The sequence below is a fragment of the Actinacidiphila glaucinigra genome, assembly GCF_035918135.1.
Taxonomy (GTDB): Bacteria; Actinomycetota; Actinomycetes; order Streptomycetales; family Streptomycetaceae; genus Actinacidiphila; species Actinacidiphila glaucinigra.
In genome coordinates this window covers 3,512,507-3,568,463 of record NZ_CP109144.1, presented here as the reverse complement: position 1 = coordinate 3,568,463, position 55,957 = coordinate 3,512,507, and the positions used below count along the sequence as shown (strand labels likewise).

Below are 55,957 nucleotides of genomic sequence, written 5' to 3'. Positions count from 1 at the left end.
GGCTCCACGCCACGGCCGAACCGGCGCCGGAGGGCATCGACGTCACCCCGTCGAGCCACAGGTCGGCCAGCCGCAGCGCCTCCTGGACCTTCGCCCGGTCCGCGGGGCCCACGCTGACGTCCTTCGAGCCCTCGGAGGTGCCCTGGGCCACCGTCTGCCGGGCGATGTCCTTGGCCATCTCCCAGTTCACCGGGCCGCCCTCGTACGAGAGCATCTGGCCCAGCTGCTGGAAGGCCGCGCCGAGGTCGTTGGGGTTCAGCGAACCGAACATCGCGGCGAAGGGATTGTCCCCGCCCGGTCCGCCGCCGAAGGGGTTCGCGCCGCCGAAACCGAAGGGATTGGCCGGTCCCCGGGAGCTGTCGCCGGAACCGCCCGGCTTCTTGCCGTCGTCCCCTTCCTCGGGCTCCTCGGGAGGGACTCCGAATCCGAATGGGATGTCGCTCACGGTTTCCTCGGCTCTGTGTGTTGTGGGCTGTACCTCCAGCCTAGACACCCGTCAGGCAGGATGGCTGCGTACGGACCGCGGTTGCGGACCGCGCACCCGGTACCAGAGACAACCGTGGGAGACACCTGGTGAGTTCCCCAGAACCGACCGTTCGCCCAGAGCGGAGCGGCGGCCGGGCCCCCGCCGGACCCGTGGTCGCCGTCACCGGCGCCGCCTCCGGCGTCGGCCTGCTGCTGGCCCTGCGCCTGGCCGAATCCGACCAGGTCAAGAAGGTCGTGGCGATCGACGAGCGCCGCGGTGACGTTCCCGGCGCCCAGTGGGCGGTGCTCGACGTACGCGACCCGGCGATCGCCGAGCGGCTGCGCGGCGTCGATGTCGTCGTCCACCTCGCGCTCGACCTGGACCTGGAGTCCGACCCCAAGGCGCGCAGCGCCTTCAACGTGCGCGGCACCCAGACGGTGCTCACCGCGGCGGCCGCCGCGGGCGTGCGGCGCGTGGTGCTGTGCACCTCGGCCATGGTCTACGGCGCCCATGCGGACAACGACGTCCCGCTCGCCGAGGACGCGCCTCTGCGCGCGACCGCGGAGGCGTCCTTCGTGGGCGATCTGCTGGAGATCGAGCGGCTCGGCAAGCGAGCCCCCCGTGCCCATCCCGGCCTCAATGTGACGATCCTGCGCCCGGCCGTGCTGGTGGGCGGCACCGACACCGCGCTCACCCGCTACTTCGAGTCGCCGCGCCTGCTGGTGGTGGGCGGCAGCCGTCCCTGCTGGCAGTTCTGCCACGTGGAGGACCTGGTGACGGCCATGGAGCACGCGGCGCTGGAGAAGGTCGACGGCGAGATGGCCGTGGGCTGCGACGGCTGGCTGGAGCAGGAGGAGGTCGAGGAGCTCTCGGGCATCCGGCGCATGGAGCTGCCGCCCGCGGTGGCGCTCGGCGCGGCCTCCCGGCTGCACCGGCTGGGGCTCACCCCCTCCCCGGCGGGCGACCTGGCGTACACGATGCATCCCTGGGTGGTCAGCGGCAGCCGGCTGCACGAGTCGGGCTGGCGGCCGAAGTGGACCAACGAGGAGGTGCTGGCCGTCCTGCTGGAGGAGGTCTCCGGCCGCAACTCCGTCGTCGGGCGGCGCCTGGGGCGCAAGGACGCGGCCACGCTCGGGGCGGCGGGCGCGACGGTCGCCCTGGTGGGCACGGCGGCGATGGTGCGGAGGGCGCGCAGGCGCCGCGGTGTCTGAGCGTCGCCGCGCGAACTCGCTCCGGAAGGGGGTTTCCGCATGACGGGCGATGGGGCAGCATGAGCCGCATGGCACAGACGCACGACGAACCCCTCCGGCTCATCGCGATCCGGGACACCGAACTGTCCGTGGACGAGGTCTTCCGCGCGGTGGGGCACGACTCCGCCGGGGGCACCGCGCTGTTCGTCGGCACGGTCCGTGATCACGACGGCCCCTCGGGCGCCGAGGTGACCGGGCTCGGCTACTCGGCGCACCCCAGCGCGGAGGCGGAGCTGCGCCGGGTCGCGGAGAAGGTGGCCGCGGACTTCCCGGTCAGGGCACTGGCCGCCGTCCACCGTGTGGGCGAACTGCGGGTCGGCGACCTCGCGGTCGTCGTCGCGGTCTCCTGCCCGCACCGGGCCGAGGCCTTCGCCGCCTGCCGGAGGCTGATCGACGACCTCAAGCGCGAGGTCCCCGTCTGGAAGCACCAGGCCTTCGCCGACGGCACCGAGGAGTGGGTCGGAGCCTGCGCCCACTGACCACCGGACGCGCGGTTCCCCACCGGACTCCCCACTGGGTGGCCCACCTGCGGTTGCGTAACCTGCGACCCGCTCTGAACGTTGTAGCAGCAGAAGATTAGTCTGCTCATAGTTCTTGATCGGCATGCGCGTCCAGGAGGCCGAAGTGGCAGCGCTCGCATGGTTGCTCATCCCGCTGGTCGCCGCCGTCGCCGCGGCCGTCTGGGGAAGCTGGGCGGCGCGTACGCGCTCCACCGGGGACGGCGCCTCGCTCGCCGACTACGAGCGCTTCCGCGAGGCGATGCAGCGCACCGGATCGGGCGGACCGGCCTGAGGGCCCACGGGGCGGCTGACGGTCACGTACCGTACTGTCGTTCCATGCCACGCCGCACCGCGACGCTGCTCGCATCGACTCTGACCCTGATAGCGCTGCTGTGCGTCGCGCTGCTGTGGCGCGTCCCTTACGCGGAGATGTCGCCGGGGCCCACGGTGAACACGCTCGGGTCGCACGGCGGGGATCCGGTGCTGCAGATCTCGGGGCACAAGACGTATCCGGCCAGTGGTCACCTCAACATGACCACGGTGCGGGTGACGAGCGCGGACTACTCGATGAACCTGGTCGAGGCGGTCGTCGGCTGGCTTGCGCACGACCAGAAGGTCGTCGAGCACGACACGCTCTACCCCAAGGGGCAGACGGCCGAGCAGGCCGACCAGGAGAACGCCGAGGAGTTCACGCAGTCCCAGGACAGCGCGAAGGTCGCGGCGCTCGACGAGCTCGGCATACCCGTCGGCTCCCGGGTGATCGTCTCCGCCGTGGTCAAGGGCGCCCCCGCCGAGGGCGAGCTGCACGCGGGCGACGTGGTCAAGGCCGTGGACGGCCGGCCGGTGAAGGTGGCGGGCGATGTCGCCGAGCTGGTCACCAAGCACAAGGCGGGGCAGAAGGTGGTCTTCACCGTCGTGCCCAAGGGCGCGAAGGGCGACGCCACGCGGGACGTGACCATCACCACGGCGAAGTCGGCCGACGACGGCGCGGCCCGGGCGGTCGTGGGCATCCAGGCCGGGGTCGAGCACACCTTCCCGTTCAAGATCGACATCAAGCTGGCGGACGTCGGCGGCCCGAGCGCCGGCCTGATGTTCGCGCTGGGCATCGTCGACAAGCTCACCCCGGAGGACCTCACCGGCGGCAAGTTCGTCGCGGGCACGGGGACGATCGACGACGAGGGCAAAGTCGGCCCCATCGGCGGCATAGACATGAAGACCATCGGCGCACGGCAGAAGGGCGCCGAGTACTTCCTCACCCCCGCGGACAACTGCGCGGAGGCGGCGGCCGACACCCCGGGCGGCCTCACCCTGGTCAAGGTGAAGACCATCGACGACGCCCTGGACGCGCTCAAGGACATCGGCGAGGGCCGTACGTCGGCCCTGCCCTCCTGCACGAAGGGCTGAGCCCGGCGCGTCCGCACGGTCCGACGGCCCCGGGGAGCGCTCCCCGGGGCCGTCGGCGTCAGTCCTCGAAGGTCGCCGCCAGGGCCTCGGCCAGCCCCGGCACCAGAGCGGAGCCGGTCAGCACCTCGGTGGGGGAGTCCTTCTCGCGCAGCCGTACCGCCGCCTCCCGGGACCCGTCCCGCAGCACGCCCACGGTCATGCGGACCTCGTGGCGGTCGGGGTGCCCGGCGACCCAGCGGGCCAGCGCGGCGTCGTCCAGCCCCTCGGGGATGGACTCCTCCGCGGACGGGGGCAGCATCAGCCGCTCCACGGTGAGCGCGCAGCCGCTGACGACGCCCGGCCAGGCGATGGTGGCGAGGAACTCGTCCAGCGCGGTACCCGCCGGAAGCTCGTCCTGCTCGATCGGGGTCAGCCCGGCGGCTGTCTGGCCGCCGAGGCCGAGTTCCTCGGCGAGCTTGGGTTCCTGTGTGCGCAGCGCCGCGGTGTCGACCAGGGCGAAGAGCCGGGCGGGCTGGTCCCAGCCCAGGCCGGACGCATAGTCGTCGATCTCCAGGACGGCACGGGTGAGCGGGTTCGCGGCGAGCGGCGCACCCTCGGACGTGATGTTGGACATGCTCAATATCCTGCCTGTTCTGTGACCCGCATCCCCAATCGGGAGCCTTGGGGAACTGAGTAAACGCTGAGTAAGTTGCATCAGTGGGCGCCGGGACGGCGTCCGACGGAGACCGACACTTCGAGGTGCGCACCTTGGTATTCCAGATGCCGGACCGTGGCGGGGGTCCGCACGGGCCACGGATCAGAGTGGGCCGCCCGTCGCGGCGAGCCCGGACACTGCTGATGACCCTGGGCGTACTGGCCGTGCTGGCCATGGCGTTCGTCATGTTCGCGGGCTTCTGGACCGACTGGCTCTGGTATCGCTCCGTCGACTACTCCTCGGTCTTCACCACCACGCTGTGGACCAAGATCGGCCTGTTCTTCGTCTTCGGCCTGCTGATGGCCGCGGCCGTCGGCGTCAACGTGTACCTGGCGCACCGGCTGCGGCCGCCGCTGAGCGCGATGTCGATGGAGCAGCAGAGCCTCGACCGCTACCGGATGGGCATCGCCCCCTACAAGAAGTGGGTGCTGCTCACCGTCTGCGCGCTCGTGGGGCTGATCGCGGGCGCGTCCGCCTCCAGTCAGTGGCGCACATGGCTGCTGTGGACGAACTCCACCCCGTTCGGGACCAAGGACCCGCAGTTCCACGTCGACATCTCGTTCTACGCCTTCGACCTGCCCTGGTTCCGCTTCCTGCTGAGCTTCGGCTTCGCGGCCGTCGTGCTGTCGCTGCTGGCGGCGGCGCTGGTGCACTACCTGTACGGGGGCCTGCGGATCACCTCCCCGGGCGGCCGGGCCACGGCCGCGGCGACCGGGCACCTGTCGGTGCTGCTGGGGCTGTTCGTCACCCTGAAGGCGGTCGCGTACTGGCTGGACCGGTACTCGCTGGCGGTGAAGTCCGGCAACCTCAGGTCGGGCGACTGGACGGGTCTGCGCTACGTGGACGCCAACGCCTATCTGCCGGCCAAGACGATCCTGTTCGCCATCGCCATCATCTGCGCGCTGCTGTTCTTCGCCACCCTGTGGCGGCGCACCTGGTCGCTGCCGCTGATCGGCTTCGGCCTCATGGTGCTGTCGGCGATCCTGATCGGCGGCCTGTACCCGGCGATCGTGCAGAAGTTCCAGGTGCAGCCCAACGAGGCCGCCAAGGAGCAGCCGTACATCCAGAAGAACATCGACGCCACGCGTGAGGCGTACGGCATCGACCACGCCGATGTGACGGACTACACGGGCACGAGCAGCGACGCCAAGGAGAAGCTGCGCAGCGACGCCGACACGGCGGCGTCCATCCGCCTGCTCGATCCGAACGTGGTGTCGCCGACCTACCAGCAGCTGCAGAAGGTGCGCGGCTACTACGCCTTCCCGTCCACGCTCGACGTCGACCGCTACACGATCGACGGCAAGGAGCAGGACACCGTGGTGGGCCTGCGGGAGCTGAACCTGGAGGGCATCCCGCAGCACAGCTGGATCAACGACCACTTCAAGTACACGCACGGCTACGGCATGGTGGCCGCCAAGGGCACCACCACGACGGCCAGCGGCGAGCCGGACTTCACCGAGTACAACCTGCCGACCAAGGGCGACCTCGGGACGTACCAGCAGCGGATCTACTACGGCGAGCAGACCAAGCAGTGGTCGATCGTCGGCGACAAGTCCACGCCGGAGATCGACTACACCGACGACAACGGTGAGAAGCCGTACACGTACACCGCCAAGAGCGGTGTCGGCCTGAAGAACCCGGTGACCCGGCTTGCCTACGCGGTGTCCTTCGGCGAGCCGCAGATCTTCTACTCGGGCGCCGTCGGCGACGACTCGCAGATCCTGTACAACCGCATGCCCAAGGAGCGGGTCGAGGCGGTCGCGCCCTGGCTGACGATCGACGGGGACTCCTACCCGGCGGTCGTGGACGGGCGGATCGTGTGGATCGTCGACGCCTACACGACGAGCAACGGCTACCCGTACTCCTCGCGCACGACGCTCGGCGACACCACCGCGGACTCGCTGACCGACGGGCAGCGCGCCGTGCTGGCGCAGCAGAACCAGGTCAACTACATCCGCAACTCGGTGAAGGCGACCGTCGACGCGTACAGCGGCAAGGTCACGCTCTACCAGTGGGACACCGCGGACCCGGTGCTGAAGACCTGGATGAAGGCCTTCCCGGACACCGTCAAGCCCAAGACGGCGATCGACGACGCGTTGATGGCGCATCTGCGCTACCCGCAGGACCTGTTCAAGGTGCAGCGCGAGCTGCTGACGCGCTACCACGTCACCAAGGCGTCGACCTTCTACAGCGGCAGTGAGGTGTGGGCGGTGCCCAACGACCCGGCCGCCAAGACCGGGAAGTCGGTGCCGCCGTACTACCTGAGCCTGAAGATGCCCGGCCAGAACGGCCAGGCGTTCTCGCTCACCACGACGTTCACGCCGAACAAGCGCGAGAACCTCAGCGCGTTCATGGCGGTCGACGCGGACGCGAAGAGTCCGGAGTACGGCGCGATCAGGGTGCTGAAGCTGCCGTCGAACACCACGGTGTCCGGTCCGCAGCAGGTGCAGAGCCAGTTCAACTCCGACCCCAATGTGGCGGAGAAGATCAGGCTGCTCAAGGGCGGTGACTCGGAGGTCGAGTACGGCAACCTGCTGACCGTGCCGCTTGACGGCGGGCTGCTGTACGTGGAGCCGGTCTACGTCCGCGGCGCGGGCACCAACTACCCGCTGCTGAAGAAGGTCCTGGTGAGTTACGGCGGCCAGACCGAGTTCGAGGACACGCTCGGGCAGGCGCTCGACGCCGTCTTCGGTTCGGACGGCGGGGAGCCCGTGACGCCACCGGAGACGGGCGGCGGCGGGGGCACCGAGCCGCCGGCCGCGGGCAACCCGACGGTCGCCCAGGCCCTGGAGGACGCCCAGCAGGCGTACGACGCGGGTCAGAAGGCGCTCAAGGACGGCGACTGGGGCGCGTACGGCCAGGCGCAGAAGGATCTCGCCGACGCGCTGAAGCGTGCGAAGGACGCCGAGCAGCAGGCGGAGAAGACGGGCTGACGGGACCCATCCCGCGTCGTGGTACTGTTGGTGCACCGACGCGGGGTGGAGCAGCTCGGTAGCTCGCTGGGCTCATAACCCAGAGGTCGCAGGTTCAAATCCTGTCCCCGCTACTGTCGGAGAGGGCCCGGAGTCAATAGACTCCGGGCCCTTTCACTTGTATGGGGGGAACTCCTTCCGCTGAGGTTTCGGCGGGCATCCTGTCGGGAAGTCGACAAAACGCTGTAGTGACCTACGAAGTGACCGACTGGGATCGGCAGAACCTGCAGGTTTGCCGCATACCAGGTGTACTGCGGGTACGGGTGATGCGACGATGGACCTCATGGGGGATGGTGCAAGGCTGCTGAAGACTCGTCAGATCCGGGATATCGGGTCCGCGGGGCGGACGACCGTGCCCGCGACCGGGACCGCGCTCGTGCCCGCCGTCGCCGACCTGCTGCCCGGTCCGCGGGTGGGCGGTCTCGACGAGGAGCGCCTCATCGAGTCCGAACTCCCCGACGAGGAGACCCTGGAGGCCCGCGAGGAGGCCGAACTCGAGGCGCGCCACCGGCGGGCCGCCGAGCACGGCGACATCGGGGCCATGAGCGTGCTGGGCACCATGCTGCTGCGCCGCGGCGACCTGGAGGGCGCCGAGCCCCATCTGCGCGGCGCAGCCGCCGGAGGGGACCGTCCGGCCGCCAACAACCTGGGCCTGCTGCTGCACCAGCGCGGTTACGCCGAAGAGGCCGCCGCATGGTGGCGGATCGCCGCGGTCGCCGGTTCCGCCGCGGCCGCGCACGCGCTCGGCCGGCACTTCCGCGAGCGCGGCGACGAACCCGGGGCGGAGTACTGGCTGCGCCAGGCCGCCGAGTCCGGGCACACCCTGGGCGCGTACGCGCTGGCCGACCTCCTGGACCACCGGCGCGACGTCGGCGCCGAGCGCTGGTTCCACGCCGCCGCCGAGCACGGCCACCGCGAGGCCGCCTACCGGCTCGCCCGCATCTGCGCCGAGCGCGGCGAGGAGCGCGAGGCCGAGCAGTGGTACCGGCAGGCCGCCGCCCGCCGGCACCGCAGGGCCGCCCTGCGTCTCGGCACGCTCCTGGAGGAGCGCGGCGAGTTCGAGGAGGCCAAGCGCTGGTACCTGACCGCCGCCCGTGACGGGGAGCCGCGCGCCGCCTGCGCGCTCGGCTTCCTGCTGCGCGACGCCGGCGACGTCGACGGCGCCGCCACCTGGTGGCGGCGCGCCGCCAACGCGGGCGACGGCAACGCGGCCAACGCCCTGGGCGCACTGCACGCCCAGGAGGGCGAGACCCAGACCGCCGAGCGCTGGTACCGGGCGGCACTCGAGGCGGGTGACGTCAACGGCGCCTTCAACCTCGGGCTGCTCTGCGCCGCCCAGGGCCGCACCACCCAGGCCGAGCAGTGGTACCGCAAGGCCGCCTACACCGGGCACCGCGAGGCCGCCAACGCGCTCGCCGTGCTGCTGCTGCAGCGCGGCGACGCCGCGGGCGCCGAGCCGTGGTTCTCCAAGGCCGCGGAGGCGGGCAGCGTGGACGCCGCCTTCAACCTCGGCATCCTGTACGCCGGGCGGAGCGACGACGCCACCGCGCGGCGCTGGTACGAGCGCGCCGCGGCCAGCGGGCACGGCGAGGCAGCGCTCCAGGTGGCCATCGCCCTGCAGAAGGAGGGCGACGCGCACGGCGCCGAGCGCCACCTGCGCTGCGCCGCGGGCAGCGGCAGTCCGGAGGGTGCGTTCCGGCTCGGGGCGCTGCTGGACGCCCAGGACACGCAGGAGGCCGCCGCCGAGGCCGAGGAGTGGTACGCCCGCGCCGCCGGCCAGGGGCACCGCCGCGCCCAGGTGCGGCTCGGCATGTGCGCCGCCAAGCGCGGGGACGTCGTCGACGCCGCCCACTGGTACCGCGAGGCCGCAGAGGGCGGCAGCCGCAACGGGGCCTTCAACCTCGGGCTGCTCCTCGCCCGGGAGGGCGCGGAGCCGGAGGCGGCCCTGTGGTGGACCCGTGCCGCCGACGCGGGGCACGGACGCGCCGCGCTGCGGCTGGCGCTGCTGGCCGCGCGGCACGGACAGCTCGCGGACGCCAAGGCGTGGTGCGCCCGCGCCGTCGAGTGCGGCCCCGCCGAGGTGGCCGAGCGGGCGGCCCGGCTGACCGACGCCCTGGAGCACGAGCTCTCCGCGTGAGAAGCGATTTGCGCTGCTCAGCCCCGGGAGGTTAATCTAAGGGCACAACGACGCGGGGTGGAGCAGCTCGGTAGCTCGCTGGGCTCATAACCCAGAGGTCGCAGGTTCAAATCCTGTCCCCGCTACTGAAGAGAAGGGCCCGGAAGCCATGGCTTCCGGGCCCTTGTCGTATGCGTTCGGTACAGCCAAGGCATGGTTCGGGCAAAAGGGTGCGGACGGTCCTGGGCCGGCCGGCGCCGGCGCGCGATCCTGAGGACAGGCCCTCAGGTGGCGCGAGGAGGCGGGGTTGCTTCGCAGGCGGCGTAAGCGGCGGCCGACGGAACTCAGGGATGTGACGCGGTGGGGTCGCCTGTGCGCGGCCGCGGACGTGGAGGAGCTGCTCCGTGAGCTGCGGAGCGCCGCCGGGGACGAGGACGCCGCCTACGACCGCGCGGCGGCGCTGAAGGCGCTGGCCGCGGCGCCGCCCCGGTTGTGGCTGCTGCTGGACCGTGCCGCGCGGGTGCAGGAAGGCGCACCCCCGGCGCCCGGCGACAGCGAGCCGCTGCGGTTGCTGCTGGCCGCGATGGACCGGGACGGGCGGACCCGGCAGGCCGCCGTGGAGGAGCTGGCGGTGCACGGCGGGCCGCTGGTGGCGTCGGCCCTCGCGCTGCGTACGGCGGACTGGGTGGACCAGGTCCGCGACCCGGCCCTGGCGGCGCTTCTGCGGCGTACCGCCCCGGACGAGGCCGCCGCGGCCGTACGGCTGCTGCTGAGGCTGCGCGGACGGAGCCGGGCCGTGCACACCCCGGAGGCGTACCGCGGGGTGCTGGCGGCCCCCGAGGCCCGGCGTGCGGTGCGTGCGCTGGCGGCCGACGCGGACCCGCTGACCCGGCGGTTCGGGGTCGAGCTGGCCCTGCAGCTGGGGGAGTTCGTACGCGGAGACCTGGTGCGCACGGCGCTGCGCGACCCCGACCAGGTCTGCCGCAGGCTGTGCGCCGAGCGGCTGCTGCAGATGGACCCGGACCAGGCGGGGCGCCTGCTGTGGGCCCGCTCGGCGGCCGTGCGGGAGCTGGCGGTCGCGGCGCTGCCGGACGACGTGCCCGCGGCCCGGCTGACGGCGCCGCTGGCCGACCCGGCGCGGATCGTCCGCGCCCAGGCCCGCTGGCGGCTGTACAGCAGGGGTGAGCCCCCGGCGCTGGCGTACCGCAGGCAACTGCTGCGCTGCGGCCCGCAGAGCCCGCCGCGGCTGGTGGCCGGGCTGGTGACGGGGCTGGGGGAGTGCGGGGACGCCTCGGACGGACCGCTGGTGCTGCGGCTGGCGCGCGAAGTGCGCGCCCCGTGGCCGCCGGTGGTGCGCCGGGCCGCGGTACGCGCGGCGGGCCGGCTCGTCCCGCGGGAGGGGCTGCTGCCGCAGTTGGCGCCGCTGGCCGTGGACCCGGACCCCGGCGTGGCCAGGGAGGCCTTCGAGGCGCTCTCCAAGGTGGCGGGCCAGGTGCCGGTGGAGACGGTGTGGGTGGGGCGTACCCGGCCGGAGCCGGGGGTGCGCAAGGCCGCGGAACGCGTGCGGCGGGCGGCCCAGCGTCAGGCGCAGGCGGGGCACAGGCCCCGGTAGGTGACCTCCACCTGGGAGACGGTGAAGCCGAAGCGCTCCGCGTCGGGCAGGTCCGCCAGCGGGTTGCCGTGCGGGTGGACGTCCCGGACGGTGCCGCAGCCGGAGCACACCAGGTGCTGGTGCGGCCGGTGGGCGTTGGGGTCGTAGCGCTTGGCGCGGCCGTCGGTGGCGACCTCTATGACCTCGCCGAGCGACACCAGTTCGCCGAGGGTGTTGTAGACGGTCGCGCGGGAGATCTCGGGCAGCCGGGCCGCCGCCCGCGCGTGCACCTCGTCGGCGGTCAGGTGGACGTGGTCGCCGTCCAGGACCTCGGCCACGACGCGCCGCTGCGCGGTCATGCGCCACCCGCGGCCGCGCAGTCGTTCCAGCAGGTCACTCATTCCATTTCACCTATCAGTGGGATGCGAACAGCTTAACAGTGACAGTCCGTATTCCGACCGGGTATGAGTTTGGGGCTCTTCTTGACTTGGACTCTGTCTATCGTAGGATCGCTTCCGGCGAAAGCCACGGCACAGCACCAACCCAGGGAGAGGCACGTGACGGTTCAGGAGACCGGCCCGCTGACCACGGAGGCGGGCGCCCCGGTCGCGGACAACCAGAACAGCGAGACCGCGGGCCTGGGAGGGCCGGTCCTGGTCCAGGACCAGCAGTTGCTGGAGAAGCTCGCCCGCTTCAACCGCGAGCGCATCCCGGAGCGTGTGGTGCACGCACGCGGCGCCGGCGCCTACGGCACCTTCACCGTGACCGCGGACGTGACGAAGTACACGCGGGCGAAGTTCCTCTCGGAGGTCGGCAAGCAGACGGAGACCTTCCTGCGGTTCTCCACCGTGGCGGGCAACCTCGGCGCGGCGGACGCGGTGCGCGACCCCCGGGGCTTCGCGCTGAAGTTCTACACCGAGGAGGGCAACTACGACCTCGTCGGCAACAACACCCCGGTGTTCTTCATCAAGGACGCCGTCAAGTTCCCCGACTTCATCCACACCCAGAAGCGCGACCCGTACACCGGCTCCCAGGAGGCGGACAACGTCTGGGACTTCTGGAGTCTGTCCCCGGAGTCGACGCACCAGGTGACCTGGCTGTTCGGCGACCGCGGCATCCCCGCGAGCTACCGCCACATGAACGGCTACGGCTCGCACACCTACCAGTGGACCAACGAGGCGGACGAGGTCTTCTGGGTCAAGTACCACTTCAAGACGGACCAGGGCATCAGGAACCTCACCCAGGGCGAGGCCAACCGGATCGCCGGTGAGGACCCCGACTCCCACCAGCGCGACCTGCGCGAGGCCATCGAGCGCGGCGAGTTCCCCAGTTGGACCGTGCAGGTGCAGATCATGCCCGCGGCCGAGGCGGCGGCCTACCGCTTCAACCCGTTCGACCTCACCAAGGTGTGGCCGCACGAGGACTACCCGCCGATCGAGATCGGCAGGCTGGAGCTCAACCGCAACCCGCAGAACGTCTTCGCCGAGGTCGAGCAGGCGATCTTCTCCCCGGCGCACTTCGTGCCCGGCATCGGCCCGTCCCCGGACAAGATGCTGCAGGGCCGGCTCTTCGCCTACGGCGACGCCCACCGCTACCGCGTCGGCATCAACGCCGACCACCTGCCGGTGAACCGCCCGCACGCGACCGAGGCGCGCACCCACGGCCGCGACGGCGCGCTCTACGACGGCCGCCACGGCGGGGCAAGGAACTACGAGCCGAACAGCTTCGGAGGCCCGGCCCAGACCGGCCGTCCCCTGTGGTCGGCCACCACGGTCACCGGGTACACCGGCAACCACGAGGCGCCCTCGCACGCAGAGGACGACGACTTCGCGCAGGCCGGCGACCTCTACCGGCTGATGTCGGAGGAGGAGAGGGAGCGCCTGGTCGCCAACCTCTCCGGCTTCATCGCCAAGGTGTCGCGCGACGACATCGCCGAGCGTGCGATCGGCAACTTCCGCCGTGCCGACGAGGACTTCGGAAAGCGGCTGGAGGCCGCCGTCCAGGCCCTGCGCGGCTGACCGGCGTCCGTCCCACAGGCCCGGAGGGGGCCGGGTGCGTCCAGGCACCCGGCCCCCTCCGATCCACGTCCGGTCCGGCCGTCAGCCGGTGAGGGCCGCGTGCGCGGGCTGCCAGCAGCGCACGATGTCGCGTACGGAGACCATGCCGACCGGGTTGCGGTCGTCCAGCACCACCAGGTGCCGGAAGCCGCCGCGCACCATTGCGGCGGCCGCCTCTTCGAGGGTCCACCGGGGCGCGGCGAAGACCACGTCGGTGGTGGTGTGGGCGGCGGCGAGTTCGTGGTCGGGGTCGAGCCCCGCACCGATGGCGTTGAGGATGTCGCGCTCGGTCAGGATGCCGAGACCGCAGGTGTCGGGATCGAGTACCACCGCCGCGCCCACCCGTCGGGCGGACATCAGCCGGGCGGCCTGGCGGAGGGTGTGGGCGGGACCGACCGTGAGAACGACCGTGCTCATGGCGTCGCGTACGAGCATGGGATACCCCTCGGGCTGCGTCGTGGCCGTCTTGAGAATCGTTTCACAAATGCACAAGCTCACGCATTCTCATGTTCACATGCGCCGCGGTCCGCAGCAAGGGGCGTGCGGAGGGTGATCGGTAGTGTGAGGGGGCGGTCGACTACGGGCGGTTCAGGAAGGCGAGCGTCTCCTCGTGCAGCAGCCCGTTGGACGCCGCCGCGTTCCCGCCGTACGGCCCCGGGGTCCCGTCCAGGCTGGTGAAGCGCCCGCCGGCCTCGCGCACGATCACCTCGTTCGCCGCCATGTCCCACAGGCTCAGCTCCGGCTCGGCGCAGATGTCCACCGCGCCCTCGGCGACCATCATGTACGGCCAGAAGTCACCGTAGGCGCGTGTCCGCCAGCAGGACCGGGTCAGGTCGAGGAAGCCGTCCAGGCGGCCCTGCTCCTCCCAGCCGCTCAGCGAGGAGTACGCGAAGGAGGCGTCCGCAAGCCGGCTCACCTGCGACACCCGCAGCCGCGTGGCGGAGGACAGGCTGCGACCGGTGTACGCCCCGCCGCCCTTCACCGCCCACCAGCGGCGCCCCAGTGCGGGCGCGGACACCAGGCCGACGACGCCCTCGTCGCCTCCCTCCCCGCGCACCATCAGCGCGATCAGGGTCGCCCACACGGGCACCCCGCGGACGTAGTTCTTGGTGCCGTCGATCGGGTCGACGATCCAGCGCCGCGGGCCGCTGCCCTCCGTGCCGTACTCCTCGCCGAGCACGGCGTCGCGCGGCCTGGCCCGGCCGAGCTGACTGCGGATCAGTTCCTCGGCGCGCTTGTCCGCCTCGCTGACCGGCGTCATGTCGGGCTTGGTCTCTACCTTGAGGTCCAGGGACTTGAAGCGCTCCATGGTGGCGGCGTCGGCGGCGTCGGCAAGGATGTGCGCGAGGCGCAGATCGTCGTTGAAGTCCGGCATGGAGCGAACAGTATCGATCGTGGGAGGTCGAGGTCACGCACGGAGCGCGGGGAGGGTTGACACCGACCGACGGCGCGTCAATTCTGGCCCCACAGCTCCCTGAGGCCGCTCGGTACCGCTCGAGACCGCTCGAGACCTTGGAGGCGATCGTGCCGACAGCGCGTGAATCACTCCTGGACGCCGCGCTGTCCGCACTGGGCGACCGGTCGTGGGCGACGATCAGGATGGTGGACGTCGCGGCCACCGCCGGGGTGTCGCGGCAGACCCTCTACAACGAGTTCGGCACCAAGGAGGGGCTCGCGCGGGCCCTGGCGCGGCGGGAGGCCGAGGCGTTCCTGGCGGGCGTGGAACGTGCCCTGGACACCGCCGGGCGGCAGGGCGCCGACGCCGGCGACTGCTTCGCCGCGGCGACCGCCTGGACCCTGCACAGCGCCCGCCGCAGCCCGCTGGTGCGCGCGGTGCTCACCGGCTGCCGCGGGGACCGGGTCCCGGCGGCGGCCGTCGTGCCGGTGCCGCTGCCACGGCTGCCGGGCCGGCGGCTGCGCAAGGACGACGCCCCGCTCGCCCCGGCCGAACTCCTCGACGCCTTCGGGGCGCGCGCCGTGACCGTGCTGGGGCGGCGCTTCCCCAAGCTGGACCAGGCCGAGGCCGACTGGGCCTGCGGGACCGCGGTGCGCGTCACCGTCTCCTACGTCCTCGCCCCCGCGGCCTCCGACGAGGAGGCGTGCCGGCGGGTCGCCCGGCTGGTCCGGGGACTTCTCCGGCGCGGCTGGTGACGGGCGCGGACCGGCACCGGGGCCGACCGGCGAGGGCGACGGATCAGTGGGTGGAGCCGGAGAGTTGGAGCCCGATGACGCCCATGACGACCAGGCCGATGGAGATCAGCTTCAGGGTCGAGACGACGTCTCCGAGGAAGGCCATGCCGTAGATCGCCGTCCCGGACGCCCCGATGCCCGTCCACACCGCGTACGCGGCCCCGACGTCGAGCTTCTTCAGGGCGAGCGTGAGCAGGCCGAAACTGCCGAGCGCGAAGGCGCAGAACGCGATGGTCGGCCACAGGCGGGTGAACCCGTGGGAGAGTTTGAGGCAGACCGCGAAGCCGGTTTCGAGGAGTCCGGCGACCACCACGAGGAGCCAGGCCATCGAGCGCCCTCCCGTTTCCGTCTGTCGATGAGCGATCATCACACAGCATGCCCGGAAATGGCGCCTCAGTCCCCTTCCTTGCGCTCACGCGTCGCGAGCAACCGCCGCAGCGAGAACAACCGGGCGGGTTCGGCGTGCCCGTCGGCCACCCAGGCGTCCAGCGCGCAGTCCGGTTCGTCGTGGCTGCAGGCGCGCGGGCAGTCCGCCGTGCCCGGTTCCAGATCGGGGAAGGCGTGGATGACCCGGGACGGATCGACGTGGTGGAGCCCGAAGGAGCGCACCCCCGGGGTGTCGATGACCCAGCCCTGCGCTCCACTGAGCGGCAGCGCGAGCGCCGAGGTGGTGGTGTGCCTGCCGCGTCCGGTGACCGCGTTGACGTGGCCGGTCGCGCGCTGGCGCTCCACCAGTGCGTTGACCAGGGTGGTCTTCCCGACGCCGCTGTGGCCGACGAAGGCGGTGATCCGGCCCTTGAGCTGCTCGCGGACGGCCGCCGTCGCCTCGGCGTCGAAGTTCTCGTGGCTGGTGACGACGTAGGGGACGCCCAATGGCGCGTACGTCTCCAGCAGCGGTTCCGCCGAGGCGAGATCGGACTTGGTGAGCACCAGCAGCGGCTCCAGCCCGGCGTCGTACGCCGCCACCAGGCAGCGGTCGATGAGCCTGGGCCGGGGCTCGGGGTCGGCGAGGGCGGTCACGATGGCGAGCCGGTCGGCGTTGGCGACGACGACCCGCTCGTAAGGATCGGTGTCGTCCGCGGTGCGGCGCAGCACCGAACTGCGCTCCTCGACGCGCACGATCCGCGCGAGGGTGTCCTTCTCCCCGGTCAGGTCGCCGACGATGCCGACCCTGTCCCCGACCGCGATGCCCTTGCGGCCCAGTTCACGGGCCTTCATCGCGGTGATCGTCCGGTCCTCGACGAGGCAGGTGACACGGCCCCGGTCGACGGTGAGGACGAAGCCCTCCTCGGCGTCCTCGTGCTTGGGCCGGATGCTGGTGCGGGGACGGTTCCCCTTGCGGTTCGGGCGGACCCGGACGTCGTCCTCGTCGGTGTGCTTGCCGTAGCGCCGCATGGTTCAGGCCCGGACCGGGGACGTGGGGGCCGCCGGTGCGGCACCCAGCATGGCCGTCCACATCTCGGGGAAGTCGGGGAGCGTCTTGCCGGTGGTCGCGACGTTCTCGACCCGGACGCCGTCGACGGCCAGGCCCAGGACGGCGCCCGCGGTGGCCAGCCGGTGGTCGTCGTAGGTGTGGAAGACGCCGCCGCGCAGCGCCCGCGGCCGGATGCGCAGCCCGTCCTCGGTCTCGGTGACGTCGCCGCCGAGTTCGTTGATCTCCTTGCTCAGCGCGGCCAGCCGGTCGGTCTCGTGCAGCCGCAGGTGGCCCACGCCGCGCAGCACGGACTCGGAGTCGGCGAGCGCGGCGACCGCCGCGATGCCGGGGGTGAGCTCGCCGACCTCCGACAGGTCGGCGTCGATGCCGTGGATGCGGCCGGAGCCGGTGAAGACCAGGCCCGTGTCCGTCAGCTCGCACGAACCGCCCATCCGGGTGAACAGCTCGCGCAGCGCGTCACCGGGCTGGGTGGTGCGGCGCGGCCAGTCGGGGATGACCACACGGCCGCCGGTGACCAGCGCGGCGGCGAGGAAGGGCTGGGCGTTGGAGAGGTCCGGCTCGACGGTGAGGTCGACGCCGAGCAGCGCGCCGGCGTCGACCCGCCACACGTTCGGCTCGCCGCCGTTCTCCGGGGTGTCCACCTTGGCGCCGGTGTGCCGCAGCATCTCCACCGTCATCTTGATGTGCGGCAGTGACGGCAGCGTCGGGCCGGTGTGCCGTACCTCGACGCCCTGGTTGAAGCGGGGGCCGGACAGCAGCAGGGCGCTGACGAACTGGGAGGACGAGGACGCGTCGACCGACACCGGACCGCCGTCCAGCGCCCCGCCGCCGTGCACGGTCAGCGGCAGCGCGCCGCGGCCCTCGTCGTCGATGCGGGCGCCCAGGGTGCGCAGTGCGTCGATGACCCCGTTGAGCGGACGCTCGTGGCTGCGCGGGTCGCCGTCGAAGTGCACAGGGCCGTCGGCGAGCGCGGCGACCGGCGGCAGGAACCGCATCACCGTGCCGGCGTTGCCGACGTCGACCGTGGCCGGCCCGTGCAGCCCGGCCGGGATGACCCGCCAGGCCTCGCCGCCGTAGGGGTTGACGACCTCGTCGATCTGCACGCCCATGGCGCGCAGCGCGTCGGCCATCAGCACGGTGTCGCGACTGCGCAGCGGACGGCGCAGCCAGCCCGGCTCGGAGGCGAGCGCGGCGAGCACCAGGGCGCGGTTGGTGACCGACTTGGATCCGGGCACGGTGACCGTCGCGTGGACGGGGGCGGACGCGAGCGGCGCGGCCCACAGGGCGGTGTGCGCGGGGTTACCGGTCATGGCCCCAAGCGTAGTGGCTCAAGGAGAAGGCGAATCGCTCACAAAGCGGACGAAACCTCAAGGAAACAGTAACCCGCCCGCAAGGGCTACAGCCCCACCAGCCAGCGGCCGCCGCCGAACAGCGACAGCAGCGCCACCGCGTAGAACAACAGCATCCACAGTGCCGCCGGGGTGTGGGTCAGCCGGGCCAGCTGGTCGGCGTCCGAGCCCGGGGCCGCACCGCCGTGCCGCTTGCGCTGGAGTTCCAGCACCGGCCGCACGCCCCCGAACAGCAGGAACCAGACCACGAGGTAGGCGAACGCAGCCTGGACGGCGGGCTCGGTCAGCCAGGACACCAGCAGGAAGAGGCCACCGGTCAGGAACACCGTCAGCACCCCGTACGCGTTCCTGATCATCACCAGCATCACCAGCAGCAGGGCCGTCGCCCCCCACAGCAGCGCCGTGATGTGGCCCGCCGCGAGGAGCAGGGCCCCGCCGAGGCCCAGCAGGGACGGCGCGGTGTACCCGGCCGCCGCGGTGAGGATCATGCCGAGGCCGTACGGCTTGCCCCGGGAGACGGTCAGGCCCGAGGTGTCCGAGTGGAGCCGGATGCCCTGCAGGCGGCGTCCGGACAGCAGGGCGACGAGGCCGTGGCCTCCTTCGTGGGCGATCGTGATCGCGTTGCGGGACAGCCGCCACAGGGCGTGCGGCAGGACCGCGGCCAGGGCGACGGCCGCGGTGACGCCCACCAGCCAGGACGAGGGCGCGGGCTGGGTGCCGAGGATCGAGTCGATGAGCTGCACGGTTCCGCACCATACGGTGCCCGGCTGTGTCCGCGCCGTGGCAATCTGGCACTCATGTGCGGTCGATATGCAGCGAGCCGGGGGCCCGAGGATCTCGTCGAGGTGTTCGACGTGCAGAAATGGGATCCCACGGAGGCGCTGGACCCCAACTGGAATGTCGCGCCCACCGACAGCACCTACGCGGTGCTGGAGCGGCCGGACAAGGAGACGGGCGAGATCGTGCGCCAGTTGCGCGCCCTGCGCTGGGGGCTGGTGCCGAGCTGGGCGAAGACGCCCGACGTCGGCGTCAAGATGATCAACGCGCGGGCCGAGACCGTGCACGAGAAGTCCTCCTACCGCCGCCCCTTTGCCTCTCGCCGCTGCCTGCTGCCCGCCGACGGCTACTTCGAGTGGGTCACCGGCAAGGACGAGCGGCAGCTGGAGGAGCAGGGGAAGAGGAAGCGGCCCCGCAAGCAGCCGTACTTCGTCACCCCCGTCGACGGCTCGGTCTTCGCGATGGCCGGGCTGTACGAGTTCTGGCGCGACCGCACCCTGCCCGACGAGCATCCGCGCGCCTGGTGGGTCACCTGCACCGTCATCACCACGGAGGCCTGGAGCGAGCCCTTCGCCGACGCCGACGAGCGCCCCGGCGGTCCGCGCTCACTCGCCGAGATCCACCCGCGCATGCCGCTGTGGATCACCCCGGACCACTGGGACGACTGGCTCGACCCCACGCGCACCGGCGTCGAGGACCTGCGCGCGCTGCTCGCGCCGCCGCGGCCCGGCCTGCTGCGCGTGCACCCCGTGCGCACCGAGGTGAGCAACGTCCGCAACAACGGGCCGGAGCTGGTCGAGCCGATCGAGGCGCCCGAGGAGGCGACGCTGTTCTGACCGCCCGCGGTGCCAGACTGGCCGCTGTGAGCGAGATCATGGAGACCGTGCCGACGCCCGTCGGGGACGCCCGCGTCACCTGGCACCGGGCGCGTCGCCCCCGCGCCGTGGTGGCGCTGGGCCACGGCGCGGGAGGCGGCGTCGAGGCGCGCGACCTGCGGGCCCTGGCAGCGGCACTGCCGCCGCACGGCTGGACGGTCGCGCTGGTGGAGCAGCCCTGGCGGGTGGCCGGCAGGAAGCTGGCGCCCGCGCCGAAGACCCTGGACACCGCGTGGACGGCGCTGTGGCCGGCGCTCGCCCGGCCCGGTCTGCCGGTGGTCGCCGGCGGCCGCAGCGCGGGCGCCCGGGTGGCCTGCCGTACGGCGGCGGAACTGGGCGCGGTGGCGGTGCTGGCGCTGTCCTTCCCGCTGCACCCGCCGGGGAAGCCGGAGAAGTCCCGCAAGGACGAGCTCCTCGCGGCGGCGCTCAAGGGTGTGCATCTTCTGGTCGTCCAGGGCGGGCGCGACCCCTTCGGCCGCCCCGAGGAGTTCCCCGAGGGGTACGAGCCGGTCGGGGTGCCCTTCGGCGACCACGGGTTCGCCGTCCCGAAGTCGGCGGACATCACCCAGGAGGCAGCACTGAGCGTCATCACCGACGCGGTGCTGGGCTGGCTGGAGGAACTGCCCCCGCTTCGGGAATGAGCGGTGCGCGGCCCGTGTTGTGCCAGGCGTCCGCACGAAAAAACGTACGCACAGTGAGGAAGGCAGCCGGATGGTCAGAGCCGAGTGCCGGGCGCGTGCCGAGGCGCCGTACCTGTCGTGGCCGGAGTGGCCGTCGACGGGCGGGGCCAACAGGAACAGCGCGCCGATCCCGCCCGGGATATCCTCCGATGGCGTGGGGTCCGCTTACGGCCCCGTGACCGTCGTGGAGGAGGTGGGTCCGGTCAGCGGCAACGACGACAGCCCGTCCGAGGTGCCTGAGGTGCAGGTGACTCCGGAGTCCGACGTCGAGCGCAGTGCGCGCTTCGAGCGGGACGCCCTGGAGTACCTGGACCAGATGTACTCGGCGGCGCTGCGCATGACCCGCAACCCGGCCGATGCCGAGGACCTGGTGCAGGAGACGTACGCGAAGGCGTACGCGTCGTTCCACCAGTTCCGTGAGGGCACCAACCTGAAGGCGTGGCTGTACCGCATCCTCACCAACAGCTTCATCAACTCCTACCGCAAGAAGCAGCGCGAGCCCCAGCGCAGCGGCACGGAGGAGATCGAGGACTGGCAGCTGGCACGCGCCGAGTCGCACATGTCCACGGGTCTGCGCTCCGCCGAGTCCCAGGCCCTGGACCACCTGCCCGACTCGGACGTGAAGCAGGCGCTGCAGGCGATCCCGGAGGAATTCCGGATCGCGGTCTATCTTGCCGACGTCGAGGGCTTTGCCTACAAGGAGATCGCCGACATCATGGGAACCCCCATCGGTACGGTGATGTCCCGTCTGCACCGTGGGCGGCGGCAGCTGCGTTCGCTGCTGGAGGACTACGCGCGGGAGCGCGGGCTCGTCCCGGCGGGCGCGGGCGACGAGAAGGGCTCGGGCACATGAGCTGCGGCAACCCGCATGAGACGGACTGTTCCGAGGTGCTCGAACATCTTTACGAGTACCTGGACAACGAGATGTCCGACGACGCCTGCGCCAAGTTCAAGCAGCACTTCGACGAGTGCCACCCCTGCCTGGAGAAGTACGGACTCGAGCAGGCCGTCAAGAAGCTGGTCAAGCGCTGCTGCGGGCACGACGACGTGCCCACGGACCTGCGCTCCAAGGTGCTCACGCGGATCGAGCTGATCCGCGCAGGCGAGGTGGCGCCGGTACCGGAGCCGGCCGACGGCGGCAGCGCGCCGACCGGTTCCCCGGCCGTCTGACGCACACGGCACCGGCAGGTCACCCGGGATCACCCGAAGGCGGGAATCGCGGCCGCTCACCCACCGGGCGGCGGCCGCGCCCCTAGCCTCGGTGGGGTGCGTGCGAAGCGGACGGTCCGGATGCTCCCCGCGGCGGCGCGGGTCTACATCCCGGTCGTCGTCGTGTCGGCCTGCGGCGCCCTCGTCACGGGCCCCCACGAGGGCACTCCCTGGGCGACCGCCGCCGTGCTGGCGGTGCTCTACGCGGCGGGGGAACGCACGGGGGCATCACTGCCCCCGGTGCTCTTCGCGGCCGCGCTCCTGCTTCCCCCGGGCGCGGCCGCACTCGTCGCCGTGCCCGGCGGACTGCTCGCACCCGTCCGGGGCGAGCCGCGCCCGGTGCGGCGCGTGTGGCACGCCGCGCAGCTGGCCCTGGCGACGGCCGCAGCGGCCCAGGTGCGCACCGCCTTCGGGGACGGTCCCTTCGCGCGGCTGCCGGGGCTGCTGGTGCCCGCGCTCGCGGCCGTCCTCGCCTTCTGCCTGTTCTCCGCCGCCCTCACCGCCGGCGTGCTGATCACCGCCGAGCGCACCGCCCCGTCGGCGGCCTGGCGGGAGGCACTGCTGGAGCCGCTCGCCCCGCACCTGACCTACGGCCTGGTGGGGCTCATGGCCGCCGTGCTCTGGCAGGGCCCGTACGGGGCGGTGGCCGCGGTCCTCGCCCTGCTGCCGACGCACATCGCGCGCTGGGTCGTGGGCCAGGCCCGCCGCGAGCGGGCCGCGCACCGGGCGACGGTCCGGGCGCTGGTGCAGGCCGTGGAGATCAAGGACCGCTACACCCGGGGCCACAGCGAGCGTGTCGGGCGGGCGTCGGCGCTGATCGCCCGCGAGATCGGACTGCCGCCCGAGCGGGTGGAGGCGCTGCGGCTGGCAGGCATCCTGCACGACATCGGCAAGCTCGGGGTGCCCACCCGCGTGCTGCGCAAGGACAGCCCGCTCACCCCCGAGGAGCGGCGGATCATCGAGCTGCACCCCGGCTACGGCCACGAGATGGTGCGCGGCATCGCCTTCCTCGACGACGCCCGGACCGCGATCCTCCACCACCACGAACGCCTCGACGGATCCGGCTACCCGTACGGCCTGGCGGGCGAGGCCATCCCGTCCTCCGCGCGGCTGGTGGCCGTGGCGGACGCCTTCGACGCGATGACCTCCACCCGCGCCTACCAGGCCACCCGAGGCGTCGACGACGCGCTGGGCGAGCTGCGCCGCTGCGCCGGCAGCCACTTCGACCCGCTCATGGTGCAGGCGCTGATCCGCGCCGTCCGCCGCGAGGGCTGGAACCCGGCGGTCACCGCCGACGAGCCCGAACCCTTCGCCCCCGCCCAGGCCCGGCGCCACGCCCGCCGTGACGCCCCTGCGCGCCGTACCCCCGAGCCGCGCCCGTGAGCGCCCCCGGACGCCGCGGCGGCGGGGACCACCGGCGTCACCGCAGGCGCACGCCGTCCGTCGTGTTCGCCGTCCACGGGCTCGCGCTCGCCGTGGGCGGCGCCGCGACGGTCTGGACGGCGGTGCACGGCGTCGCCGATCCCGCGGCGGCCGCCGCCTTCGGGGCGCTGGTCGTCGTCGGCGAGGTCTTCCGGATCCCGGAACCCGAGGGCCGGGAGGCCGCCCCCGTCGCCTTCGCCGGGGCCCTGGCGTATGCGCTGCTCGCGGCCGAGGCGGTGGCGGTCGTGGTGGCGGTCTCGGCCGCGGCGGTGGTCGCCGGGCAGCTGAGGGGAGCGCCCCGCGACGCGGCGGCACGGCGCGTGCTGACGGTGGCGTTCGCCGCCGCCACCGCGCAGCCGCTGTACGGCGGCAGCGGCGGCCATCCGGGGTACGCCGTCCTGCTGCTGGCCAGCACGATCCTCTGCGACGCGGTGCTGGCCGCCGTGCTGGGCACCGCACGCGCCGGGCATCCCTTCGCCTCCGTCCTCCGCGACGAACTGGCCGTCCTGCCGGGCGTCGGCTCGGCCGTGTGCGCCGGCGGGGTCGTGCTGGCGCAGGCCGAGCAGGCGGCCGGACTGTGGGCGCTGCCCGTGTGCGGGGTGCCGCTGCTGCTGACCCAGACGGCCTTCCGGCGGCACGCGGCGATCCGGGCCACCCACCGGGAGACCATCGCCTCGCTGGCCCGGGCCACCGAGGTCGCCGGCTACACCCCGGTGGGGCACGCCCGCCGGGTCAGCGCGCTCAGCCACGCCATGGGCCGCGAACTCGGCCTGGGCGGAAAGGCGCTGGCGGCCCTGGAGCACGCCGCCCTGATGCACGACATCGGCCAGCTCTCCCTCGTCGACCCCGTGGCCGGTGGTGCCACCTCGTCCCTCGATCAGGTGGAACGCCGGCGCATCGCCCTGCTCGGGGCGGAGGTCGTACGCCGGACGGGTGCCCCCGAGGAAGTCGCGCGGATCGTGGAGGGACAGGCCGATCCGTACCGGGACCAGCCGCTCGCGGGACGCATCGTGCGTACGGCCAACGCCTACGAGGACCTGGCCGGGAGCGGTACGGCCGTGGGCCGGGGGCTGCAGGCGCTGGAGCGGTTACGCCTCGATACCGCGCACGAATACGACCCTCGCGTGGTTGAGGCGCTGACCAGGGTCGTTGCCCGTGCCGGGCAGTGAACCCACCGGTAATGAGCGGGCGCACCAAGGGGCATGGTTGGATGCCCGCAGAGGCGCAGAGCACTCAAGAGGCGCACCATGGCGCCGATGCTGCCAAACCGACAAGCCCGGCCGTGTGTGACAGGCCCCGCCGATGGCAAGGAGGACTGATGAGCACCGCTGAGCACGGGACGTGGGGGAACGGACGGGGCACCGTGGGGCACCAGCGAAAGCGAACGGCAGGCGGGACACCTTGAGGATCTTCGGCAGGGCACGGCACCGGCCCTCCGCCACGTGGCGGCAGGCGACCGACCGGGCGTTCACGTTGATCGGCGACGGGCGGTACGAGGACGCCGGCGCGCTGCTCATCCGTGCCGCCGACCTCGAGCCCTGGCGTTCCGAGTCCTGGTACAACCTCGCGCTGCTGCACAAGTTCCGGCACGACTGGGAGCAGGCCCGCACCACGGGCCTGCGGGCCGTCGCCCTGCTGGACCGCGCGCCCGGCGCCCCCGACTGGTGGAACGTGGGCATCGCCGCCACCGCCCTGCAGGACTGGCCGCTCGCCCGCCGCGCCTGGCAGGCGTACGGGCTGCGCCCCGATGCCGCCGGGACCGGCGCCGTCGAGATGGAGCTGGGCAGCTCCGCGGTGCGGCTCTCCCCGGAGGGCGAGGCCGAGGTGGTCTGGGGCCGCCGCATCGACCCGGCCCGCATCGAGGTGCTGAGCATCCCGCTGCCGTCCTCCGGCCGCCGCTGGGGCGAGGTCGTGCTCCACGACGGCGTCCCGCACGGCGAGCGGCGCACCGCCGACGGCGCCACGTACCCCGTCTTCGACGAGATCGAGCTGTGGGCGCCCTCGCCCGTGCCGACCTGGCTCGTCCTGCTGGAGGCGGCGACCGAGTCGGACCGCGACGCCCTGGAGCAGCTCGCCGCCGACGCGGGCTACGCCGCCGAGGACTGGTCGTCCTCCGTCCGGCTGCTGTGCCGCACCTGCTCCGAGAGCCGGATGCCGACCGACGACGGCTCCGACGGCTCACGCGACCCGCACGACCAGGGTGAACCCGGCCACCCGGGCCACCTCAGCCACCGCACCCCCGGCGCCCTGTGGGCCCCCGAGCGGGAGTGCGGCATCGCCGCCCCCGTGGGGCTGGTGCGGGGCCTGCTGGACAGCTGGGTCGCCGACAGCCCGGACACCCGGGACTGGCGTGATCTCGAAGAGGTCTGCTGACACCTCCGCGGGCACGTACCCTTGATGGGCTATTGAGCTTTGGAGAAGGCCCCAGGAAGGCGTACGACGGACCATGTCGCAGCAGGAGACCGAGCAGACCGTATTCACCGACGACGTGACGGACGCGGAGGAGCGCGAGGCCGCCCACCGCGAGCGCGGCACGGCCCGCCCGATCACGGTCGTCGGCAACCCGGTGCTGCACCACCCGTGCAAGACGGTCACGTCCTTCGACGACGAGCTGGCCGCGCTGATCGACGACATGTTCGCCAGCCAGCGCGCCGCCGAGGGCGTGGGCCTCGCCGCCAACCAGATCGGCGTGCCCCTGCGGGTCTTCGTGTACGACTGCCCGGACGACGACGGCGTCCGCCACGTCGGGCACGTGGTCAACCCCGTCGTCGACGACCTCCCCGCCGAGCGCCGCGTCCTGGACGACGGCAACGAGGGCTGCCTGTCCGTGCCGGGCGCGTACGCCGAACTGCCGCGCCCCGACTACGCGGTCTGCCGGGGCCAGGACATGCACGGCAACGACGTCGTCGTCGAGGGCACGGGCTTCTTCGCGCGCTGCCTGCAGCACGAGACCGACCACCTCAACGGCTACCTCTACATCGACCGGCTCTCCAAGCGCGACCGCAAGGACGCGCTGAAGCAGATGGCGGAGTCCACCCCGAAGTACGAGACCGTCCCGAACGACTGATCGTCGCCGTCGCTACCCTGTTCGTCCCCGGCGTGATCATGCCGGGGACGAACAGGGGAGGGGCATTGCGCAACAGAGCGTTGACGGCTGCCGCGGCAGGCGCGGCAGCCCTCGTGGTCCTCACCGCACCGGTCGCACACGCGGAGGGCCGGGGCGACATCCGGATCACCAAGACCGTGGTGGACCACGGCACCAACGTGATCGTCGGGACGAAGAAGACCGTCGAGTTCCCGGTCGCCATGACGATCAGGGACAACTCGGGGATCAAGAAGGTCTCGCACGTGAGCGCCTTCAACACGAAGAACGGGTTCGGACCCGTCGACTGGACCGGCACCCGCTGCGAGAAGAAGAGCGCCACCACGTCGGTGTGTACGGCCACGATGACGATCCACCCGGAGTGGATCCGGCCGTACGGCGAAGGCGGGATCGAGGGCTGGAACGCCAACCAGGTCGCGGGCGTCTGGCAGGTCAACGCCACGGTGAACGCGAACGACCGTGACTACTGGATCAGCGACAACATCGCCCGGTTCAAGGTGAAGCGCGCCTCGGTCCTCACCACCGACGCGGGCCCGGAGCCGGTCGCCAAGGGCGGCAAGCTCACCGTCAAGGGCAAGCTCACGCGGGCGAGCTGGCAGAGCCTGAAGTACTGGGGCTACGCGGGGCAGCCCGTGAAGCTGCAGTTCAAGAAGGCGGGCTCCACGAAGTGGAGCACCGTCAGGACGGCGACCACGAGCAGCAACGGCTCGCTGAGCACCAAGGTGACCGCCACCGCGGCGGGCAGCTGGCGCTGGTTCTTCCCGGGCACGACCACGACGGCCCAGGTGACCTCGGCCGCCGACGCGGTCGCCCTGAAGTGACCGCGGGCGGGGTCCGGCCGATCAGGCCGGGCCCCGCCCGTGCGGCTGATCAGAAGTCGTCGTCGAAGGAGACCGTGCCCTCGACCGCCACCTGGTACGCGGAGGCGCGGCGCTCGAAGAAGTTGGTCAGCTCCTGGACGTTCTGCAGCTCCATGAACGAGAACGGGTTCTCCGAGCCGTAGCGGGCCGGCAGGCCGAGGCGGACCAGGCGCTGGTCGGCGACGCACTGCAGGTACTCGCGCATGGAGTCGGTGTTCATGCCGGGCAGGCCGTCGCCGCACAGGTCGCGGGCGAACTGGAGCTCCGCCTCGACGGCCTCCTCCAGCATCGCGGTGACCTGCTTGACCATCTCCTCGTCGAAGAGGTCGGGCTCCTCCGCGCGGACGGTGTCGACGACGTGGAACGCGAAGTCCATGTGCATCGACTCGTCGCGGAACACCCAGTTGGTGCCGGTGGCGAGCCCGTGCAGCAGGCCGCGCGAGCGGAACCAGTAGACGTAGGCGAAGGCGCCGTAGAAGAACAGGCCCTCGATGCAGGCCGCGAAGCAGATCAGGTTGAGGAGGAAGCGGCGGCGGTCCTCCCTGGTCTCCAGGCGGTCGATGGACTCCACCGAGTCCATCCAGCGGAAGCAGAACTGCGCCTTCTCACGGATGGAGGGGATGTTCTCCACGGCCGCGAACGCGGCGGTGCGCTCCTCGGGATCGGGCAGGTAGGTGTCGAGCAGCGTCAGGTAGAACTGGACGTGCACGGCCTCCTCGAAGAGCTGCCGCGACAGGTACAGCCGCGCCTCGGGGGAGTTGATGTGCTTGTACAGGGTCAGCACGAGGTTGTTGGCCACGATCGAGTCGCCGGTGGCGAAGAAGGCCACCAGCCGGCCGATCATGTGCTGCTCGCCGGGGGAGAGCTTGGCGAGGTCGGCGACGTCGGAGTGGAGGTCGACCTCCTCCACGGTCCAGGTGTTCTTGATGGCGTCGCGGTAGCGCTCGTAGAAGTCCGGGTAGCGCATCGGACGCAGGGTCAGTTCGAAGCCCGGGTCGAGCAGGTTCTTGGTGGAGCTCATTACTGGCAGGCCTCGCAGGACTCGGGGTTCTCAAGGGAGCAGGCGATCGCGTCGGCGTCGGGCGTCGTCTGCTGGAGCGGGATGGGGGCGGCCGCGCGGGCGGACTGCGCGATGCGCGTGGCCGGACGGGAGCGCAGGTAGTACGTCGTCTTCAGGCCCTGCTTCCAGGCGTACGCGTACATCGAGCTGAGCTTGCCGATGGTGGGCGAGGCCATGAAGAGGTTGAGCGACTGGCTCTGGTCGAGGTACGGGGTGCGGGCCGCCGCCATGTCGATCAGGGCGCGCTGCGGGAGCTCCCAGGCCGTGCGGTACAGCTCGCGGACCTCCGCGGGGATCCAGTTGAAGCCCTCGACGGAGCCGTTGGACTCGCGCAGCGCGTCACGGGTCTGCGCGTCCCAGACGCCGAGCTTCTTCAGGTCGGCCACGAGGTAGGAGTTGACCTGCAGGAACTCACCGCTGAGCGTCTCGCGCTTGAAGAGGTTGGAGACCTGCGGCTCGATGCACTCGTACACACCGGCGATCGAGGCGATCGTCGCGGTCGGGGCGATGGCCAGCAGCAGCGAGTTGCGCATGCCCGTGGCGGCGACGCGGGCGCGCAGCGCCTCCCAGCGCTCGGGCCAGTTCTCCTCGGTGTCGTAGTGGTCCGGGTGCAGCACGCCGCGGGCGGCGCGGGTCTGCGACCAGGCGGGGTGCGGGCCGTGGCGCTCGGCCAGGTCGCAGGAGGCCTCGTACGCGGCGAGCATGATGCGCTCGGCGATCTTTGTGGACAGCGCCTTGGCCTCGGCGGAGTCGAAGGGCAGCCGCAGCTTGAAGAAGACGTCCTGCAGGCCCATCGCGCCCAGACCCACCGGGCGCCAGCGCTCGTTGGAGGAGGCCGCCTCGCGGGTCGGGTAGAAGTTGATGTCCACCACGCGGTCGAGGAAGGTCACGGCGGTGCGGACGGTGGCGTCCAGCCGCTCCCAGTCGATGACTTCCTCCCCGGCGCCGCCGTCCCTGCCCACGAAGGAGCCCAGGTTGATCGAGCCGAGGTTGCAGACCGCGGTCTCACCGTCGTCCGTGACCTCCAAAATCTCCGTGCAGAGGTTGGAGGAGTGGATCACGCGGCCGGGCTCGGCGGTCTGGTTGGCGGTGCGGTTGGAGGCGTCCTTGAAGGTCATCCAGCCGTTGCCGGTCTGCGCCAGGGTGCGCATCATGCGGCCGTACAGCTCGCGCGCCGGGAGGGTCCTGCGGGCGAGGCCCGCGGCCTCGGCCTTGCGGTAGGCGGCGTCGAACTCCTCGCCCCACAGGTCGACCAGCTCGGGAACGTCGGCGGGGGAGAACAGCGACCAGGTGCCGTCGGTGTCGACGCGGCGCATGAACTCGTCCGGGATCCAGTGCGCCAGGTTGAGGTTGTGGGTGCGGCGCGCCTCCTCGCCGGTGTTGTCGCGCAGTTCCAGGAACTCCTCGAGGTCCGCGTGCCAGGTCTCCAGGTAGACGCAGGCCGCGCCCTTGCGCCGGCCGCCCTGGTTCACGGCGGCGACGGAGGCGTCGAGGGTGCGCAGGAACGGGACGATGCCGTTGGAGTGGCCGTTGGTGCCGCGGATCAGCGAGCCGCGCGAGCGGATGCGGGAGTAGGACAGGCCGATGCCGCCGGCGTGCTTCGACAGCCGGGCCACCTGGTGGTAGCGGTCGTAGATGGAGTCCAGCTCGTCCAGCGGGGAGTCCAGCAGATAGCAGGAGGACATCTGCGGGTGCCGGGTGCCGGAGTTGAAGAGGGTGGGGGAGCTGGGCAGGTAGTCCAGCCGGCTCATCAGGCCGTAAAGCGCCGCGACCTCGTCCACCGAGCGGCTGGTGCCGTCCTCGGCCAGGCCGGAGGCGACGCGCAGCATGAAGTGCTGCGGGGTCTCGATGACCTGGCGGGTGATCGGGTGGCGCAGCAGGTAGCGGCTGTGCAGGGTGCGCAGGCCGAAGTAGCCGAAGCGGTCGTCGGCGCCGTCGGCGAGCGCTGCGTCGACCAGCGCGTCCAGCCGCGCGGCGTGCTCGGCGACGAAGGCGGCGGTGCCGTCGGCGATCAGGCCCTCGCGGTGGCCGACCGCGATGGACGCGGAGAACGAGACCGCGCCCTCGCCCGCGGCCTCGTCGGCGATGGCCAGGGTGAGCAGACGGGCGGCGAGCCGCGAGTACTGCGGGTCCTCCGCGATCAGCCCGGCGGCGGCCTCGGTGGCCAGCGCCCGCAGTTCCGCCTCGTCCGCCGTGGCGCTGCGGCCGCGCAGCGCGGCGGCGGCGACCCGGCCGGGGTCGGTGTCGGTGAGGTCTGCGGTCAGTTCCGTCAGGACGCGCAGCAGGTCGGCTCCGGTTGAGGCGGGGTCCGATGCGGTGGCGGGTGCGGCGGGCGCGATGGTCACGTGTGCTCTCTCCCTCGTACGGCGGCGACGCGGAGGAGCGGCGGGGCGCACGTGGGGCAGGCCAGGGCATGCCGCGGCGCGTCCGCCGGCCCAACCCGCGAGGCCCGGACACTTCACCGTCCGGACGGCGCGCCGGACGGTGCCGTCGGCAGGTACTCGGACTCGCGGGCACGCCTTCAGGCGCCCGCACACCGTTGCGGGGCAGTCCCGGATTCTCACCGGCTTCCCCTGCGGCGACAGCGGAGTTGAGCATACATCTAGTGGCGCCCGCTGGTGACACCACCAGATGTTGTGTCGACGCGGTTACAGAGCGACGGGTTCACCGGTGCCAGTCGTGGCCGTCGCGGGAGTCGTGGACGCGCCCGGTCAGCGCGGCGAGCGCCAGGGCGAGGAAGAAGACCAGTGCGGTGACGGTGGCGAGGAAGGTTTCCATGCCTTCGACTGTGCTCCTCGCGGGGCCCCGCCGGGAGTGGCAGGACTGACGTGCTACCGCGAAATCCTGCCACGCCCCGACGGCCGGTCTGCCATCCTGGAGGCATGCTGCAGAACGTGGCCGTGGTCCTGCTCGACGGAGTCCATCCCTTCGAACTCGGAGTCGTCTGCGAGGTGTTCGGAATCGACCGGTCGGACGACGGTCTGCCGGCCTACGACTTCGCCGTGGCCTCCGCGCAGAGCCCGACGTTGACGACGCCCGCCGGGTTCACCATCGGCACCCGGCACGGACTGGAACGGCTGGAGGAGGCCGACCTGGTCGCGGTGCCGGCCGGCGACTCCTATGTGGACCGGGAGTACCCGCCGGAGCTGCTGGACGCGCTGAACCGTGCCGTCGGACGCGGGGCGCGGGTGCTCAGCGTCTGCTCGGGGGTTTTCGCGCTGGCCGCCGCCGGCCTGCTGGACGGCCGCCGCTGCGCCGTCCACTGGAAGCACGCGGAGGAACTGGCGCGGCGCTACCCCCGGGTGCGGGTCGAGCCCGACGTGCTCTACGTGGACGAGGACCCGGTGATCACCTCGGCCGGCACCGCCGCCGGGATCGACGCCTGCCTGCACCTGGTGCGCAAGGAGCAGGGCAGCGACGTGGCCAACGCCATCGCCCGGCGCATGGTGGTGCCGCCGCACCGGGAGGGGGGCCAGGCCCAGTACGTCGACCGCCCGCTGCCGCGTACCCACTGCGACACCGTGGGCGAGGTCCTGGCGTGGATGGAACGGCACCTGGACCGCGAGGTCACCGTCGACGAGCTGGCCGCCCGGGCGCACATGTCGCCGCGCACCTTCGCGCGCCGCTTCCAGCAGGAGACCGGTACGACGCCCTACCGCTGGCTGCTGGGTCAGCGGGTGCTGCTGGCCCGGGAGTTGCTGGAGGGCACCGACGAGACGGTGGACGCCGTGGCCGCGCGCGCCGGGTTCGGCAACGCGGCGACCCTGCGCCACCACTTCGCCCGCTGGGTGGGCACCACCCCCCAGGCGTACCGCCGCACCTTCCGCTGCCCGGAGCCGGCCCGTAGCGCATGACGACGGGCCGCCGCCCCGTCCCAGGGCGGCGGCCCGTGATCGTGGCCGGTGCGGCGGTCAGTGACCGGCGCCCACCGGCAGGTCCTTCTGCACGCCCGGGTCGCCGGCGTCGGCCGTGAAGTCGGCCTTGCTGGTCTCGTCCACGCCCTCGGGGGCCTTGAGGGCCCGCAGGACGAAGGTGAGGACGACGGTGACCACGACGTTGAGCACGAAGGCCGTCAGGCCGATGTAGCCGATCTGGCCGATGACCGGGATGGTGTCGGAGGAGCCGCCGAAGTGCTTCTGGGCCGGGCTGGCCACGCCGTACGCCACCCAGGTGCCGTAGGCCATGCCGACCGCCCAGCCCGCCAGCAGCGCCCATCGGTGGAACCAGCGGGTGAACAGGCCGCCGACCAGGGCCGGGAAGGTCTGCAGGATCCAGATGCCGCCCAGCAGCTGGAAGTTGATCGCGACCGTCTTGTCCATGGTGAGGACGAAGACCAGGGCGCCGACCTTGACCAGCAGCGAGACCACCTTGGAGACCTGGGTCTCCTGCGCGGGGGTGGCGTCCGGTTTGAGGAAGTCCTTGTAGATGTTGCGGGTGAAGAGGTTGGCCGCGGCGATCGACATGATCGCCGCCGGCACCAGCGCGCCGATGCCGATCGCGGCGAAGGCCACGCCCGCGAACCAGGACGGGAACATGTTCTCGAACAGCTGCGGGATCGCCAGCTGGCCGTTGTAGCCCTTGACCCCGGCGCCGACACCGCTGGCCAGCGCCATGAAGCCGAGCATGGCCAGCAGACCGAGCATCAGCGAGTACAGCGGCAGCACGGTGGTGTTGCGGCGGATGACGTCACGGCTGCGGCTGGAGAGCACGGCCGTGATGGAGTGCGGGTACATGAACAGCGCCAGCGCCGAGCCCAGCGCCAGCGTGCCGTAGGCCCACTGGGCGGTGTCGCCCGGGGCCAGGGATCCGCGGGGCTTGCCCGTGGCCGGGTTGACCTGGGCGTAGGCGTCGCCGGCCTTGGCGAAGATGTCGTCGAAGCCGCCCAGCTTGATCGGGATGTAGATGATCGCCACCGCGATGACGATGTAGATCAGCGTGTCCTTGACGAACGCGATCAGCGCCGGCGCGCGCAGGCCGGAGGAGTAGGTGTAGGCGGCCAGCACACCGAAGGCGATCAGCAGCGGCAGGTCCTTGATGAACCAGTTGGCCGACTCGCCGCCGCCCACGCCCATCACGTCCAGGACGGCCTGGATGCCCACCAGTTGCAGCGCGATGTACGGCATCGTGGCGAGGATGCCGGTGACCGCCACCGCCAGCGACAGGCCCTTGGAGCCGAAGCGCCCGCGCACGAAGTCGGAGGTGGTGACGTAGCCGTGCTTGTGCGACACCGACCACAGCCGCGGCAGGAAGGTGAAGATCAGGGGGTAGACCAGGATCGTGTACGGCACGGCGAAGAAGCCGGACGCGCCCGCCGCGTAGACCGCCGCCGGCACCGCCACGAAGGTGTAGGCCGTGTAGAGGTCGCCACCCAGCAGGAACCAGGTGATCCAGCTGCCGAAGCTGCGGCCGCCCAGGCCCCACTCGTCGAGGTGCAGGGCGTTCTCGGCCCTGCGCCAGCGCGCGGCCAGGAAGCCCAGGACCGTGACGACCAGGAAGAAGAAGATGAAGACGGCGAGTGCGACGCCGTTGACCCCGTCCTTCACTTCGCCGCCTCCTTCCGTGCCCGCTCCTCACGACGGACCATGACGTACGCGGCGTACGTCAGTCCGGAGGACAGGAACACCCACAGCATCTGGTACCAGTAGAAGAAGGGGATGCCGATGAACTCCGGGGTCAGCTTCGCGTACGAGCCGACCCAGAGCATGGCGACGAAGGGGATGACGAGGCAGACACCGGCGATCACGCGTGTGGGGGTGACCACCGGTGGCCGCCCGGAGGTTCCGGATGGTTCGGACATTGCTACGGCTCCGTCCTGATCTCTTACTCCTGTGTAATGCGCAGGCAATCTAGAGTCAGGACGGTCGGCACGTCACTACCTGCCCGCATTGCGGTATGGAAACGATCTACAAGGCCGGGGAACCGTACCGGGGTTACGGACGTTGCAGGCGCGCCACGAACTTGTAGCGGTCGCCGCGGTAGACCGAGCGCACCCACTCCACCGGCTCGCCGCCCGTGTCGATCGAGTGCCGGGACAGCAGCAGCATCGGCAGCCCCACGTCCGTGCCCAGCAGGCCCGCCTCGCGCGGGGTGGCGAGCGAGGTCTCGATGGTCTCCTCCGCCTCGGCGAGCCGGACGTCGTAGACCTCGGCGAGCGCGGTGTAGAGCGAGGTGTACTTCGCCAGGCTGCGGCGCAGCGCGGGGAAGCGCTTGGCCGACAGGTGGGTGGTCTCGATCGCCATCGGCTCGCCGTTCGCCAGGCGCAGGCGCTCGATGCGCAGGACGCGGCCGCCGGCCTTCATGTCCAGGAGTTCGGCCAGCCGGTCGTCGGCGGTGATGTAGCCGATGTCGAGCAGCTGTGAGGTCGGCTCCAGGCCCTGGGCGCGCATGTCCTCGGTGTACGAGGTCAGTTGCAGCGCCTGGGAGACCTTGGGCTTGGCGACGAAGGTGCCCTTGCCCTGGATGCGCTCCAGCCGGCCCTCGACCACCAGTTCCTGCAGAGCCTGCCGCACGGTGGTGCGCGAGGTGTCGAACTCGGCGGCCAGGGTGCGCTCGGGCGGCACCGGCGAGCCGGGGGGCATCGTCTGGGTCAGTTCGAGCAGATGGCGCTTCAGGCCGTAGTACTTGGGCACCCGCGCGGTCCGCCCGGCCGCGGCACCGGCCGCCTCCGCGGTCTCCGTCACCGCAGTGCCGGCCTCGCCGTCGGTCTCCATCGCCTCTGCTCCCGAGTGCTGTCGTGCTGCCGTCACCGGCTCCTCCGTCATTCGCGGCTCACATGGTGGCACGGCCAGGGCTCATGTCGCGTTACGAGCCCAGATGTCGGTCCGGTAACGGACGCGTCCGGTGCTCTTATACACCCTTGACACCCCTAAAGGTCTAGGCCAAGCTTCGGGTCACTGGTCTACACCACTTGGTACTCACTGCCCTGGGGAGGGTGTTGTGAAGCGCAAGCTGATCGCGGCGATCGGTGTCGCCGTCATGGTCGCCGGCGTTGCGGCCTGCGGTTCGGACGACAAGGGCTCCGGCAAGGCCGCTGCGCCGAAGGAGATCACCGTCTGGCTGACGGTCGACGCACAGAAGAACTGGCCCGAGTTGGTCAAGCAGGCTGACGACGCGTTCGCGGCCAAGCACAAGGGCGTCAAGATCCGCCACGAGTACTACGAGTGGACCGCCAAGAACCAGAAGCTCGACGCCGTCCTCGCCACCAAGAAGGTGCCGGACGTCGTCGAGATGGGCAACACCGAGACCCTCGGCTATCTGGTCAAGGGCGCGTTCGCCCCGGTCGACAAGAGCAAGTTCGAGAACTCCGGCGACTGGCTGGACGCCCTCGAGGGCTCCGTGACGTACAACGGCAAGACCTACGGCGTGCCTTACTACGCCGGTGCGCGGGTCGGCACCTGGCGCAAGGACGTCGCCAAGGCGGCCGGCGTCACCAAGGCCCCCACCACCTGGGCCGAGCTGACCGACGCGCTCGACAAGATCCAGAAGAAGAACGGCGACAAGTTCTCCGCCTGGTACCAGCCCAGCCGCGACTGGTACACCGCGCTGGCCTTCGTCAAGGACGCCGGCGGCGACGTCGCCAAGGAGGACGGCGGCAAGTGGACCGCCACCCTCTCCGACCCCAAGTCCATCGAGGGCCTGAAGACCTGGAAGTCCGTCCTGGACGCGTACTTCCACGGCGACAAGAACAAGGACGAGTCGGACCGTTACATCGTCTACGGCCAGGGCAAGTCCGCGCTCATCTACGGCGCCAGCTGGGAGGGCGGCGCCGCGGCCGACCCGAAGACCGACAAGACCGGCAAGCTGAAGGACAACCTGGAGACCTTCGCGCTGCCCGGCCCCAACGGCGATCTGCTGCCGAACTTCATCGGCGGCTCCGACCTGGTCATCCCGGCCAAGTCCGCCGCGCAGGACCTCGCCGCCGACTGGATCAACGGCTTCACCGACAGCGCCGCCCAGAAGGTCCTCATCTCCAAGGGCAACCTGCCCAACGCCAAGTCGCTGCTCGCCCCGCTCAAGGACGACCCGGCGACGGCCGCCTCGGCCCGGGCCAACGAGAACACCTGGTTCGTCCCGACCGCCCCGGGCTGGCTGCAGGTCGAGAAGAAGCAGATCCTGCAGAACATGCTGAACGACATCGCGGTCGGCAAGGCCTCCATCGAGGACGCGACCAAGGCCGCGGACGAGCAGATCAACGCGGTGATCAACGCCGGCTGACCGGCACGCGGGCAACACAGTGATCGACGCCGGCCGACCGCCCCAGGGCGGTCGGCCCCGGCGCGACGCCAGGGACTGGAGTACCCGAGGAGCACATGATGAGTGCCGTTGACACACCGCTGGACAAGGTGCCGCGCCCGCGGCCGGCGGGACCGGGCCGGAAGCCGCGCCGCTTCGGCGGAGCCGCGCTCCCGTGGACGCTGCTCGCGCCGACCATCGGCGTCCTGCTGCTGGTCCTCGGCTATCCGCTGGTCCGGCTGGTCACCCTGTCCTTCAAGCAGTACGGCCAGGCCGAGCTCTGGCAGGGGCTGCCCGGCGACTGGCAGGGCGTCGCCAACTACACCCACGTCCTGGGGGACCCGGTCTTCTGGGGCGTCGTCCTGCGCACGCTGCTCTTCACCCTCGCGGCGGTGCTGCTGACGCTCGTCGCCGGCATGGGGGTGGCGCTGCTGATGCAGCGGGTCTCGACCTGGGTCAAGGCGCTGATCAACATCGTGCTGGTGGCGAGCTGGGCGATGCCCGTGGTCGTGGCCATCACCATCTTCAAGTGGATGTTCGACAGCGACTACGGCGTCCTCAACTGGCTGCTCAGCCGGTTGCCGGGAGCCGACTTCAGCGGCCACAACTGGTTCACCGACACCAAGCAGGGCTTCCTCGTCATCACCCTCATGGTGGTGTGGGGCGCGATCCCGTTCGTCGCCATCACCCTGCACGCCGGCCTCACCCAGGTGCCCAAGGAGCTGGAGGAGGCCGCCCGTATGGACGGCGCCGGGCCGGTCAAGGTCTTCCGGCACGTCACCCTGCCGGTGCTCAAGCCGATCATCGTCATGCTGACGACGCTGTCGGTCATCTGGGACATGGGCGTCTTCCCGCAGGTCTTCCTCATGCGCGACGGCCACCCCGAGCCCGCGTACCAGGTGCTCACCACCTACTCCTACGACCAGGCCTTCGTCGCCAACGACTACGACGCGGGCGCGGCCATCGCCGTCGTCACCGTGCTGCTCCTCCTCGGGGTGATGGCCGTCTACATGCGCCAGATGCTGAAGATCGGAGAGGTGGAGTGACGACCATGCTCGACACGGCTCCCGCCGAGAGGACGCCGGCGGCCGCTCCCGCCGCGCGTGCCCTCCGGCGGCCCCGGCGCAAGGGGCGGACGGTCTACAACCTGCTCGGCCTGCTGGTCGTGGTGGTCTCCGGCTTCCCGGTCTACTGGATGCTCAACACGGCGTTCAAGCCCGCCAAGGACGCCATCGACCCCGACCCCAAGTTCTTCCCGACCAGCCTGTCCTTCCAGAACTTCTCCGACGCCCTGGACGTCGGGGACTTCTGGGGCTCGGTCGGCCGCAGCCTCATCGTCTCCGGCGCCACCGTCGGCCTCGGCCTGGTGATCGGCCTGCTGGCGGCGCTGGCCATCTCCCGCTTCGTCTTCCGCGGCCGCAAAGCCGTGATCGTCGCCATTCTCGCCGTGCAGATGGTGCCGCTGGTGGCGATGATCATCCCGGTCTTCCTGCTGCTCAACCAGATCGACCAGATCGACAAGCTCACCGGGCTCATCGTCACCTATCTGACCTTCGTGCTCCCCTTCACGGTGTGGACGCTGCGCGGCTTCATCGTCAACATCCCCAAGGAGCTGGAGGAGTCGGCGATGGTCGACGGCTGCACCCGCATGGGCGCGTTCTTCCGGATCATCCTGCCGCTGCTCGCCCCGGGCCTCGTCGCCACCTCGATCTACGCGCTGATCCAGGCCTGGAACGAGTACCTGTACGCGATGCTCATCATGAGCCAGGAGAACCAGACGGCCACGGTGTGGCTCGGCAACTTCGTCACCTCGCGGGGCACGGACTACGCGCCGATGATGGCGGGTTCGACCATGATGGGCGTGCCCGTGGTGGTCTTCTTCCTGATCGTGCAGCGCAGGGTCGCCGCCGGACTGACCGCCGGCGCGGTGAAGGGATGACCGAGACCTTGAGCCAGATCCACGACGGCGCCGCGGACACCGAGGCCCTCGTCCGCGACGCCCTCACCGTCCTGCAGCCGGGCTTCCACGGCACCACCGCCCCCGAGTGGCTGCTGCGCAGGCTCGCCGAGGGACTGGGCTCCGTCGCCCTGTTCGCCCGCAACATCGAGTCGCCCGGGCAACTGGCCGCGCTCACCGCGCAACTGCGCGCCGTACGACCCGACGTCCTGGTCGCCGCCGACGAGGAGGGCGGCGACGTGACCCGGCTGGAGGCCCGCAGCGGCTCCTCCTTCCCCGGCAACCTCGCCCTCGGCGCCGTCGACGACACCGCCCTGACCCGCGACGTCGCCGCCGAACTCGGCCGCCGGCTGGCCGAGTGCGGGGTCAACCTCAACTGGGCGCCCTCCGCGGACGTCAACTCCGACCCCCGCAACCCGGTCATCGGCGTGCGCTCGTTCGGCTCCGATCCGCTGCTGGTCGCCCGGCACACCGCGGCGTACGTCGAGGGCCTGCAGTCCGCCGGGGTCGCCGCCTGCACCAAGCACTTCCCGGGCCACGGCGACACCTCCGTCGACTCCCACCACGCCCTGCCCCGGGTGGACGTCGACCCGGACACCCTGCACACCCGCGAACTCGCCCCGTTCCGGGCCGCCCTGGCCGCCGGCAGCAAGGCCGTGATGAGCGCGCACATCCTCGTGCCCGCCCTCGACCCCGACCGCCCCGCCACCCTCAGCCCCGCCGCGCTGACCGGACTGCTCCGCGACGAACTGGGCTACGACGGCCTGATCGTCACCGACGGCATCGAGATGCGCGCCATCGCCGACGTGTACGGCATCGAGCGCGGCACCGTCCTGGCGCTCGCCGCCGGCGCCGACGCCATCTGCGTGGGCGGCGGCCTCGCCGAGGAGGAGACGGTGGTCGCCCTGCGCGACGCCATCGTCGCCGCCGTACGCGACGGCGACCTGCCCCGGGCGCGGCTCGCCGACGCCGCCGGACGGGTGCGGGGCCTGGCCGCCTGGGCCGCCGAGCACTCCGCGGCGCGGGCGACCGCGGCACCGGACCCCGGGATCGGCCTGGTCGCGGCCCGCCGCGCGCTGCGCGTGACCCGCACCGAGGGGTACCTGCCGGTGACCGAGGCGCCCTATGTCGCCGCCTTCACCCCGGTCGCCAACATCGCCGTCGGCGACGAGACCCCGTGGGGTGTCGCCGCCGAGCTCGACCGGATCCTGCCGGGCACGGTGACCGGAAGCTTTCGCGAAGGTGACACCCTGACCGCACATGTGCTGAGGCCGGCGGGGCCTCGTAGGATCGTCGCAGTGGTCCGTGACGTGCACCGCCACCCCTGGATGGCCGAGGCGCTGGGCTCGCTGCTCGCCGCCCGTCCGGACACGGTGGTGGTGGAGATGGGCGTTCCGCAGGCGGCACCGTCCGGTGCGCTGCACATCGCGACCCACGGCGCCGCCCGCGTGTGCGGGCGGGCGGCCGCGGAGGCCATCGCGGGCAAGGAGGCCGGCGACTGAGGTCCGCCGCGGCTCATCTGTTCCGGACCCACCTGGAGGCCCAGAGAATGTCCGCCCCGACGCCGACCGGGCAGCAGCCGATGCCGGGCCGGATCATGTCCGGCGAGATGGCCGAGCAGCCCGCCGTGCTGCGCCGCATCCTCGAGGAGGGCGCCCCGCGCATCCGGCGGATCGCCGAGGAGATCGCCGCGCGCCGACCGCGCTTCGTCCTGCTCACCGCGCGCGGCACCTCCGACAACGCCGCCCTGTACGCGAAGTACCTGGTGGAGGTGGTGCTCGGCAAGCCCGCGGGGCTGACCTCCATGTCCACCACCACCGCGTACGGCGCCCGTCCGGATCTGACGGACTGCCTGGTCGTCACGGTCAGCCAGTCCGGCGGTTCACCGGACCTGGTGGCCTCCACCCGGGCCGCGCGCGAGGCCGGTGCGATCACCCTGGCGGTCACCAACAACGCCGACTCGCCGCTGGCGGAGGTCTCCGAGTTCCACATCGACGTCCTGGCCGGCCCGGAGAAGGCGCTGCCGGCGACCAAGACGTACACGGCCGAGCTGCTCGCGCTCTACCTGTTCGTCGAGGGGCTGCGGGGCGGCGACGGCAGCGCCGCGAAGATCCTGCCGGAGCTCGCGGAGCGGATCCTCGCCCGCCAGGACGAGGTCAGGGCGCTCGCCGCGCGCTATCGCTTCGCCGAGCGCCTGGTGCTCACCTCGCGCGGCTACGGCTACCCGACCGCGAAGGAGGCCGCGCTGAAACTGATGGAGACCAGCTACATCCCGGCCCTGTCCTTCTCCGGCGCCGACCTGCTGCACGGCCCGCTGGCCATGGTCGACAACGTCTCCCCGGTCATCGCGATCGTCACCGAGGGCAAGGGCGGCGAGGCGCTCCAGCCGGTGCTGGACCGGCTCCGCGGCCGTGGGGCCGATCTGGTGGTCATCGGCAATCAGGCGTCGGTCGACGCCGCCTCGGCCGGCTTCGTCCTCCCCACCGAGGGTGTCGCGGAGGAGGTGCAGCCGATCCTGGAGATCCTTCCGCTGCAGATGCTGGCCTACGAGGTGACCATCGCCCGCGGCCAGGATCCGGACGCGCCGCGCGCGCTGGCGAAGGTGACCGAGACCCGCTGAGCGGAAAGGGGCCCGAGCCGCAGGCCGAGCCGGAGGGCCCCGAGAACACTTCGGGCCGCGGCGCCGGGACGGGACCCTCAACCCACCCAGCACCGCAGCCCGGAGCTGCCGTCGGCCCGTGGCGCGCGGGATGTGCGGTACCCGCGGCCCGTGAGAGCCGACCATGAGGCCTGGCGCAGTCAGGGCAGAGAGCGCCCCGGCCTCGATCCATCCTTCTGTGCGGGAAGGATGGAAGTTCGGTTGTACGTCAATTCTGGACTAGACCACTAACGCCTGTCCATAAGGTGACGCAGTCAGATCATAGGTCGTCGAAGGCCTTTGTGGGGACTGGATGCGGGCGCCTGCCATGAGCGCGGGTACGCTCATTTGCGTGCCCTCCATGAACGATCTCGTACGCCAGCACACGGACCTCGACGATTCCGATCTCGAGTGGCTCCACCTGCTGGTATCGGAGTGGCAACTGCTCTCCGACCTCTCCTTCGCGGACCTCGTGCTGTGGGTCCCGACCAGTGACGGTACCCGCTACGTCTCGGTCGCCCAGATGCGGCCGAACACCGGCCCGACGTCGTACCAGGACGACATGGTCGGCCACCTGGTGCCGCGCGGCCGGCGCCCGATGCTGGACGCGGCACTCGACGAGGGCCGGATCGTCCGGGAGGGTGACCCGGAGTGGCGCGAGGAGGTCCCGGTCCGGGTCGAGTCCATCCCGGTGCGCCGTGCCGGCCGGGTCCTCGGGGTCATCGCCCGCAACACCAACCTGCTCACCGTGCGGACCCCCAGCCGTCTGGAGCTCACCTACCTGCAGAGCGCCTCCGACCTGGCGCAGATGATCGCGGCGGGCAGTTTCCCGTTCCCCTCCGAGCAGGTCGACATGGACGCCTCGCCGCGCGTCGGCGACGGCCTGATCCGGCTCGACGCCGAGGGCGTCGTCCAGTACGCCAGCCCCAACGCGCTCTCCGCCTACCACCGGCTCGGCCTGGCGGCCGACCTCGTCGGCCACCACCTGGGCTCGGTCTCCGCCGAACTGGCGCCCTCACGGACCAAGAGCCACGAGGCGCTGGTGACCGTCGTCGGCGGCAGGGCCCCGCGGGAGACCGAGATCGAGGGCAACGGCGGCGTCATCCAGCTGAGGGCGATCCCGCTGAGCCCCAAGGGCACGCACAACGGCTCCCTGGTGCTGCTGCGGGACGTGACCGAGCTGCGCCGCCGGGAGCGCGAGCTGATGACCAAGGACGCCACCATCCGGGAGATCCACCACCGGGTGAAGAACAACCTGCAGACGGTCGCGGCGCTGCTGCGGCTGCAGGCCCGGCGCATGGACTCCGACAAGGGCCGGGAGGCGCTGGAGGAGGCGGTGCGCCGGGTCGGCTCGATCGCGATCGTGCACGAGACGCTGTCGCAGAACCTCGACGAGTGCGTGGAGTTCGACGAGATCGCCGACCGCGTGCTGGCGATGGTCGCCGAGATCTCGCCGGGCAGGGTCACCGCGCGCCGCCGCGGGCGGTTCGGGATCCTGACGGCCGAGGTCGCCACCCCGCTGTCGATGGTCCTCACCGAGCTGCTGCAGAACGCCCTGGAGCACGGCTTCGGGCCGGGCGAGCAGGGCACCGTCGAGGTGGCCGCCGAGCGGCGCGGGCCGAAGCTGGGGATCGCGGTACGGGACGACGGGCGCGGCCTGCCCGCCGAGTTCGACCCGCAGCGGGCCGGCAACCTGGGGCTGCAGATCGTACGGACCCTGGTGGTGGGGGAGTTGGGCGGAACCTTCGACATGGTCCCGGCCGAGGAGCGCGGCACGAAGGTCGTCCTGGAACTGCCGCTGGAGGGCTGACGCCCACCGGCGGGGACCGGCCGGTCCGGGGAACGCCGAAGCCCCGGCTGCTCGGGGAGCGGCCGGGGCTCTTCGCGTCGCGATGCTGCGCGGTTCGGAGGTGCTGCGCGCTGCGGCTCGGGGGTAAGCGGGTGCGTCAGGCGCTGGCGTTGCGGGCGCGGTTGCGGGCGGCGCGGCGCTTCATCGCGCGACGCTCGTCCTCGCTGAGGCCACCCCACACGCCGGCGTCCTGGCCGGTCTCAAGCGCCCACTGCAGGCACTGCTCCATCACGGGGCAGCGGCGGCAGACGGCCTTGGCTTCCTCGATCTGCAGCAGCGCAGGACCGGTGTTGCCGATAGGGAAGAAGAGCTCGGGGTCTTCCTCGCGGCAAACGGCGTTGTGACGCCAGTCCATGGCTGCTCCATCTCCTTGTGTTGCATGTAAGTTGCTTGTGAATGTGAACGCTTTCACGAATCCCCAGACACGACACGGGACATCGCCCAGTCTCCTGGTGCGGTCCCGCGGGGGTGTGGTGAGGATTCCGGCTACCGAGGACGCCCCATGAGCGGCTGTCCCGATCGCCAGGAAGAGCCTCGCAAACCTGGGCTGCGGATACAACCCCTTCCGAAAAGTTTTTTTGGAATCCTCGGTGTCGGCTCCGTCACAGCCGTACTTCCATGGGGTGCAGGGCAGCCTAAACGTTCGAGTGAAAGGACTTTATGTCCTTCTGCTTACACAATCACACGCAGTGCACGGCGTACGCCTGTGAAGGTTGCGCTCATTCGCAGTCCCAGGTGGTCTCCGTCCACCTGGAACGGCAGTGGCGCCTGCGAATGCAAGGTGAAGTCCGTCAGATCGTGCAGGGAGGTCGCGTGCTTGCCCTCGGGCCCGCGCTCCGGCGTCGAACGCAGCAGCTGGGTGGCGTAGCGGGCCACCGCCGCGGTGGACAGCCGGGACAGTCCGAGCACGTCGAGGGCGGTGTCGAAGGAGGCCCGGGGGGAGGCGTAGATCGGCCGGTTGCTCAGGTAGGTCCACGGCGCGGTGTTGCAGACGAGGGTCAGGACGAGATCGGTCACCGGGTCCTCGCCGGGCCGCTCCAGGGTGATCGTGCCCGTGCGCCGGTTCGGCTCGGTGAGGAATTGCCGCATCACCTGGCGTATGTAGAGCGCGTGCGTCGAACGCTTTCCGTGCTCGCGCTGCTGTTCCACCCGTCCGACGACACCCGCGTCGAAGCCCAGCCCGGCGCAGAAGGTGAACCAGCGCGCCGGCACCCCCTCGTCCTCCGTGCCCGGGGTGCCGCTCACGAGGCCCAGGCCGACCGTGCGGGAGCTGCGCTCGCGCAGCGCGTCCAGCAGCGCGCCGGTGGCCTCCACGGCGTCGTTGGGCAGCCCCAGGGCGCGCGCGAAGACGTTCGTGGACCCGCCGGGCACCACCGCGAGCTTCGGCAGCCCCTCCGGGTCGGGGCCGTTGTGCAGCAGGCCGTTGACCACCTCGTTGACCGTGCCGTCCCCGCCGAGGGCGACGACCAGCTCGATCTCCCCGCCCTCCGCGGCCTGACGCGCGAGGTCACGGGCGTGACCGCGGTACTCGGTCGCGGCGACCTCCAGCTTCAGGTCGCTGGCGAGCGCGTGCGCGAGGACGTCACGCGTCCGGGCGCTGGTGGTGGTGGCGGCTGGATTGACCACGAGAAGGGCGCGCATCCCGCCAGCGTACCTACCGGACGGTACCGGGCCGCACCCATGGTGGCCCGGAGGCGGCGGCTACCCTGCTGGGGTGAGTGGCAACGAGAAGCCCGGCAACGAGAAGCCCGCGCCGAACCGTACGCGCCGCCTCGCGGCGGCGGCCGCGGTCGCGGGACTGGAAGGCGCCGCCCTGGCGGCCTGGGGGATCGCGATGCTGGCCGTGGGGCTCCTCGGCCACCCCGACAGCCCGCGCCAGGCGGAGGCCGGGGGCGTGACCGTCCTCGCCCTGGCGGCCATGCCGCTGGCGGCCGCCTACGGTCTGTGGCACGCGCGCCGCTGGAGCCGCGGCCCCGCGCTGATCATCCAGCTCGTCGCGCTCCCCGTCGCCTGGACCATGGTGCAGGCGGGCGGCGTCATGATCGCCGCGGGTGGCGTCCTGGGTGTGGCCGCCGTCGCCGAGCTGGTGCTCCTCGTCCACCCCGCGGCCACCGACGCCCTCGGGATCGGGCGCACCGCCGAGCAGTGAACCGCGGCGCCCGGGGGCGCCGCCGTCACCTGGCTCCGCCCGGTCTCACTCCTCGACCAGGAGCTTGTCGCGCAGCTGGGCCAGCGTGCGGGCCAGCAGCCGGGAGACGTGCATCTGGGAGATGCCGACCTCCTGGGCGATCTGCGACTGGGTCATGTTCCCGAAGAAGCGCAGCAGCAGGATCTTCTTCTCGCGCGGCGGCAGCTGCTCCAGCAGCGGCTTGAGCGACTCCCGGTACTCCACGCCCTCCAGCGCGTCGTCCTCGGCGCCGAGGGTGTCGGCGACGGCCGGCGACTCGTCGTCGGTGTCGGGCACGTCCAGGGAGAGCGTGCTGTACGCGTTGGCGGATTCGAGGCCCTCCAGGACCTCCTCCTCCGTGATCTTCAGGTGTTCGGCCAGCTCGTGCACCGTCGGGGCGCGCCCGTGCTGTTGCGAGAGCTCGCCGGTCGCCGTCGTCAGGGCGAGCCGCAGCTCCTGCAGACGGCGCGGGACGCGCACCGCCCAGCCCTTGTCGCGGAAGTGCCGCTTGATCTCGCCGACGACGGTCGGGGTGGCGTAGGTGGAGAACTCCACCCCGCGGTCCACGTCGAAGCGGTCCACGGACTTGATCAGCCCGATCGTGGCGACCTGGGTCAGGTCGTCGAGCGGCTCGCCCCGGTTGCGGAACCGGCGGGCGAGGTGCTCGACCAGCGGCAGGTGCATGCGGACCAGCCGGTTGCGCAACTCGGCGCGCTCCGGGGACCCCGGCGGGAGCTTGCTGAGTTCCACGAAGAGCGCCCGGGCCCCGGCCCGGTCGTGGGCCGCGTGGTGCCCGTGCTGCTCCTGCTCGTGGTCCCGCTCCTGCTCGTGGTGCTGCTCCTGCTGCTCCTGCGCCATGCGATCCGCCCGATCCGCCTGATCCGTCTGCCCGGCCGCCTCACTGCTCCCGAGGCCGGCCACGGGTCCGGTACCGGGATGCGGCCGTCCCTCGTGACGCCGCGCCGCGGGAGCGGGTACGGGGCGTCCCCGCACCCCCGGGGTGCTGCCTTCCAGATCGTTCACGGCGATTCCCCCGTTACAGCTGTCCCGGTCCGGCACCGCGCTTCTTGTGCAGGGCGATGCTCACGGTCTTGTCGTCGGCCACGCTGGACTCCACCTCGCCGGCCAGCGCGGACAGCACCGTCCAGGCGAAGGTGTCGCGCTCCGGGGCGCGGCCGTCGGTCGTGGGTGCCGACACGGTCACCCACAGGGCGTCCCCGACCAGGCGGAAGACGCAGCTCAGCACGGATCCCGGGACGGCCTGCTGCAGCAGGATGGCGCACGCCTCGTCCACGGCGATGCGCAGGTCTTCGATCTCGTCGAGGGTGAAGTCCAAACGGGCCGCGAGTCCTGCCGTCGCCGTACGCAGCACCGACAGGTAGGCCCCTGCCGCGGGCAGCCGGACCTCGACGAAGTCCTTCGACCCGGGCTCGCCTGCGATCTGGGACACCCTCACCTCCAAGGTGGCACACGCACTGCCCTCATCGGCATTGCACTGATCTGGTTCGGTTCGCCAGCGACGCTATCGCGATCCGTACCCCGGTGTCGCCCGGACGGAGCACGGTCGCCGCCGTGAATGAGCCCTGACCCGGCACCCCACGACTGTCACCCATAGTAGGCGCATGGGCACGCAACGTGCCTAGTGGTCTGCGGACTCAATTCGAAAGAGATGTCGCTTTGTTGACGCGTGCCTGCTCAGCGAGGGCACGAAGGGGTTCGCCGGTCAGTCGCTGTACCGTCCATTCGTCCTGGGGACGGGCGCCCATCGCACGGTAGAAGGCGAGGGACGGCTCGTTCCAGTCCAGCACGGACCATTCGAAACGTTCGTAGCCCCGCTCGACGCATATGGCGGCGAGTCCGGCGAGCAGGGCCTTGCCGTGGCCGCCGCCGCGCGCATGGGGACGCACGTACAGGTCCTCCAGGTAGACGCCGTGGGTCCCGGTCCAGGTGGAGAAGTTCCTGAACCACAGCGCGAAGCCCACCGGCGCGCCCAGGGTGTCGTCCTCGGCGATGAGCGCGAAGACGGCCGGATCCGGGCCGAAGAGCGCGTCGTGGAACTGTTGCGTGGTGGCGCGCGCACTGTCCGGCTCCCGCTCGTAGTCCGCGAGTTCGCGGACCATCGCGTGGATCTCCGGGACGTCGCCGGGGGTCGCGGCTCGGATCATGCCAGCAAGGCTAACCGGTCGGCCGTCCGGTCACGACGGCCGCGACCGTCGTCCCGGGCGCGAAGGCGCCCTCCTGGGTCAGTGAGAACAGGCCGTGGAGCATCTTCGCGACGTAGACGGAGTCCGGGACGAAGCCGTGCCGCCCGCCGAAGTCCTCCGCGAACGCCCGCAGCTCAGGTGAGACGCGGGCGTAGCCGCCGTGGTGGAAGCGGTCGTCCAGCAGCCAGCTCCCGCGCGGGCCGCCGAAGGCCTCCTCCTGGAGCCGGCGTATCTCCCCGGCCAGGAATCCGCCGCCCTTGAGCACCGGGAACCCGATGGCCCGCTGCCCCGGGCCGAGCCCGGCCGCCAGGCCCGCCAGGGTGCCGCCCGTCCCGCAGGCCACGCCCACGACGTCCGCCCTGCCGCGCAGCTCCTCGCCGAGGGCCGCGCACCCCTGCGCGGCGAGCGCGTTGCTGCCGCCCTCGGGGACGACGTAGGCGGGGCCCAGACGGTCCAGGAGGGTTGCGAGGACCTCGGGCTCGGCCTTGCGGCGGTAGGTGGCCCGGTCGAGGAAGTGCAGCCGCATGCCGTCGGCGGCGGCCCGCGCCAGGGAGGGGTTGAGCGGGCGCCCGGCCAGCTCGTCGCCGCGGACGACACCCGTGGTCGCTATGCCGAGCAGCCGGCCCGCGGCGGCGGTGGCCCGCAGATGGTTGGAGTAGGCGCCGCCGAACGTCAGCAGACGGCCGTGGCCGCCGTCGAGGGCGGCCCGCAGATTCAGGTGGAGCTTGCGCCACTTGTTGCCGGGCAGGTCGGGGTGGATCTGGTCGTCCCGCTTGACGAACATCCGTACGCCGCGCCCGGACAGCCGCTCGTCGTCGAGCAGCTCGACCAGCGGGGAGGGCAGGCGGACGTCCGGGATCACCCGTCCATTGTGGCGGTCACCTGGGGGAGAGGTGGACGCGGTAGCCCGGGTGGTAGCGCAGGTTCGGCAGCGGCCGGGAGGGCCAGTCACGCGCGTACGCGGGCGGCTGCCCGTTCGGCGGGGTCAGGACGGCGACGGGCTGGGTGCGGGCGAGCCGCAGGACGCCGTCCGGGGTCAGGTTCTCGTTGTGCCCCGCGGTCTGGCCGGAGGCGCAGCGTGCCTGGTAGCCGACGGGCGTCGCCATCGGCCCGGTGACCAGGCACGGCGGGCGCACCCCGAGCCGGGTCAGCTCAGCCGCCATGCGGGCGTAGTCGCCGTTGCCGATGGTCGAGCTGCGCACCGCGCGGTGGAGCACGATCTGCTGGGTGACGAGCTGCGCGAGCACGACGGCGACCACGGCGCCGGTGACGGCCGGCCGCAGCGCCGGCCGTACCCGTCCGGGGAGCAGGCGGAGGCACTGGGCGGCGGGCAGGGCGAGCAGGGCGTACGCCGGCAGCAGGAAGCGCGGCGCCGCGTAGTCGATGAGCACCAGATAGGGCAGCGCGAGGGACAGGCCGCACGCGGCGGGCAGGAACCGCGCACCCGGCGCCTGCCCCTCGCGCCGCGGCGCGAGGGCGACCCCGGCCGCCACCAGGGCGGGCAGGGCGAACCACCACACGGCGTCACCCTTGTGCTGCCAGACGGCGTCGCAGGGGCGGCACAGCGTGTGGGAGGCGTCCAGGGTGCTGAGCTGGTCGGCGAAGGCCAGGTGCCAGCCGAGGCCGCCCTCGATCGCGTTCGCGCGGTCCATCCGGGCGAGGATGCCGCCGTAGGCGGTGAACGCCTCGACGACCCACTGGGCGCCGCCCAGCAGCACCCCGGCGGCGATGACCGCGAGCAGCACCAGGCGGCGCCGGCCGCGCACGAAGAGCGCGGCGACGCCCAGCGGCAGGGCCAGCCACGCGGCGTCGTGCGGCCGCAGCAGGGTCAGTGCGGCGAACGCCGCTCCCAGGCCGGCGAGCGCGGCCCGCCCGGTGTGGCCCGGCGCCGCCGCGCGCAGGTAGCAGCCCACCGCGATCAGGGCCACCAGCGCGACCCAGAGGTTGGGCATCGCCTGGGGGCCGTACAGCAGGGTCACCCACAGCCCGGCGAAGAGCAGTCCGCCCAGCGCCACCACCCGAGTGCCGAGCAGCGGCCGCCACAGCCACAGCGCCAGGAAGAGCGCCGCGCCCGACAGGACCGCCAGATAGGCGCGGAGCGCGAGGGTCGACGCGGTCAGCAGCGCCAGCGGCGCCACGAGGGCCGGTACGCCCCGGGAGCGGGGCGCGCTGAAGAACGCCGAGGGGATGTCCGGGGAGACCTGGCTGACGTAGACGGACTCGTCCCAGCCGAGGCCCATGCCGGGCGCGACGACCAGGAGGAGCTGGACCACGGTGAAGAGCGCCGCCAGGCAGGCGAGCAGTCGGACCTCGGAGTGCGGGCGGCTGCGCGGCGGTGCGGCGTGGCGCGCGCGGGGCCGGGCATCCGGTGACGTCAGCTCATGCGTCGTCGCCATAGTGCGTCATGGCAACAGCCGTGACGCACGTGATCAAGGCGGCGCGCCGCTCCCCAGGGGGTGGCTCGGCCGGTGGGGTGAGCGCCGCCGGGGCCCGTTCGCCCGGGTGGCGTCGTCGCCCCGCAGGGCCCCGCAGGGCGGGAGAGGGGCGCGCGCCGTCCTGCGGCTCCCCGTGCGGCGGCGTAGCCGGGACGGTCCGGACAGGGCCGCCACGGGCCCTCAGGCGGGCGTGGTGAGCCCGGCGAGCCGGGCGAGGGCGCGTTCGGCGTCCGCCATGACGCCTGCGACGAGCTCGGCGCAGGAGGGCAGGTCGCCGATCACGCCCGCGACCTGCCCGGCGGCCATCACCCCCAGGTCCGGGTGCCCGTCGACCATGGCGGACTTCAGCATCATCGGCGTACTGGCGGCGAGCAGGGTCTGACTCCAGGTCAGCTTCCTGCCGTGCCGCATCGCGAGGCCGTCGCGCACCATGGCGCGTGCGCTCATACCCGAGACGCGGCGGAAGGCCGCCGCGTGCCGCAGCGCGCGCAGCAGGGCGGCCGCCTTCCCGGAGCGCTCCAGGGCGGCCACCAGGTCGGTGCGGAGCATGCGGTGCGGCAGCCCGTCGACGCGGTCGGTGACGACGACGTCCCGCACCGAGGCGGCCAGGTAGCGGGCCTTGACCGCGTCGGGCACCGGGCTGTCGGAGGTGAGCAGGAAGCGGGTGCCCATGCCGACGCCTGCCGCGCCGTACGCCAGGGCGGCCGCCAGGCCACGGCCGTCGAAGAAGCCGCCCGCCGCGATCACGGGGATGCCGACGGCGTCCACGACCTGCGGCAGCAGCACCGTGGTGGCGACGCTCCCCGTGTGGCCGCCGCCCTCGCCGCCCTGCACCATCACGGCGTCCGCGCCCCAGGCGGCGACCTTCTCGGCGTGCCGCCGCGCCCCGACCGAGGGGATGACCACGACCCCCGCGTCCTTGAGGCGGGCGATGAGCTCACGGGAGGGGGCCAGCGCGAAGGAGGCGACGCGGACGTCCTCCTCGACGATGACACGCACCCTCTCGGCGGCGTCGCCGGCGTCCGCCCGCAGGTTCACCCCGAACGGCGCCCCCTGGGTGCGCTCCCGGACCTCCCGTACGGCCTCGCGCAGCCGCTTCGGGCTCATGGTGGCCGAGGCGAGGATGCCGAGGGCGCCGGCGTTGGCCGTCGCCGACACCAGGCGGGGGCCGGCGACCCAGCCCATGCCGGTCTGCACCAGGGGGTGGCGGACGCCGGCGAGCCGGGTCAGCGCGGTCTCCATCAGGCCCGCACCTCCCGCTCCCGCAGCCCCTCCGGATCGAGGACGGTACGGATCAGCCGCAGTTCCTCGGCACCGGGCTCGCGGGTGCGCGGCGGGTCCGCGGGGGCCGGCAGCGGGAAGCCGGTGGCCTCCTCGAGGGCGGCCTGGCTCACCCCGGGGTGCAGGGAACGGACGCGCATGGTGCGGTCGGCGGTCTCGAAGTCGAAGACGCCGAGGTCGCTGACGACCCGGCGGACGTCGTGGAACCGGGTGACGGACGGGCCCGCGGCGGCCGCCCTGTCGTGCCCGACGCCGCACACCATGTCGACGCGTTCGACGAAGACCCGGGGCGAGTGCCGCGGCACCCAGTAGCTGGTGGGGTTGTTGAGCGTGTTCACGGGCGCGCCCCGCACCCCAAGCAGCTGCCGGGTCGGGCGGTGCCAGTCGCCGATGCACGAGATGTTCTGGTTGCCGTACCGGTCGAGCTGGCTCGCGCCCATCATGACGTGCCGCCGCCCGCCGGTGACCAGCGCCAGGTGCTGCCGGTAGGGCAGCCAGCCCTCGACCTCGCCCGCCGCGTCCAGGAGGAGGGCCTCGCCGTCGGTGAGCAGCAGATCCGGCGCGAAGGTCAGCCGGGCGAGGCGCGCGCCCAGGGAGGGGATCAGCCCCATGGGGGCGGCCAGGACCTCGCCGTCGCCCCGCCAGGTCTCGGCGCAGGCCACCACGGCGTATTCGGCGCGGGTGGGGTTCACGGCCGATCCCTTCCCGCGCCGGACACCAGCCGTTCGGCGAAGGCCGCCCAGGTCTCGGGATCGGCGGCTGCCCGGGCGTACTCCCGCTGGAAGGCCTCGTCGCGGTCGTAGTCCGGGGCGCAGGAGGTGAAGTGCGCGCCGTGCGGGGCTTCGACGACCCCGGTGACGAACTGCCGCTTGACCAGGAGGGACTGCGGGCCGGCCGCCTTGAGCAGGTCGGCGGTGTCGACGACGCGTTCGCACGACACATAGGCGGCGTCCGCCGCCTCGCAGAACAGGTCGTCGAAGTACGGGTCAGGGCCGAGGTACTGGCCGTTGCCGCGGGCGTCGGCGCGGTTGAGGTGCACCAGGGCGGCGTCCAGGCGCAGCGCGGGGACGGCGAGCAGCTCCTCCCCGTCGCCGTAGGGCGAGACGACCGTCCGCAGCCAGGGGTTGACCCGCATCACGTCGGAGCCGAGACCGGCGCGCACCGGCAGGAAGGGCAGCCGGTGCGCGGCCGCCGTCAGGCCCCACATCATCATGGCCTCGTCCAGCTCGGTGAGTTCGAGGCCGCCGTGCTGCCGGGCGGCGCGGAAGTGCGGTTCGAGGGGGATCGAGTCCAGGGTGACGAAGGCGGTGACCAGCCTGCGGATCCGGCCTGCCGCGGCCAGCAGGCCGACGTCCGGGCCCCCGAAGGACACGACGGTCAGGTCCGTGACGCCGGACCGCAGGACGGCCTTCACCAGGGCCATCGGCTTGCGGCGGGAGCCCCAGCCGCCGATGCCGACGGTCATTCCGGAGCGGAGCCCGGCGGCCACCTCGTCCGCGGTCATGACCTTGTCGCTCATCGCCGCCCCTCGGGGCCGGAGCGGGTTCCGGACACGAAGGCGTCGCGGTGCCGGTCCGCGACGCCGGTGAGGTTGGCCTCGAAGGTGAAGCCCTGTTCGAAGCGGTAGCTGCGGCGGACGTCGACGGGGTCGATGCCGTTGATGGCCGCCTTGGCGAGACGGAGCAGCTCGCCGTCCTTCGCCGCGATCTCCCGGGCGAGGCTCAGGGCCGCGGCGTCGAGCTCGCCGCGGGGCACGACCCGCCAGACCGAGCCGTGCCGGTGGAGTTCGGCGGCGGTGACGGTGCGGGAGGTGAAGTAGAGCGTGCGCATCAGGTGCTGGGGGACCAGCCGCGCGAGGTGGGTGGCCGCGCCCAGGGCGCCGCGGTCCAGCTCGGGCAGCCCGAAGGCGGCGTCCTCCGCGGCCACGACGGCGTCCGCGTTGCCGACCAGGCCGATGCCGCCGCCGAGGCAGTGGCCGTGGACCGCCGCGACGACCGGCACCTCGCACTCGTAGACGGCCGCGAAGGCCTCGTAGCAGCCGCGGTTGGCGCCGACGAGGGCCGTGTGGCCCGCGGTGCGCTGCATCTCCTTGAGGTCGACACCGGCGTTGAAGCCGCGGCCCTCCGCGCGCAGGACGACGCAGCGGGTGCCCGGGTCGCGGCCGGCGGCGCGCAGGGCGTCGGCCAGCTCGTACCAGCCGCGCACGGGGAGGGCGTTGACGGGCGGGTGGTCGACGGTGACGGCGGTGACGCCGGGTTCGGGGTGCGAGGTGGAGACAGTCATCCGTGGATCAGCTACCTTTCCACCAAACGTTTGTTAGGGGAAAGGTACTCCGGCGTGAGCGTGACTGTCGATCTGTCGGACCGGGTCGCCGTCGTGACCGGGGGCACCCGCGGGGTCGGCGCCGGCATCGCCGGCGCGTTCGCGGAGGCCGGCGCCCGCGTCGTGGTCTGCGCGCGCCGCCCACCGCCCCGGCCGGCACCCCACGGGGCCGACTTCCGGGCGGTGGACCTGCGCGACCCGGCCGCCGCCGCCGAGGTCCTGGGCGCGGTGGCGGAGGCGTACGGGCGCATCGACGTGCTGGTCAACAACGCGGGCGGGACGCCGTACCGGCTGCTCGGCGAGGCGGGGGCCGAACGGCACGCGCGGGTGGTCGAGCTCAACCTGCTCGCGCCGCTCAACGCCTCGCTCGCCGCACACCGGGTGATGTCCCGTCAGCCCGAGGGCGGCGCGGTCGTGATGATCGGCAGCGTCAGCGGCGGCCGGCCCTCACCGGGGACGGCCGCCTACGGCGCCGCCAAGGCCGGTCTGGAGAGCCTGGCCCGCTCCATGGCCGTCGAATGGGCACCGCTGATCCGCGTCAACACTCTGGTCCTCGGCATGGTCCGCACGGAGTCGGCGCACCTGCACTACGGCGACGAGGACGGCGTCGCCGCGGTCGGGCGCACGGTGCCGCTGGGCCGGCTCGCCGAGCCGGCCGAGGTGGGGGACGCCTGTGTCTTCCTCGCCTCCGACCGGGCCCGGTACATCAGCGGCGCCAGCCTGCACCTGCACGGCGGAGGGGAGGCCCCGGCGTTCCTCGCCGCGGCCCGGGACGGAAGGGGAGCGGGATGGGCGGGATGACGGCGGGGGGCGGCACCACGACGGGGATCTGCGCCGGGCGCGTGGTCGCCGTCACCGGCGCGGGGCGCGGTCTGGGGCGGGCGCACGCCCTGGCGTTCGCCGCCGAGGGCGCACGGGTCGTGGTCAACGACCTCGGCGCCGGGCCGGACGGCGCCGGGAGTTCGGCCGCGCCCGCCCACGAGGTCGCCGCGGAGATCCGCGCCCGGGGCGGTGAGGCCGTCGTCCACGACGGCGACATCGCCACCGCGCAGGGCGCGGCGTCCCTCGTCGCCGCCGCCCTGGAGACCTTCGGGCGGTTGGACACCCTGGTCAACAACGCGGGCTTCCTGCGCGACCGGATGCTCGTCAACCTGGACGAGGACGACTGGAACGCCGTCCTGCGGGTCCATCTCACCGGCCACTTCCTGCCGCTGCGGCACGCGGCCGCGCACTGGCGGGCCGAGACCCGCGCGGGCCGCGCCGCTGACGCGCGGATCGTCAACACCACCTCCGGAGCAGGGCTGCTGGGCAGCGTCGGGCAGGGCAACTACGCGGCGGCCAAGGCCAGCATCGTCGGCCTGACCCTGGTGGCGGCGGCCGAACTGGCGCGGTACGGGGTGCGGGTCAACGCCGTCGCCCCGGCGGCCCGGACCCGGATGACCGAGTCGGTCTTCGCCGAGACCATGGCCGCGCCCGGGGCCGGGGCCTTCGACACCATGGCGCCGGACAACGTCTCGCCGCTCGTCGTCTGGCTCGGCTCGGCCGCCTCGGCCGGTGTCACCGGGCGGGTCTTCGAGGCCGAGGGCGGCCGCGTCACGGTCATGGAGGGCTGGCGCCCGGGCCCCACCGCCGACCGGGGTGCCCGCTGGACGCCCGCGGAGGTGGGGGAGGCCGCCGTGAAGCTGCTCGCGGCCGCGGAGCCCCCCGGGCGGGTGTACGGGGCGCGGGCGCAGGCGACCTGACGCGCGGGCGGTGGCGCGGAGCCCGGCGCCGCGACGGGCCCGGCCGCCGCCCTGGGACGTCGGCCGGACCCGAGCGCCCACCGGTCCGAGCGGACGGACCAGTTCGATGGCGCCGGCGTCGGTGCTGTCCGCGCCGGGACCGGCTTCCCGGTCGTTCCGCCGGTGGTCCAGGCCGGGACGGCGTGCCGGCGCGACCCCGCCCACCGGCGTGCGCCCGGCGTTGGCCGGCGAAGACGAGCGGCGCGTACGGCGCATCACCGGACCGGACGCACACGCGGACAAGGGCGCGGGCCCCCGCCGACGCCGCGACCGCCGGTGGAGCGGCCCCATGGCGGGCGGCCCCCTTCACGCCCCGGCGGCCCGGTGCCTCAGAGCCGTTCGATGATCGTGACGTTGGCCTGGCCGCCGCCCTCGCACATCGTCTGCAGGCCGAAGCGCCCGCCCGTGCGCTCCAGTTCGTGCAGGAGGGTGGTCATCAGCTTCACGCCCGTGGCGCCGAGCGGATGGCCCAGCGCGATGGCGCCGCCGTTGACGTTGACCCGGGCGGGGTCGGCGCCGGTCTCCTTCAGCCAGGCCAGGACGACGGGGGCGAAGGCCTCGTTGATCTCGACCAGGTCGATGTCGTCGATGGTCATCCCGGTCTTCTTCAGCGCGTGCGCGGTCGCCGGAATGGGTGCGGAGAGCATGCGGACGGGGTCCTCGCCGCGCACCGACAGGTGGTGGACCCGGGCCCGCGGGGTGAGGCCGTGCTCGCGGACCGCGCGCTCGGAGGCGATGAGCATGGCGGCGGCCCCGTCGGAGACCTGGGAGGACAGGGCGGCGGTCAGCAGGCCGCCCTCGACCAGGGGTTTGAGGGCGGCCATCTTCTCCGCGGAGGTGTCCCGGCGCGGGCCCTCGTCGGCGGTCACACCGGCGTACGGGACGAGTTCGCGGTCGAAGCGGCCCCCGTCGATCGCGGCGATCGCGCGCCGGTGGGAGCGCAGCGCGAACTCCTCCATGTCCGCTCGGGTGATGCCCCACTTCGCGGCGATGAGCTCGGCGCCGTGGAACTGGCTCACCGGGGTGCTCCCGTAGCGGGCGCGCCAGCCCTCGGAGCCGGAGAACGGGCCCCCGGTCATGC

54 protein-coding genes, 2 tRNA genes and 1 riboswitch (2 of these 57 cut by a window edge) are annotated in these 55,957 nt (G+C 72.3%); of the genes, 30 read left to right on the top strand and 26 right to left on the bottom strand.

Annotated elements, in window-relative coordinates; genetic code table 11:
• Positions 1-445 carry the 5' end (the start) of a zinc-dependent metalloprotease gene (locus tag OIE69_RS15595; protein ID WP_326572538.1) on the bottom strand. 1,004 nt of this gene lie to the left of the window's left edge, so the window shows 445 of its 1,449 coding nt (coding positions 1-445); the start codon lies at positions 443-445; the stop codon falls past the left edge of the window.
• Between the two features lie 128 nt (positions 446-573).
• On the opposite strand from OIE69_RS15595, the gene OIE69_RS15590 reads away from it, so the two are divergent.
• From OIE69_RS15590 to OIE69_RS15575, 4 genes are all read left to right on the top strand, one after another.
• The gene (locus OIE69_RS15590) at positions 574-1,677 is read left to right on the top strand and encodes an SDR family oxidoreductase (RefSeq protein ID WP_326572537.1); all 1,104 of its coding nucleotides are present in this window, start codon (positions 574-576) and stop codon (positions 1,675-1,677) included.
• A 59-nt stretch (positions 1,678-1,736) separates the two neighbouring features.
• Complete coding sequence (locus OIE69_RS15585) at positions 1,737-2,195, top strand: molybdenum cofactor biosynthesis protein MoaE (RefSeq protein ID WP_089224062.1); 459 nt, start codon at positions 1,737-1,739, stop codon at positions 2,193-2,195.
• A 145-nt stretch (positions 2,196-2,340) separates the two neighbouring features.
• Positions 2,341-2,508: a hypothetical protein gene (locus OIE69_RS15580; protein ID WP_018561540.1), complete on the top strand. Its 168-nt coding sequence runs from the start codon at positions 2,341-2,343 to the stop codon at positions 2,506-2,508.
• Positions 2,509-2,552: 44 nt separating this feature from the next.
• Complete coding sequence (locus OIE69_RS15575) at positions 2,553-3,620, top strand: YlbL family protein (protein ID WP_326572536.1); 1,068 nt, start codon at positions 2,553-2,555, stop codon at positions 3,618-3,620.
• A gap of 58 nt (positions 3,621-3,678) precedes the next feature.
• Here OIE69_RS15575 and OIE69_RS15570 read toward each other — a convergent pair whose 3' ends face one another.
• Positions 3,679-4,233, bottom strand: coding sequence for a PPA1309 family protein (locus tag OIE69_RS15570; RefSeq protein ID WP_326572535.1), 555 nt, complete (start codon positions 4,231-4,233; stop codon positions 3,679-3,681).
• Positions 4,234-4,379: 146 nt separating this feature from the next.
• Between OIE69_RS15570 and OIE69_RS15565 the strand changes: the two genes are divergently transcribed.
• From OIE69_RS15565 to OIE69_RS15545, 5 genes are all read left to right on the top strand, one after another.
• Complete coding sequence (locus OIE69_RS15565) at positions 4,380-7,247, top strand: UPF0182 family membrane protein (protein WP_326581176.1); 2,868 nt, start codon at positions 4,380-4,382, stop codon at positions 7,245-7,247.
• A gap of 39 nt (positions 7,248-7,286) precedes the next feature.
• Positions 7,287-7,360: transfer RNA gene (locus tag OIE69_RS15560), tRNA-Met, on the top strand.
• A 200-nt stretch (positions 7,361-7,560) separates the two neighbouring features.
• Positions 7,561-9,423 carry a tetratricopeptide repeat protein gene (locus tag OIE69_RS15555; protein WP_392567513.1) on the top strand — a complete coding sequence of 621 codons (1,863 nt, stop codon included), beginning with the start codon at positions 7,561-7,563 and terminating at the stop codon, positions 9,421-9,423.
• A gap of 51 nt (positions 9,424-9,474) precedes the next feature.
• A tRNA-Met gene (locus OIE69_RS15550) sits at positions 9,475-9,548 on the top strand.
• Between the two features lie 206 nt (positions 9,549-9,754).
• Complete coding sequence (locus tag OIE69_RS15545; RefSeq protein ID WP_326572533.1) at positions 9,755-11,014, top strand: HEAT repeat domain-containing protein; 1,260 nt, start codon at positions 9,755-9,757, stop codon at positions 11,012-11,014.
• Here OIE69_RS15545 and OIE69_RS15540 read toward each other — a convergent pair.
• Positions 10,984-11,394, bottom strand: a complete 411-nt coding sequence (locus OIE69_RS15540) for a Fur family transcriptional regulator (protein ID WP_326572532.1) — start codon at positions 11,392-11,394, stop codon at positions 10,984-10,986. The two genes, OIE69_RS15545 and OIE69_RS15540, sit on opposite strands and share 31 nt — an antisense overlap.
• Positions 11,395-11,550: 156 nt before the next feature.
• Here OIE69_RS15540 and OIE69_RS15535 point away from each other — a divergent pair, with 156 nt between their 5' ends.
• Positions 11,551-13,011, top strand: a complete 1,461-nt coding sequence (locus OIE69_RS15535; RefSeq protein WP_326572531.1) for a catalase — start codon at positions 11,551-11,553, stop codon at positions 13,009-13,011.
• Between the two features lie 81 nt (positions 13,012-13,092).
• On the opposite strand, the gene OIE69_RS15530 is transcribed toward OIE69_RS15535, so the two are convergent.
• Both OIE69_RS15530 and hisN read right to left on the bottom strand, forming a co-directional pair.
• On the bottom strand, positions 13,093-13,485 hold the full coding sequence (locus OIE69_RS15530; protein WP_089224055.1) for a CBS domain-containing protein: 393 nt from the start codon (positions 13,483-13,485) through the stop codon (positions 13,093-13,095).
• 142 nt (positions 13,486-13,627) lie between these two features.
• On the bottom strand, positions 13,628-14,425 hold the full coding sequence (hisN, locus tag OIE69_RS15525) for a histidinol-phosphatase (RefSeq protein ID WP_326572530.1): 798 nt from the start codon (positions 14,423-14,425) through the stop codon (positions 13,628-13,630).
• Between the two features lie 149 nt (positions 14,426-14,574).
• Between hisN and OIE69_RS15520 the strand changes: the two genes are divergently transcribed.
• The gene (locus OIE69_RS15520; RefSeq protein ID WP_326572529.1) at positions 14,575-15,201 is read left to right on the top strand and encodes a TetR/AcrR family transcriptional regulator; all 627 of its coding nucleotides are present in this window, start codon (positions 14,575-14,577) and stop codon (positions 15,199-15,201) included.
• 43 nt (positions 15,202-15,244) lie between these two features.
• Here the strand turns inward: OIE69_RS15520 and OIE69_RS15515 are convergent, their stop codons facing one another.
• From OIE69_RS15515 to OIE69_RS15500, 4 genes are all read right to left on the bottom strand, one after another.
• Entirely contained in the window at positions 15,245-15,568 is a 324-nt protein-coding gene (locus OIE69_RS15515; protein ID WP_018561551.1) for a DMT family transporter, read from the bottom strand.
• Between the two features lie 65 nt (positions 15,569-15,633).
• Entirely contained in the window at positions 15,634-16,635 is a 1,002-nt protein-coding gene (gene rsgA / locus OIE69_RS15510; RefSeq protein ID WP_326572528.1) for a ribosome small subunit-dependent GTPase A, read from the bottom strand.
• Between the two features lie 3 nt (positions 16,636-16,638).
• Positions 16,639-17,985, bottom strand: coding sequence for a 3-phosphoshikimate 1-carboxyvinyltransferase (gene aroA / locus OIE69_RS15505; RefSeq protein WP_326572527.1), 1,347 nt, complete (start codon positions 17,983-17,985; stop codon positions 16,639-16,641).
• 86 nt (positions 17,986-18,071) lie between these two features.
• Entirely contained in the window at positions 18,072-18,767 is a 696-nt protein-coding gene (locus tag OIE69_RS15500; RefSeq protein WP_089224051.1) for a M50 family metallopeptidase, read from the bottom strand.
• 54 nt (positions 18,768-18,821) lie between these two features.
• Here OIE69_RS15500 and OIE69_RS15495 point away from each other — a divergent pair, with 54 nt between their 5' ends.
• The 9 genes from OIE69_RS15495 (at position 18,822) to OIE69_RS15455 (ending at position 26,911) form a co-directional block, all read left to right on the top strand.
• Positions 18,822-19,637 (top strand): SOS response-associated peptidase, encoded by an 816-nt coding sequence (locus OIE69_RS15495; protein WP_326572526.1) that lies wholly within the window; start codon positions 18,822-18,824, stop codon positions 19,635-19,637.
• Between the two features lie 38 nt (positions 19,638-19,675).
• Entirely contained in the window at positions 19,676-20,317 is a 642-nt protein-coding gene (locus OIE69_RS15490; RefSeq protein WP_326581174.1) for an alpha/beta hydrolase family protein, read from the top strand.
• 232 nt (positions 20,318-20,549) lie between these two features.
• Positions 20,550-21,209, top strand: coding sequence for a sigma-70 family RNA polymerase sigma factor (locus OIE69_RS15485; RefSeq protein ID WP_026251453.1), 660 nt, complete (start codon positions 20,550-20,552; stop codon positions 21,207-21,209).
• On the top strand, positions 21,206-21,526 hold the full coding sequence (gene rsrA / locus OIE69_RS15480; RefSeq protein ID WP_326572525.1) for a mycothiol system anti-sigma-R factor: 321 nt from the start codon (positions 21,206-21,208) through the stop codon (positions 21,524-21,526). Before OIE69_RS15485 ends, rsrA begins: the two co-directional genes overlap by 4 nt.
• Before the next feature lie 120 nt (positions 21,527-21,646).
• Positions 21,647-22,948 (top strand): HD-GYP domain-containing protein, encoded by a 1,302-nt coding sequence (locus tag OIE69_RS15475; protein ID WP_326581172.1) that lies wholly within the window; start codon positions 21,647-21,649, stop codon positions 22,946-22,948.
• A complete protein-coding gene (locus tag OIE69_RS15470; RefSeq protein WP_392567512.1) occupies positions 22,945-24,156 on the top strand; it encodes an HD-GYP domain-containing protein in 1,212 nt (403 codons plus the stop codon). Before OIE69_RS15475 ends, OIE69_RS15470 begins: the two co-directional genes overlap by 4 nt.
• Positions 24,157-24,388: 232 nt before the next feature.
• A complete protein-coding gene (locus OIE69_RS15465) occupies positions 24,389-25,360 on the top strand; it encodes a tetratricopeptide repeat protein (RefSeq protein WP_326572523.1) in 972 nt (323 codons plus the stop codon).
• 73 nt (positions 25,361-25,433) lie between these two features.
• Positions 25,434-26,054: a peptide deformylase gene (gene def / locus OIE69_RS15460; RefSeq protein WP_326572522.1), complete on the top strand. Its 621-nt coding sequence runs from the start codon at positions 25,434-25,436 to the stop codon at positions 26,052-26,054.
• Between the two features lie 38 nt (positions 26,055-26,092).
• Positions 26,093-26,911 (top strand): hypothetical protein, encoded by an 819-nt coding sequence (locus OIE69_RS15455; protein ID WP_326572521.1) that lies wholly within the window; start codon positions 26,093-26,095, stop codon positions 26,909-26,911.
• Between the two features lie 49 nt (positions 26,912-26,960).
• On the opposite strand, the gene OIE69_RS15450 is transcribed toward OIE69_RS15455, so the two are convergent.
• Together OIE69_RS15450 and OIE69_RS15445 are read right to left on the bottom strand one after the other, a co-directional pair.
• Positions 26,961-27,971, bottom strand: coding sequence for a ribonucleotide-diphosphate reductase subunit beta (locus OIE69_RS15450; protein ID WP_326572520.1), 1,011 nt, complete (start codon positions 27,969-27,971; stop codon positions 26,961-26,963).
• Positions 27,971-30,355, bottom strand: a complete 2,385-nt coding sequence (locus tag OIE69_RS15445) for a ribonucleoside-diphosphate reductase subunit alpha (RefSeq protein ID WP_326572519.1) — start codon at positions 30,353-30,355, stop codon at positions 27,971-27,973. Before OIE69_RS15445 ends, OIE69_RS15450 begins: the two co-directional genes overlap by 1 nt.
• Before the next feature lie 130 nt (positions 30,356-30,485).
• Positions 30,486-30,645, bottom strand: a riboswitch (cobalamin riboswitch).
• 247 nt (positions 30,646-30,892) lie between these two features.
• Between OIE69_RS15445 and OIE69_RS15440 the strand changes: the two genes are divergently transcribed.
• The gene (locus tag OIE69_RS15440; protein ID WP_326572518.1) at positions 30,893-31,864 is read left to right on the top strand and encodes a GlxA family transcriptional regulator; all 972 of its coding nucleotides are present in this window, start codon (positions 30,893-30,895) and stop codon (positions 31,862-31,864) included.
• A 57-nt stretch (positions 31,865-31,921) separates the two neighbouring features.
• Here the strand turns inward: OIE69_RS15440 and mctP are convergent, their stop codons facing one another.
• From mctP to OIE69_RS15425, 3 genes are all read right to left on the bottom strand, one after another.
• The gene (gene mctP / locus OIE69_RS15435) at positions 31,922-33,553 is read right to left on the bottom strand and encodes a monocarboxylate uptake permease MctP (protein WP_326572517.1); all 1,632 of its coding nucleotides are present in this window, start codon (positions 33,551-33,553) and stop codon (positions 31,922-31,924) included.
• Entirely contained in the window at positions 33,550-33,807 is a 258-nt protein-coding gene (locus OIE69_RS15430) for a DUF3311 domain-containing protein (protein ID WP_326572516.1), read from the bottom strand. Before OIE69_RS15430 ends, mctP begins: the two co-directional genes overlap by 4 nt.
• A 133-nt stretch (positions 33,808-33,940) precedes the next feature.
• A complete protein-coding gene (locus tag OIE69_RS15425; protein WP_018563314.1) occupies positions 33,941-34,720 on the bottom strand; it encodes a GntR family transcriptional regulator in 780 nt (259 codons plus the stop codon).
• A 226-nt stretch (positions 34,721-34,946) separates the two neighbouring features.
• Between OIE69_RS15425 and OIE69_RS15420 the strand changes: the two genes are divergently transcribed.
• The 6 genes from OIE69_RS15420 (at position 34,947) to OIE69_RS15395 (ending at position 42,647) form a co-directional block, all read left to right on the top strand.
• On the top strand, positions 34,947-36,224 hold the full coding sequence (locus tag OIE69_RS15420) for an extracellular solute-binding protein (protein ID WP_326572515.1): 1,278 nt from the start codon (positions 34,947-34,949) through the stop codon (positions 36,222-36,224).
• Between the two features lie 98 nt (positions 36,225-36,322).
• Entirely contained in the window at positions 36,323-37,288 is a 966-nt protein-coding gene (locus tag OIE69_RS15415; protein ID WP_089224038.1) for a carbohydrate ABC transporter permease, read from the top strand.
• Positions 37,289-37,293: 5 nt separating this feature from the next.
• The gene (locus tag OIE69_RS15410) at positions 37,294-38,181 is read left to right on the top strand and encodes a carbohydrate ABC transporter permease (RefSeq protein ID WP_026251775.1); all 888 of its coding nucleotides are present in this window, start codon (positions 37,294-37,296) and stop codon (positions 38,179-38,181) included.
• Positions 38,178-39,701: a glycoside hydrolase family 3 protein gene (locus OIE69_RS15405; RefSeq protein ID WP_326572514.1), complete on the top strand. Its 1,524-nt coding sequence runs from the start codon at positions 38,178-38,180 to the stop codon at positions 39,699-39,701. Before OIE69_RS15410 ends, OIE69_RS15405 begins: the two co-directional genes overlap by 4 nt.
• Positions 39,702-39,748: 47 nt before the next feature.
• Positions 39,749-40,819 carry an SIS domain-containing protein gene (locus tag OIE69_RS15400; protein WP_326572513.1) on the top strand — a complete coding sequence of 357 codons (1,071 nt, stop codon included), beginning with the start codon at positions 39,749-39,751 and terminating at the stop codon, positions 40,817-40,819.
• A gap of 379 nt (positions 40,820-41,198) precedes the next feature.
• Positions 41,199-42,647, top strand: coding sequence for a sensor histidine kinase (locus OIE69_RS15395; RefSeq protein WP_326572512.1), 1,449 nt, complete (start codon positions 41,199-41,201; stop codon positions 42,645-42,647).
• Positions 42,648-42,783: 136 nt separating this feature from the next.
• Here OIE69_RS15395 and OIE69_RS15390 read toward each other — a convergent pair whose 3' ends face one another.
• Positions 42,784-43,041 (bottom strand): WhiB family transcriptional regulator, encoded by a 258-nt coding sequence (locus OIE69_RS15390; protein WP_018563321.1) that lies wholly within the window; start codon positions 43,039-43,041, stop codon positions 42,784-42,786.
• A 317-nt stretch (positions 43,042-43,358) separates the two neighbouring features.
• On the bottom strand, positions 43,359-44,327 hold the full coding sequence (locus OIE69_RS15385; RefSeq protein WP_326572511.1) for a diacylglycerol/lipid kinase family protein: 969 nt from the start codon (positions 44,325-44,327) through the stop codon (positions 43,359-43,361).
• Between the two features lie 73 nt (positions 44,328-44,400).
• Between OIE69_RS15385 and OIE69_RS15380 the strand changes: the two genes are divergently transcribed.
• Positions 44,401-44,835: a hypothetical protein gene (locus OIE69_RS15380; protein WP_326572510.1), complete on the top strand. Its 435-nt coding sequence runs from the start codon at positions 44,401-44,403 to the stop codon at positions 44,833-44,835.
• A 45-nt stretch (positions 44,836-44,880) separates the two neighbouring features.
• Here OIE69_RS15380 and OIE69_RS15375 read toward each other — a convergent pair whose 3' ends face one another.
• The 9 genes from OIE69_RS15375 to OIE69_RS15335 all read right to left on the bottom strand — a co-directional run bounded on the left by OIE69_RS15375 (position 44,881) and on the right by OIE69_RS15335 (position 53,056).
• Positions 44,881-45,846 carry an RNA polymerase sigma factor SigF gene (locus OIE69_RS15375; RefSeq protein WP_392567660.1) on the bottom strand — a complete coding sequence of 322 codons (966 nt, stop codon included), beginning with the start codon at positions 45,844-45,846 and terminating at the stop codon, positions 44,881-44,883.
• 43 nt (positions 45,847-45,889) lie between these two features.
• Positions 45,890-46,303: an ATP-binding protein gene (locus OIE69_RS15370; RefSeq protein WP_026251777.1), complete on the bottom strand. Its 414-nt coding sequence runs from the start codon at positions 46,301-46,303 to the stop codon at positions 45,890-45,892.
• 205 nt (positions 46,304-46,508) lie between these two features.
• Positions 46,509-47,018 (bottom strand): GNAT family N-acetyltransferase, encoded by a 510-nt coding sequence (locus OIE69_RS15365; protein ID WP_089224031.1) that lies wholly within the window; start codon positions 47,016-47,018, stop codon positions 46,509-46,511.
• A gap of 10 nt (positions 47,019-47,028) precedes the next feature.
• On the bottom strand, positions 47,029-47,919 hold the full coding sequence (locus OIE69_RS15360; RefSeq protein WP_326572509.1) for a 1-aminocyclopropane-1-carboxylate deaminase/D-cysteine desulfhydrase: 891 nt from the start codon (positions 47,917-47,919) through the stop codon (positions 47,029-47,031).
• A gap of 16 nt (positions 47,920-47,935) precedes the next feature.
• A complete protein-coding gene (locus OIE69_RS15355; protein WP_326572508.1) occupies positions 47,936-49,453 on the bottom strand; it encodes a hypothetical protein in 1,518 nt (505 codons plus the stop codon).
• Between the two features lie 219 nt (positions 49,454-49,672).
• Complete coding sequence (locus tag OIE69_RS15350; protein ID WP_326572507.1) at positions 49,673-50,734, bottom strand: NAD(P)H-dependent flavin oxidoreductase; 1,062 nt, start codon at positions 50,732-50,734, stop codon at positions 49,673-49,675.
• Entirely contained in the window at positions 50,734-51,465 is a 732-nt protein-coding gene (locus tag OIE69_RS15345; protein WP_326572506.1) for a CoA-transferase subunit beta, read from the bottom strand. The genes OIE69_RS15350 and OIE69_RS15345 overlap by 1 nt, the downstream gene beginning before the upstream one ends.
• Positions 51,462-52,292: a CoA transferase subunit A gene (locus tag OIE69_RS15340; RefSeq protein WP_326572505.1), complete on the bottom strand. Its 831-nt coding sequence runs from the start codon at positions 52,290-52,292 to the stop codon at positions 51,462-51,464. Before OIE69_RS15340 ends, OIE69_RS15345 begins: the two co-directional genes overlap by 4 nt.
• The gene (locus OIE69_RS15335; protein WP_326572504.1) at positions 52,289-53,056 is read right to left on the bottom strand and encodes an enoyl-CoA hydratase family protein; all 768 of its coding nucleotides are present in this window, start codon (positions 53,054-53,056) and stop codon (positions 52,289-52,291) included. The genes OIE69_RS15340 and OIE69_RS15335 overlap by 4 nt, the downstream gene beginning before the upstream one ends.
• Before the next feature lie 54 nt (positions 53,057-53,110).
• Between OIE69_RS15335 and OIE69_RS15330 the strand changes: the two genes are divergently transcribed.
• Positions 53,111-53,896, top strand: coding sequence for an SDR family oxidoreductase (locus tag OIE69_RS15330; RefSeq protein WP_326572503.1), 786 nt, complete (start codon positions 53,111-53,113; stop codon positions 53,894-53,896).
• Positions 53,893-54,837, top strand: coding sequence for an SDR family oxidoreductase (locus OIE69_RS15325; protein ID WP_326581167.1), 945 nt, complete (start codon positions 53,893-53,895; stop codon positions 54,835-54,837). The genes OIE69_RS15330 and OIE69_RS15325 overlap by 4 nt, the downstream gene beginning before the upstream one ends.
• A gap of 368 nt (positions 54,838-55,205) precedes the next feature.
• Here OIE69_RS15325 and OIE69_RS15320 read toward each other — a convergent pair whose 3' ends face one another.
• Positions 55,206-55,957, bottom strand: partial view of an acetyl-CoA C-acetyltransferase gene (locus OIE69_RS15320; RefSeq protein ID WP_326572502.1) — the 3' portion only. It continues 406 nt past the right edge of the window; only the last 752 of its 1,158 coding nucleotides appear in the window; its start codon lies beyond the right edge, outside the window; it ends in the stop codon at positions 55,206-55,208.

Bases quoted from the DNA above. Each gene is read 5' to 3' on its own strand.
- OIE69_RS15585 (WP_089224062.1), top strand. From the start codon at position 1,737: ATGAGCCGCATGGCACAGACGCACGACGAACCCCTCCGGCTCATCGCG.
- OIE69_RS15575 (WP_326572536.1), top strand. From the start codon at position 2,553: ATGCCACGCCGCACCGCGACGCTGCTCGCATCGACTCTGACCCTGATA.
- OIE69_RS15570 (WP_326572535.1), bottom strand. From the start codon at position 4,233: ATGTCCAACATCACGTCCGAGGGTGCGCCGCTCGCCGCGAACCCGCTC.
- OIE69_RS15565 (WP_326581176.1), top strand. From the start codon at position 4,380: ATGCCGGACCGTGGCGGGGGTCCGCACGGGCCACGGATCAGAGTGGGC.
- OIE69_RS15555 (WP_392567513.1), top strand. From the start codon at position 7,561: ATGGACCTCATGGGGGATGGTGCAAGGCTGCTGAAGACTCGTCAGATC.
- OIE69_RS15540 (WP_326572532.1), bottom strand. From the start codon at position 11,394: ATGAGTGACCTGCTGGAACGACTGCGCGGCCGCGGGTGGCGCATGACC.
- OIE69_RS15530 (WP_089224055.1), bottom strand. From the start codon at position 13,485: ATGCTCGTACGCGACGCCATGAGCACGGTCGTTCTCACGGTCGGTCCC.
- hisN (WP_326572530.1), bottom strand. From the start codon at position 14,425: ATGCCGGACTTCAACGACGATCTGCGCCTCGCGCACATCCTTGCCGAC.
- OIE69_RS15515 (WP_018561551.1), bottom strand. From the start codon at position 15,568: ATGGCCTGGCTCCTCGTGGTGGTCGCCGGACTCCTCGAAACCGGCTTC.
- rsgA (WP_326572528.1), bottom strand. From the start codon at position 16,635: ATGCGGCGCTACGGCAAGCACACCGACGAGGACGACGTCCGGGTCCGC.
- aroA (WP_326572527.1), bottom strand. From the start codon at position 17,985: ATGACCGGTAACCCCGCGCACACCGCCCTGTGGGCCGCGCCGCTCGCG.
- OIE69_RS15495 (WP_326572526.1), top strand. From the start codon at position 18,822: ATGTGCGGTCGATATGCAGCGAGCCGGGGGCCCGAGGATCTCGTCGAG.
- OIE69_RS15490 (WP_326581174.1), top strand. From the start codon at position 19,676: ATGGAGACCGTGCCGACGCCCGTCGGGGACGCCCGCGTCACCTGGCAC.
- rsrA (WP_326572525.1), top strand. From the start codon at position 21,206: ATGAGCTGCGGCAACCCGCATGAGACGGACTGTTCCGAGGTGCTCGAA.
- OIE69_RS15475 (WP_326581172.1), top strand. From the start codon at position 21,647: ATGCTCCCCGCGGCGGCGCGGGTCTACATCCCGGTCGTCGTCGTGTCG.
- def (WP_326572522.1), top strand. From the start codon at position 25,434: ATGTCGCAGCAGGAGACCGAGCAGACCGTATTCACCGACGACGTGACG.
- OIE69_RS15455 (WP_326572521.1), top strand. From the start codon at position 26,093: ATGCCGGGGACGAACAGGGGAGGGGCATTGCGCAACAGAGCGTTGACG.
- OIE69_RS15450 (WP_326572520.1), bottom strand. From the start codon at position 27,971: ATGAGCTCCACCAAGAACCTGCTCGACCCGGGCTTCGAACTGACCCTG.
- OIE69_RS15440 (WP_326572518.1), top strand. From the start codon at position 30,893: ATGCTGCAGAACGTGGCCGTGGTCCTGCTCGACGGAGTCCATCCCTTC.
- OIE69_RS15430 (WP_326572516.1), bottom strand. From the start codon at position 33,807: ATGTCCGAACCATCCGGAACCTCCGGGCGGCCACCGGTGGTCACCCCC.
- OIE69_RS15425 (WP_018563314.1), bottom strand. From the start codon at position 34,720: ATGGAGACCGACGGCGAGGCCGGCACTGCGGTGACGGAGACCGCGGAG.
- OIE69_RS15415 (WP_089224038.1), top strand. From the start codon at position 36,323: ATGAGTGCCGTTGACACACCGCTGGACAAGGTGCCGCGCCCGCGGCCG.
- OIE69_RS15410 (WP_026251775.1), top strand. From the start codon at position 37,294: ATGCTCGACACGGCTCCCGCCGAGAGGACGCCGGCGGCCGCTCCCGCC.
- OIE69_RS15405 (WP_326572514.1), top strand. From the start codon at position 38,178: ATGACCGAGACCTTGAGCCAGATCCACGACGGCGCCGCGGACACCGAG.
- OIE69_RS15400 (WP_326572513.1), top strand. From the start codon at position 39,749: ATGTCCGCCCCGACGCCGACCGGGCAGCAGCCGATGCCGGGCCGGATC.
- OIE69_RS15395 (WP_326572512.1), top strand. From the start codon at position 41,199: ATGAACGATCTCGTACGCCAGCACACGGACCTCGACGATTCCGATCTC.
- OIE69_RS15390 (WP_018563321.1), bottom strand. From the start codon at position 43,041: ATGGACTGGCGTCACAACGCCGTTTGCCGCGAGGAAGACCCCGAGCTC.
- OIE69_RS15385 (WP_326572511.1), bottom strand. From the start codon at position 44,327: ATGCGCGCCCTTCTCGTGGTCAATCCAGCCGCCACCACCACCAGCGCC.
- OIE69_RS15365 (WP_089224031.1), bottom strand. From the start codon at position 47,018: ATGATCCGAGCCGCGACCCCCGGCGACGTCCCGGAGATCCACGCGATG.
- OIE69_RS15355 (WP_326572508.1), bottom strand. From the start codon at position 49,453: ATGGCGACGACGCATGAGCTGACGTCACCGGATGCCCGGCCCCGCGCG.
- OIE69_RS15350 (WP_326572507.1), bottom strand. From the start codon at position 50,734: ATGGAGACCGCGCTGACCCGGCTCGCCGGCGTCCGCCACCCCCTGGTG.
- OIE69_RS15340 (WP_326572505.1), bottom strand. From the start codon at position 52,292: ATGAGCGACAAGGTCATGACCGCGGACGAGGTGGCCGCCGGGCTCCGC.
- OIE69_RS15335 (WP_326572504.1), bottom strand. From the start codon at position 53,056: ATGACTGTCTCCACCTCGCACCCCGAACCCGGCGTCACCGCCGTCACC.
- OIE69_RS15325 (WP_326581167.1), top strand. From the start codon at position 53,893: ATGACGGCGGGGGGCGGCACCACGACGGGGATCTGCGCCGGGCGCGTG.